The sequence below is a fragment of the Hymenobacter lutimineralis genome (assembly GCF_008271285.1).
Lineage (GTDB): Bacteria > Bacteroidota > Bacteroidia > Cytophagales > Hymenobacteraceae > Hymenobacter > Hymenobacter lutimineralis.
Window position 1 is genome coordinate 1 of the sequence record NZ_VTHL01000012.1, and the last position, 57,671, is coordinate 57,671.

The 57,671-nt window shown below is 59.4% G+C and carries 46 protein-coding genes; 21 read left to right on the plus strand and 25 right to left on the minus strand.

Translation table 11 applies throughout. The features are described 5' to 3' along the window. Positions 1-152: 152 nt before the first annotated feature. Both scpA and FY528_RS12110 read right to left on the minus strand, forming a co-directional pair. A complete protein-coding gene (gene scpA, locus FY528_RS12105; RefSeq protein WP_149071281.1) occupies positions 153-2,354 on the minus strand; it encodes a methylmalonyl-CoA mutase in 2,202 nt (733 codons plus the stop codon). Positions 2,355-2,505: 151 nt separating this feature from the next. Then, positions 2,506-4,314 carry a methylmalonyl-CoA mutase family protein gene (locus FY528_RS12110; protein WP_149071282.1) on the minus strand — a complete coding sequence of 603 codons (1,809 nt, stop codon included), beginning with the start codon at positions 4,312-4,314 and terminating at the stop codon, positions 2,506-2,508. 200 nt (positions 4,315-4,514) lie between these two features. Here FY528_RS12110 and FY528_RS12115 point away from each other — a divergent pair, with 200 nt between their 5' ends. The 3 genes from FY528_RS12115 to dnaA all read left to right on the plus strand — a co-directional run bounded on the left by FY528_RS12115 (position 4,515) and on the right by dnaA (position 7,976). Continuing rightward, on the plus strand, positions 4,515-5,270 hold the full coding sequence (locus FY528_RS12115) for a 5'-nucleotidase C-terminal domain-containing protein (protein WP_149071283.1): 756 nt from the start codon (positions 4,515-4,517) through the stop codon (positions 5,268-5,270). A gap of 153 nt (positions 5,271-5,423) precedes the next feature. Continuing rightward, on the plus strand, positions 5,424-6,344 hold the full coding sequence (locus tag FY528_RS12120) for a bifunctional metallophosphatase/5'-nucleotidase (protein WP_149071284.1): 921 nt from the start codon (positions 5,424-5,426) through the stop codon (positions 6,342-6,344). A gap of 141 nt (positions 6,345-6,485) precedes the next feature. Beyond that, positions 6,486-7,976 (plus strand): chromosomal replication initiator protein DnaA, encoded by a 1,491-nt coding sequence (gene dnaA / locus FY528_RS12125; protein ID WP_149071285.1) that lies wholly within the window; start codon positions 6,486-6,488, stop codon positions 7,974-7,976. Between the two features lie 248 nt (positions 7,977-8,224). On the opposite strand, the gene FY528_RS12130 is transcribed toward dnaA, so the two are convergent. Further along, positions 8,225-8,698 (minus strand): hypothetical protein, encoded by a 474-nt coding sequence (locus FY528_RS12130; RefSeq protein ID WP_149071286.1) that lies wholly within the window; start codon positions 8,696-8,698, stop codon positions 8,225-8,227. Positions 8,699-8,857: 159 nt separating this feature from the next. Next, positions 8,858-9,286 (minus strand): OsmC family peroxiredoxin, encoded by a 429-nt coding sequence (locus FY528_RS12135; protein WP_149071287.1) that lies wholly within the window; start codon positions 9,284-9,286, stop codon positions 8,858-8,860. A 172-nt stretch (positions 9,287-9,458) separates the two neighbouring features. Between FY528_RS12135 and FY528_RS12140 the strand changes: the two genes are divergently transcribed. Both FY528_RS12140 and FY528_RS12145 read left to right on the plus strand, forming a co-directional pair. After that, on the plus strand, positions 9,459-10,949 hold the full coding sequence (locus tag FY528_RS12140; RefSeq protein WP_149071288.1) for a GH3 family acyl-acid amido synthetase: 1,491 nt from the start codon (positions 9,459-9,461) through the stop codon (positions 10,947-10,949). A 171-nt stretch (positions 10,950-11,120) separates the two neighbouring features. Then, entirely contained in the window at positions 11,121-11,546 is a 426-nt protein-coding gene (locus FY528_RS12145) for a LytR/AlgR family response regulator transcription factor (RefSeq protein ID WP_149071289.1), read from the plus strand. A gap of 16 nt (positions 11,547-11,562) precedes the next feature. Here the strand turns inward: FY528_RS12145 and FY528_RS12150 are convergent, their stop codons facing one another. Beyond that, positions 11,563-13,737 (minus strand): response regulator, encoded by a 2,175-nt coding sequence (locus FY528_RS12150; protein WP_149071290.1) that lies wholly within the window; start codon positions 13,735-13,737, stop codon positions 11,563-11,565. 166 nt (positions 13,738-13,903) lie between these two features. On the opposite strand from FY528_RS12150, the gene FY528_RS12155 reads away from it, so the two are divergent. From FY528_RS12155 to FY528_RS12165, 3 genes are read left to right on the plus strand one after another with little or no spacing between them, the layout of a single operon-like run. Continuing rightward, positions 13,904-14,269 carry a hypothetical protein gene (locus FY528_RS12155; protein WP_187632105.1) on the plus strand — a complete coding sequence of 122 codons (366 nt, stop codon included), beginning with the start codon at positions 13,904-13,906 and terminating at the stop codon, positions 14,267-14,269. 48 nt (positions 14,270-14,317) lie between these two features. Beyond that, positions 14,318-14,770, plus strand: coding sequence for a 3-oxoacyl-ACP synthase (locus FY528_RS12160; RefSeq protein WP_149071292.1), 453 nt, complete (start codon positions 14,318-14,320; stop codon positions 14,768-14,770). Between the two features lie 4 nt (positions 14,771-14,774). Then, entirely contained in the window at positions 14,775-15,461 is a 687-nt protein-coding gene (locus FY528_RS12165; RefSeq protein ID WP_149071293.1) for a hypothetical protein, read from the plus strand. A gap of 54 nt (positions 15,462-15,515) precedes the next feature. Here the strand turns inward: FY528_RS12165 and FY528_RS12170 are convergent, their stop codons facing one another. Continuing rightward, on the minus strand, positions 15,516-16,007 hold the full coding sequence (locus tag FY528_RS12170; protein ID WP_149071294.1) for a hypothetical protein: 492 nt from the start codon (positions 16,005-16,007) through the stop codon (positions 15,516-15,518). Between the two features lie 149 nt (positions 16,008-16,156). On the opposite strand from FY528_RS12170, the gene FY528_RS12175 reads away from it, so the two are divergent. From FY528_RS12175 to FY528_RS12185, 3 genes are all read left to right on the plus strand, one after another. After that, on the plus strand, positions 16,157-17,320 hold the full coding sequence (locus FY528_RS12175; protein WP_149071295.1) for a 1-deoxy-D-xylulose-5-phosphate reductoisomerase: 1,164 nt from the start codon (positions 16,157-16,159) through the stop codon (positions 17,318-17,320). 138 nt (positions 17,321-17,458) lie between these two features. Then, a complete protein-coding gene (gene rseP / locus FY528_RS12180; RefSeq protein WP_149071296.1) occupies positions 17,459-18,769 on the plus strand; it encodes an RIP metalloprotease RseP in 1,311 nt (436 codons plus the stop codon). A gap of 132 nt (positions 18,770-18,901) precedes the next feature. After that, positions 18,902-19,402 carry a DUF6702 family protein gene (locus FY528_RS12185; RefSeq protein ID WP_149071297.1) on the plus strand — a complete coding sequence of 167 codons (501 nt, stop codon included), beginning with the start codon at positions 18,902-18,904 and terminating at the stop codon, positions 19,400-19,402. 234 nt (positions 19,403-19,636) lie between these two features. On the opposite strand, the gene FY528_RS12190 is transcribed toward FY528_RS12185, so the two are convergent. Next, positions 19,637-21,640: an OmpA family protein gene (locus FY528_RS12190; RefSeq protein WP_149071298.1), complete on the minus strand. Its 2,004-nt coding sequence runs from the start codon at positions 21,638-21,640 to the stop codon at positions 19,637-19,639. Positions 21,641-21,898: 258 nt separating this feature from the next. Here FY528_RS12190 and lon point away from each other — a divergent pair, with 258 nt between their 5' ends. The 3 genes from lon to hslU all read left to right on the plus strand — a co-directional run bounded on the left by lon (position 21,899) and on the right by hslU (position 27,131). Then, positions 21,899-24,403, plus strand: a complete 2,505-nt coding sequence (lon, locus tag FY528_RS12195; protein ID WP_149071299.1) for an endopeptidase La — start codon at positions 21,899-21,901, stop codon at positions 24,401-24,403. Between the two features lie 154 nt (positions 24,404-24,557). Then, the gene (porQ, locus tag FY528_RS12200; RefSeq protein ID WP_149071300.1) at positions 24,558-25,625 is read left to right on the plus strand and encodes a type IX secretion system protein PorQ; all 1,068 of its coding nucleotides are present in this window, start codon (positions 24,558-24,560) and stop codon (positions 25,623-25,625) included. 96 nt (positions 25,626-25,721) lie between these two features. Then, positions 25,722-27,131 (plus strand): ATP-dependent protease ATPase subunit HslU, encoded by a 1,410-nt coding sequence (gene hslU / locus FY528_RS12205; RefSeq protein WP_149071301.1) that lies wholly within the window; start codon positions 25,722-25,724, stop codon positions 27,129-27,131. Positions 27,132-27,621: 490 nt separating this feature from the next. On the opposite strand, the gene FY528_RS12210 is transcribed toward hslU, so the two are convergent. Both FY528_RS12210 and FY528_RS12215 read right to left on the minus strand, forming a co-directional pair. Continuing rightward, on the minus strand, positions 27,622-28,977 hold the full coding sequence (locus tag FY528_RS12210) for a SusD/RagB family nutrient-binding outer membrane lipoprotein (protein WP_149071302.1): 1,356 nt from the start codon (positions 28,975-28,977) through the stop codon (positions 27,622-27,624). 20 nt (positions 28,978-28,997) lie between these two features. Further along, entirely contained in the window at positions 28,998-32,312 is a 3,315-nt protein-coding gene (locus FY528_RS12215) for a SusC/RagA family TonB-linked outer membrane protein (protein WP_149071303.1), read from the minus strand. 171 nt (positions 32,313-32,483) lie between these two features. Here FY528_RS12215 and FY528_RS12220 point away from each other — a divergent pair, with 171 nt between their 5' ends. Continuing rightward, positions 32,484-35,570 (plus strand): SusC/RagA family TonB-linked outer membrane protein, encoded by a 3,087-nt coding sequence (locus FY528_RS12220; RefSeq protein WP_149071304.1) that lies wholly within the window; start codon positions 32,484-32,486, stop codon positions 35,568-35,570. 80 nt (positions 35,571-35,650) lie between these two features. Beyond that, a complete protein-coding gene (locus tag FY528_RS12225; protein ID WP_262383988.1) occupies positions 35,651-37,012 on the plus strand; it encodes a RagB/SusD family nutrient uptake outer membrane protein in 1,362 nt (453 codons plus the stop codon). Positions 37,013-37,099: 87 nt separating this feature from the next. On the opposite strand, the gene prfB is transcribed toward FY528_RS12225, so the two are convergent. The 8 genes from prfB to FY528_RS12265 all read right to left on the minus strand — a co-directional run bounded on the left by prfB (position 37,100) and on the right by FY528_RS12265 (position 45,582). Then, positions 37,100-38,177, minus strand: a protein-coding gene (gene prfB, locus FY528_RS12230; RefSeq protein WP_149071306.1) for a peptide chain release factor 2 whose coding sequence is annotated in 2 segments (ribosomal slippage) — positions 37,100-38,116 and positions 38,118-38,177 — 1,077 coding nt in all. Because the reading frame shifts where the segments join, the coding sequence is not laid out codon by codon here. A 105-nt stretch (positions 38,178-38,282) separates the two neighbouring features. Next, positions 38,283-39,347, minus strand: a complete 1,065-nt coding sequence (locus FY528_RS12235; RefSeq protein WP_149071307.1) for a branched-chain amino acid aminotransferase — start codon at positions 39,345-39,347, stop codon at positions 38,283-38,285. 57 nt (positions 39,348-39,404) lie between these two features. Then, on the minus strand, positions 39,405-39,953 hold the full coding sequence (locus FY528_RS12240) for a cob(I)yrinic acid a,c-diamide adenosyltransferase (RefSeq protein ID WP_149071308.1): 549 nt from the start codon (positions 39,951-39,953) through the stop codon (positions 39,405-39,407). Positions 39,954-40,009: 56 nt separating this feature from the next. Next, positions 40,010-40,735, minus strand: a complete 726-nt coding sequence (locus tag FY528_RS12245) for an ABC transporter ATP-binding protein (protein ID WP_149071309.1) — start codon at positions 40,733-40,735, stop codon at positions 40,010-40,012. Between the two features lie 11 nt (positions 40,736-40,746). Then, positions 40,747-43,770 (minus strand): tetratricopeptide repeat protein, encoded by a 3,024-nt coding sequence (locus FY528_RS12250; RefSeq protein WP_149071310.1) that lies wholly within the window; start codon positions 43,768-43,770, stop codon positions 40,747-40,749. 1 nt (position 43,771) lies between these two features. Then, entirely contained in the window at positions 43,772-44,059 is a 288-nt protein-coding gene (gene gatC, locus FY528_RS12255; protein ID WP_149071311.1) for an Asp-tRNA(Asn)/Glu-tRNA(Gln) amidotransferase subunit GatC, read from the minus strand. A gap of 48 nt (positions 44,060-44,107) precedes the next feature. Next, the gene (locus FY528_RS12260) at positions 44,108-44,920 is read right to left on the minus strand and encodes a lysophospholipid acyltransferase family protein (protein WP_149071312.1); all 813 of its coding nucleotides are present in this window, start codon (positions 44,918-44,920) and stop codon (positions 44,108-44,110) included. Positions 44,921-45,000: 80 nt separating this feature from the next. Then, positions 45,001-45,582: an NUDIX domain-containing protein gene (locus FY528_RS12265; RefSeq protein ID WP_149071313.1), complete on the minus strand. Its 582-nt coding sequence runs from the start codon at positions 45,580-45,582 to the stop codon at positions 45,001-45,003. Positions 45,583-45,766: 184 nt separating this feature from the next. Between FY528_RS12265 and FY528_RS12270 the strand changes: the two genes are divergently transcribed. After that, on the plus strand, positions 45,767-46,006 hold the full coding sequence (locus FY528_RS12270; protein ID WP_149071314.1) for a hypothetical protein: 240 nt from the start codon (positions 45,767-45,769) through the stop codon (positions 46,004-46,006). A 123-nt stretch (positions 46,007-46,129) separates the two neighbouring features. Further along, positions 46,130-46,705 carry a ribonuclease HII gene (gene rnhB, locus FY528_RS12275; RefSeq protein ID WP_149071315.1) on the plus strand — a complete coding sequence of 192 codons (576 nt, stop codon included), beginning with the start codon at positions 46,130-46,132 and terminating at the stop codon, positions 46,703-46,705. Positions 46,706-46,749: 44 nt separating this feature from the next. On the opposite strand, the gene FY528_RS12280 is transcribed toward rnhB, so the two are convergent. The 3 genes from FY528_RS12280 to FY528_RS12290 all read right to left on the minus strand — a co-directional run bounded on the left by FY528_RS12280 (position 46,750) and on the right by FY528_RS12290 (position 49,203). Beyond that, entirely contained in the window at positions 46,750-47,202 is a 453-nt protein-coding gene (locus tag FY528_RS12280; RefSeq protein ID WP_149071316.1) for a response regulator, read from the minus strand. Positions 47,203-47,268: 66 nt separating this feature from the next. After that, entirely contained in the window at positions 47,269-48,801 is a 1,533-nt protein-coding gene (locus FY528_RS12285; protein WP_149071317.1) for a sensor histidine kinase, read from the minus strand. 36 nt (positions 48,802-48,837) lie between these two features. Continuing rightward, complete coding sequence (locus tag FY528_RS12290) at positions 48,838-49,203, minus strand: CZB domain-containing protein (protein WP_149071318.1); 366 nt, start codon at positions 49,201-49,203, stop codon at positions 48,838-48,840. 179 nt (positions 49,204-49,382) lie between these two features. On the opposite strand from FY528_RS12290, the gene gcvT reads away from it, so the two are divergent. Both gcvT and FY528_RS12300 read left to right on the plus strand, forming a co-directional pair. Beyond that, positions 49,383-50,489 carry a glycine cleavage system aminomethyltransferase GcvT gene (gcvT, locus tag FY528_RS12295; protein WP_149071319.1) on the plus strand — a complete coding sequence of 369 codons (1,107 nt, stop codon included), beginning with the start codon at positions 49,383-49,385 and terminating at the stop codon, positions 50,487-50,489. 125 nt (positions 50,490-50,614) lie between these two features. Then, entirely contained in the window at positions 50,615-51,346 is a 732-nt protein-coding gene (locus FY528_RS12300; protein WP_149071320.1) for a 2-phosphosulfolactate phosphatase, read from the plus strand. A gap of 35 nt (positions 51,347-51,381) precedes the next feature. Here the strand turns inward: FY528_RS12300 and FY528_RS12305 are convergent, their stop codons facing one another. After that, a complete protein-coding gene (locus FY528_RS12305; protein WP_149071321.1) occupies positions 51,382-51,708 on the minus strand; it encodes a nucleotide pyrophosphohydrolase in 327 nt (108 codons plus the stop codon). Positions 51,709-51,758: 50 nt separating this feature from the next. Continuing rightward, on the minus strand, positions 51,759-52,208 hold the full coding sequence (gene dtd / locus FY528_RS12310; RefSeq protein WP_149071322.1) for a D-aminoacyl-tRNA deacylase: 450 nt from the start codon (positions 52,206-52,208) through the stop codon (positions 51,759-51,761). 56 nt (positions 52,209-52,264) lie between these two features. On the opposite strand from dtd, the gene FY528_RS12315 reads away from it, so the two are divergent. Continuing rightward, positions 52,265-53,797, plus strand: coding sequence for a hypothetical protein (locus tag FY528_RS12315; protein WP_149071323.1), 1,533 nt, complete (start codon positions 52,265-52,267; stop codon positions 53,795-53,797). A gap of 64 nt (positions 53,798-53,861) precedes the next feature. Here the strand turns inward: FY528_RS12315 and FY528_RS12320 are convergent, their stop codons facing one another. The 3 genes from FY528_RS12320 to mltG form a co-directional block, all read right to left on the minus strand. Then, positions 53,862-55,277, minus strand: a complete 1,416-nt coding sequence (locus tag FY528_RS12320) for a hypothetical protein (RefSeq protein ID WP_149071324.1) — start codon at positions 55,275-55,277, stop codon at positions 53,862-53,864. A 52-nt stretch (positions 55,278-55,329) separates the two neighbouring features. Then, complete coding sequence (locus FY528_RS12325) at positions 55,330-56,562, minus strand: OmpP1/FadL family transporter (RefSeq protein ID WP_149071325.1); 1,233 nt, start codon at positions 56,560-56,562, stop codon at positions 55,330-55,332. A gap of 95 nt (positions 56,563-56,657) precedes the next feature. Continuing rightward, positions 56,658-57,650 carry an endolytic transglycosylase MltG gene (gene mltG, locus FY528_RS12330; protein WP_149071326.1) on the minus strand — a complete coding sequence of 331 codons (993 nt, stop codon included), beginning with the start codon at positions 57,648-57,650 and terminating at the stop codon, positions 56,658-56,660. Positions 57,651-57,671 lie beyond the last annotated feature (21 nt).

Below are 57,671 nucleotides of genomic sequence, written 5' to 3' on the forward strand. Positions count from 1 at the left end.
GGTACTTGGCTTTGCCCTTGCTATGCCCGTTCTTGCGCAGCGCCGTGCTGCCGCACTTACCGCAACAGATGGTGGTTTGAATCATGCCTCAACATAGCAAAAACCACCCTTTAGACCACTGCCGATTTTTTAATATATAAAAGGTTATTAGTTTACTCCCCCAGCTTCCGCAGAATCTCCTGGGCGGCTACGGCAATGACGGTGCCGGGGCCGTAGATGCCGGTCACGCCGGCGTCGTAGAGGAACTGGTAGTCCTGGGCCGGGATTACGCCCCCGGCAATGACGAGGATATCGGCCCGGTCCAATTTAGCCAGCTCTTCGATGAGCTGGGGCACCAGGGTTTTGTGGCCGGCAGCCAGCGAGGATACCCCCACCACGTGCACGTCGTTTTCGGCGGCCTGGCGGGCTACTTCCTCGGGCGTCTGGAACAGGGGGGCAATGTCCACGTCGAAGCCCACGTCGGCGAAGGAAGTGGCAATGACTTTCGCGCCCCGGTCGTGGCCGTCCTGGCCCATTTTTGCCACCATCATGCGGGGGCGGCGGCCTTCTTTCTGGCTGAACGCATCGGCCAGCTGGCGGGCCTTGGCAAATTCCTGGTCGTAGTCCATTTCCTGGGAGTACACCCCCGACACGGTGCGGATGGTGGCCTGGTGGCGGCCATACACGGCCTCCAGGGCATCGGAGATTTCGCCCAGCGTCGCGCGCAGGCGGGCAGCCTGCACGGCCAACGCCAGGAGGTTTCGGGTTTCGGATTTCTGGTTTTGAGTTTCGGGCTGAACGTCCGTACCCGAAACCCCAGACTCAGAACCCGAAACCTCTCTGGCCGCGTCGGTCAGGGCCTGTAGGGCTTGCTGCACGGCGGCGTTGTCGCGCTCGGCTTTCAACTTATTGAGGCGGGCAATCTGCGACTCGCGCACGGCGGCGTTGTCGATGTCGAGGATTTCGATTTGGGCTTCGCGGGCCTGCTCCTCCTCGGTGAGGCGGTAGCGGTTTACGCCCACAATCACCTCCTTGCCCGAGTCGATGCGGGCTTGCTTGCGGGCGGCAGCCTCCTCGATGCGCAGCTTGGGCAGGCCGGTTTCAATGGCCTTGGCCATGCCGCCCAGCTCTTCCACTTCCTGGATGAGGGCCCAGGCTTTGTCGGCCAGCTCGTGGGTGAGGCGCTCCACGTAGTAGGAGCCGCCCCAGGGGTCTACCACGCGGGTAATGTCGGTTTCGTGCTGGATGTAAAGCTGGGTGTTGCGGGCAATGCGCGCCGAGAAGTCGGTGGGCAGGGCAATGGCTTCGTCGAGGGCGTTGGTGTGCAGGCTCTGGGTGCCACCCAGGGCCGCGGCCAGGGCCTCCACGCAGGTGCGCGTGACGTTGTTGAAGGGGTCCTGCTCGGTGAGGGAGTAGCCCGAGGTCTGGCAGTGGGTGCGCAAGGCCAGGCTCTTGGGGTTTTCGGCCCCGAGGTTTTTCATGAGCTTGGCCCAAAGCAGGCGGCCGGCGCGCATCTTGGCAATTTCCATGAAGTGGTTCATGCCAATGGCCCAGAAGAAGCTCAGGCGGGGCGCAAACTGGTCGATGGTCATGCCCGCTGCGAGGCCGGCGCGCACGTACTCCACACCGTCGGCCAGGGTGTAGGCCAGCTCCAAGTCGGCGGTGGCCCCGGCTTCCTGCATGTGGTAGCCCGAGATGCTGATGGAGTTGAACTTGGGCATCAGCCGCGCCGTGTAGCTGAAGATATCGGCAATGATGCGCATGCTGGGCGCGGGCGGATAGATGTAGGTGTTGCGCACCATGAACTCCTTCAGAATGTCATTCTGAATGGTGCCCGCCAGCTTTTCGGGGCTCACGCCCTGCTCCTCCGCCGCCACAATATAAAAGGCCATAATGGGCAGCACCGCCCCGTTCATGGTCATCGACACCGACATCTGGTCCAGGGGAATCTGGTCGAACAAGATCTTCATGTCCTCCACCGAGTCGATGGCCACGCCGGCCTTGCCCACGTCGCCCTGCACGCGGGGGTGGTCGGAGTCGTAGCCCCGGTGCGTAGCCAGGTCGAAGGCCACGCTTAGGCCTTTCTGCCCGCCCGCGAGGTTGCGGCGGTAGAAGGCGTTGCTGGCCTCGGCCGTGCTGAAGCCCGCGTACTGGCGCACCGTCCAGGGGTTCTGCACATACATGGAGGAGTAAGGCCCGCGCAGAAAGGGCGCCTGCCCCGCCCCAAACCCCAGGTGGTCGAGCGTGGCTATGTCTTCGGCGGTGTAATAGGCTTTCAGCTCGATGCCCTCGGGGGTAGGAGAGGTGGCCGGCTGGGCCAGCGGAGCCGCCAGCGGCGCGGCATCGTAGGCTATGGTGGAGAAGTCGGGTTTCATGGGGTAGGGGGCGGGGTAGCTACTCGTTTGTCATCCTGAGCAGCGCGAAGGACCTTATCACGTCAGGGGTATACGTATATACATGCCTGTCTTTCTGTAGTGGTAAGGTCCTTCGCGCTGCTCAGGATGACAGGTGTTTTCTGCACTTGTTTTACCGTCCCTGCAAACGGGCCAGCACGTCGTCGGTGGTGTGGCCGTGGAGGGTGAACTCCTGGAAGCCGAACACGCGCAACGCCTCGCGCATGGTGGCCAAGTCGGCGGAGAGCAGGACAGGCGCGTCGTGGTCGGCCAGCATTTCCTCGGGGTCGTCCTGGGGCTCCTGCAGAATAAACTCCGAGAAGCGCCGGAACTGCTCGTTGGTAGCCGACATGAGCGTGGCTTCCTCGGCCGAGGAAAATAGGATGGACAAAGCCCCGGTTGGCGGGGCCTCGGCCGGCGCAGGGCGCTCGGCCGGGGGCAGCAGCCGCACGAAGGAGTCGTAGATGAGCTGAATGGTATCGGTGCCGAGCAGCACCACGGCGGCCTTTTTCTTTTTCTGCTCCTTGCGCACAAAGTGCATGGCCGTGGCCAGGCGCAGTACTTCCGAAGGATAAGCGGCCCGCGTGCTATCAAAGGAGCGGCTGCGCAGCAGTTTCTTGGCATCGAAGCCGAACTGCTCCTGGGCGTTCTGGAAGCGGTTGGTGCCCACTATTACCTGCTCGCCGCTGGCAATGCGCTGGAACTGCTCCATGGTTTTCTGGCGGACGGCCTCCATCATCCGGCCCCGCCCCGACAAAATGCCCCCGGCGGCTTCCATTTCCTGGAACAGGGCCCAGGCCTCCTGGGCCAACTGGTCGGTGAGGGTTTCGAGGAAGTAGGAGCCGGCGGCGGGGTCGGCTACCCGGTCGAGGTAGGCTTCTTCGCGCAAGATGATGGGCACGTTGCGCGCGATGCGGCTCGAAAACTCATTGGGCTCGGCGTAGAGGCTGTCGAAGGGCGTCACCGACACCGAATCGGCCCCGCCCAGCACGGCGCTCATGGCCTCGGTGGTCACGCGTAGGAGGTTGGTGTGCGGGTCGAGGGTGGTTTGCACCCACGAGGAGGTAGTAGCGTGAATGTGCAGGTGGGCGGCTACTTCGGCCGGTACGCCAAAGGCGTGCAGCAGCGTAGCCCACAACCGGCGCAAAGCGCGCAGCTTGGCTATCTGCAGGAAGTAGCTGGTGCCCACGCTCACGTGCACGTGCAGGGCGGCCGCCACCGTCGTGGCGTCGATACCACCCTCGGGGGTGGGCAGGTTGTCGAGGAAGGCTACGGCGGTGTTCAGGATGTAGGCCACTTCCTGCACGGCCGTGGCACCCCGGTTGCCAAAAAAGTTGCCGTTGATGCCTAAAGGCAAAAAATCGGGGCAGGTGCGGGCCAGCTCCAGGCAGCGGCGCTGGGCTTCCACCTGCAGGGCATAGTCGTCGGGCGAGCTGCCCTGGCCGGGTGCGTAGCGCAGAAAGCCGCGCAGGGTGTGAGGTGGTACCGCTTCCAGCAGGCGCTGCAGAAACTCGTCGGGCTGCTGGCAAACGGTGTAGGCCAGGTAAGCGGAAGAAGTGGGTAGGGTAGCGGCCAGATAGCCCACATCAAACAAAGCCGGGGCGGTGATATCGAAGTGGATACCATCGGCCCCGCGCTGCAGGGCCTGGGCCGCATGGTCGATGGCGGCGTGGCCGTTGTCGTGGGCTGGTACGACCAGGGTAGGCACGTTGCGCCAGCGGCCGGGCAGGGCGGGGACCTGCGGAGCAGGCACCGTGCCGAGGGAGGCCAGGGCCTCGCGGTGGTAAAAGGGCTCCAGCACCAACCCCTCGGGGGTGTGCCAGCGCAGATCGGCCAGGTCGGCGCCTTTCAGGTCGCGGGTGAGGCGCTGCTGCCACTGCTCGGTGGTGAGCGGGGCAAACTCGGCAAAGGAAACAGACCCTGGGCGCGGCGTGTCGGACATAGCAAAAGCGGGTGGAAAACGGGCTAAAGATACCGGATTGGCCTAGATATCGGCGCAGGCTTATGCAGCGTTTTGGGCTTACACCAAGGGCCTGGCTATTCCTGGAAAAGGAAGCTTCCCTGGTGGTGAATCATAAACCTCTTGGCTGCTTGGGTACGCGCGGCTGTGTATCTTTGCCCTCTTTACAACGTGTATCTCGCATGAATTCTAGCTTTTCTGGCTTTTTATTTGGGGCAGCGCTGGCCTGTATCAGCCTGACTGCCGGCTGCCAGCGCCCTTTCTATCAGGCCACAGTCCAGCTAGCGCCCGTCACGGCCCAGCCCGTGAGCAAGCAGCTTCCCGCCGACCCCAAGGCCGAAGCCACCATTGCGCCTTATCATCAAAAGGTAGAGGAAACCATGAGCGCCGTGCTGGGCAATGCGCCGGCGGCTATTACGAAAAACCCCGGCGAGTCGCCGCTGGCCAACTTCGTTTCGGACTTGCAGCGCACCCGCGCCTCGCGGGAACTGGGGCAGCCCATCGACCTGGGCGTGATGAGCAACGGGGGCCTGCGGGCGCCTTTGCCAGCTGGTCCGGTCACGGTGGGCTCGGTATTTGAGTTGATGCCGTTTGAAAACGAGCTGGTGGTGCTGGACGCCCCCGGCGCCGTGGCCCAGCAGATGTTCGACTACGCTGCCCGGGTGAAAATGGCCTTGTCGGGGGCGGTGTACACGGCCACGGCCGAGGGCAAAGCCACCAACATCCTCATCGGCGGGAAGCCCTTTGATGCCAGCCGCACCTACACCATTGCCATCAGCGACTACCTGGCCGGCGGCGGCGACCAAATGACGTTTTTCCGGGCCCTGCCCCCACGCAAAACCGGCGTACTGCTGCGTACCGCCATCAGTGAGCACATCCAAGCGCTGACCAAAGCCGGCAAGCCGGTAGAGGCCAAAGTAGAAGGCCGAGTGAAATAGCAATGTGCCACGCTTCGCAAATGGGGGGCTGATATGCTGGTGTGCTAATGGGAAATATTGCGCGTTAGCCCATTCAACCACATTTCTCCCATCAGCACATTTCCCACATTCGCCAAGCGCAGCACATTCCCCACATTCTCCACATTAAACCAGATGGACCGTCGCGAATTTTTGAAACATAGCACGCTGGGTGCGGCCAGTTTGGGGTTGTTGGGTTTGAGCCTGCCCGCCGCCGCGGCCGATGCCGCGAAGCTGGTGATTCTGCATACCAACGATATGCACTCCCGAATTGAGCCATTTCCCGATAACGCCGCCCAGTGGGCGGGCATGGGCGGCATGGCCCGCCGCGCTGCCCTCATCGAGCAGGTGCGCCGGCAGGAGCCCCATGTGCTCTTGCTCGACTCCGGCGACATCTGGCAGGGCACGCCCTACTTCAACTTCTTTGGGGGTGAGCTGGAGTATAAGCTCATGTCGCAGATGCGCTACGACGCCAGCACCCTCGGCAACCACGACTTCGACAACGGGCTGGAAGGCTTGCAGAAGCAGCTGCCCAACGCCGCGTTTCCGTTTCTGTCGGCCAACTACGACTTCTCGGAAACCCTGCTGGCCGGCCGCTTTCAGCCATATAAAGTATTTGAGAAAGCCGGGCACCGCATTGGGGTATTTGGGGTAGGCATCAAGCTGGCCGGCCTGGTGGCCGACCGCAACTATGGCGCTACCAAGTACCTCGACCCCATTGCTACAGCCCGCGACATGGTAGCCAAGCTGCGCGGGGCTGAGAAGTGCGACATGGTAATTTGCCTCTCGCACCTGGGCTATAAATACGAAGACGAGAAAATCGACGATTTTAAATTGGCGGCCGGCGCCCCCGGCATCGACCTGATACTAGGTGGGCACACACACACGTTCCTGGAAAAGCCGGACGTGGTAAAGGGCCCCAACGGGCACCAGACCCTGATAAACCAGGTAGGGTGGTCGGGCATCAACCTGGGCCGTATCGATTATGTGTTCGAGCGGGGCACGCGCCGGCCGGGCGTAGCGCAGGCGGCGGTGCTACCCGTGCATACAGCCTGACATTCGCAAGCAGAAATGGGTTTTTTTGTCTCCGGACTTTTCCACATTTTTGTCTCCCTCTAAAAAAAAGGCTCATTCGTGAGCTTTGCTCTGCCTCTCCCTTTTTGCCCTCGCAACCACGCATTTGCCTGATTTTCATTGATGTTGAAGGATTGCCGTATCGTATGGGCCAACTGTCTTCGCGTCATCAGGAGCAGCATTGGGGAGCAGAGCTTCCGCACGTGGTTTGAACCCATTGTGCCGGTAGCCCTGCACGATAATGTGCTGGTCATTCAGGTGCCCAGCCAGTTTTTCTACGAATGGCTGGAAGAGCATTACGTGGAGGAGCTTAAGCGCGGCATCTACCAGGAGCTGGGCCCGGAAGGGCGGCTGGAGTACTCCATTGTGGTAGACCAAGGCAATAGCCAGAACAAGCCCCGCACCGTGAATATCCCCACGGCGCGGAAAATGGCGGCGCCTTCGGCGGCATCTACCCCCGCAGCCTCTCTGGCGGCCGGTGCCCTTACGGCTTCGGCCCGCAACGTGGCCGCTGCCGCGGCGGCGCCGGTGGCACCGGCCCAGCTACGCAACCCCTTCGAGGCGTCCAAGGTCATCGACCGCAACTACCTGCAGTCGCAGCTCAATAACTCGTATTCCTTCGAGAATTACATTGAGGGGGACTGCAACCGCTTGGCGCGTTCGGCTGGCCTCGCCGTGGCCAACAAGCCCGGTACTACCAGCTTCAACCCGCTGATGATTTACGGGGGCGTGGGCCTGGGCAAAACCCACTTGGTGCAGGCCATCGGCAACCACATCAAGGCCTCGAACACCGACAAGTTCGTGCTGTACGTGTCGGCGGAGAAGTTTACGAACCAGTTTATCGAGAGCCTGCGCGCCAATGCCGTGCAGGACTTTGCCAACTTTTACCTGTTGGTAGATATCCTGATTCTGGACGACGTACAGTTCCTGTCGGGCAAGGACAAAACCCAGGAAATGTTCTTTCACATCTTCAATCACCTGCACCAGGCTGGGAAGCAGATTGTGATGACCTCGGACCGCCCACCCCGCGACCTGGTGGGTTTGGAGGACCGGCTCCTGTCGCGCTTTAAGTGGGGCCTCACGGCCGACCTGCAAAGCCCCGACTTTGAGACGCGCATGGCCATCATCCAGAACAAGATGCAGCAGGATGGCATTGACATCCCGCCGCAGGTAGTGGAGTACCTGGCCTACTCCGTGGATACCAACGTGCGGGAGCTGGAAGGCGTGCTGATTTCGCTCATTGCGCAAAGCTCCCTGAACCGCCGCGAAATCGACCTGGAAATGGCCAAGCAGGCCCTGCGTCACATCATTGAGGATGTGGAGGCGGAGGTAAACCTGGACTTTATTCAGAAAACCGTGGCGGAGTTCTTCAGCATTTCGGTGGACTTGCTGAAGGCCAAAACCCGCAAGAAAGAGGTAGTGACGGCCCGGCAGGTGGCCATGTACTTTGCCAAGGAACACACCAACCACTCCCTCAAAAGCATTGGCTACCACTTCGGCGGCCGCGACCATAGCACCGTCATCCACTCCGTTCAAACCGTTTCGGACTTGATTGACTCCGATAAGCAGTTTCGGAGCCAGGTGCAGGAGCTGCGCAAGAAGTTTACGAAGTAAGGCCTCACCCCCCGATGGCCTCACCCCCGGCCCCTCTCCCACGGAGAGGGGAGCCTGACGTCCCCAAACGAAACAAGGCCTCGGCTTACCAGCCGAGGCCTTGTTATGTAGACACAATCCTGTTTTGCGGTAGCAGCTGCCGAGGCGCTAGCCGAAGCAGTTGCGCCGGGCAGCGCGGCTGGCTCCCCTCTCCACGGGAGAGGGGCCGGGGGTGAGGCCATCGGGGGGAGACCACCGAAGCTGATACCTTATTCCCGCACGGGAATCTGGTGCTGGGCCGCAAACGTGCGGGCTTTGTCGATAACCAGACGCTTGCGCTTGGCGCCGCGTATCTCGCGCAGGCTCAAGGGGAAGCTGGTGCCGTCTTTCAGCTTGAGGCGTAGCTGGCGGGGCAGCAGCTCAATGGCGGCAATGGTTTCGGCGGCAAAGGCCTGCTTGGGCCGGAAAAGGCCATTCTTATGAACGATGTAGGCTGGGGTGAATTCCAGGTAGCTCTGCGTGCCAAAAATGGGCGCGTTGTGCACCAGCACGTAGCCCAGATACACCAGACTAAACACCAGAAATACGTAGTGTAGGAAGTGAAAGTCGCTGCTGCCCTCGCCCGAGAAAATCAGGGCCAGCACGTAGCCCAGCCAGATGAGCCCAATGAAGAGCTGCCCCCAGAAAGGAATGCGCTGTGTGTTGGCGGGCTGAAGTCGAAAACGGGTAGAGGCTGGAGGCATACGTAGCGTGAGGAAAAGAGAAGCCGCAAAAGTAAGCAGTTGTTGGTTGTGCACCGCCGAGTGCCAAGCCAAGGCAACTCACAGGCTGCGGTTGGCAAAGTAAGCAAGGCCGCCTGAGCTTGGCGCGGTATGGCAACTGGCCAACAACTGACTTCCTGCTTATTTCAACGTGGCCGACGCTAGCTCCATTTCCGGTACGGCTTTCAGTACCTGCGAAATGGGGCAGTTTTCCTTGGCCTTCTCGGCGTACTGCTGAAACTCTTCCTGCGAGAGGCCCGCTACTTCACCTTCCGTCGTCAGGGAAATCTTCACGATTTTCGGTACGTCGCCCGAGGTATCCAGCGTCACCTTCGACTCAGTGCGGATTTGCTGCACCTGCTTGCCGTCCTTGGTCAGGATGCTGGTCAGGAACATGGTATAGCAGCCGGCGTGGGCCGCGCCAATCAGTTCTTCGGGGTTGGTGCCTTTCTGGCCTTCAAACCGCGCGCCTACCGAGTAGGGCGCCTGCACCGTGCCGCTTTGGGTGGAAATTTCGCCGCTGCCTTTGATGTCGCCGTTCCAGACGGCCTTGCCACGTTGGTTGATCATGGGAGTAAATGTGTAAGTGAATAGTTGAGTGACGTACGTCCTCCGACCCTGAAAAGATAAGTCATTAAGCTTTTTCAAAGCACGAAGTCCTATTTTTGACCAAAACTGGCAGCGCTGGGCTGATGGGTGAATTCTCACTCATTTATTCATTCCCGTTCACTCATTTCCCCGCATGGGCATCAAATCCGTTCTGAGCCGGCCGCTGGCCGCGTACGTTGCCCGCCAGTATGCCCGCTGGCAGCAGGACCCCGTGGGCACCCAGCAGCGGGTACTCCAGGAACTGCTGCGCCAAGGCGCCCGCACCAGCTTCGGCCGCGACCATGACCTTAGCGCCGCCCGCACGGCCCAGGATCTGGCCGCCCGCGTGCCCGTACGCGACTACGAAGGTCTGAAACCCTACTTTGAGCGCTTGAAGACCGGCGAGGCCAACGTGCTCTGGCCGGGCAAGCCGCTGTACCTGGCCAAAACCAGCGGCACCACCTCCGGGGCCAAGTACATTCCCATTACCAAGGACAGCATTCCTAACCACATCAACGGAGCCCGCGACGCGCTGCTGCACTACGTGCACCGCACCGGCAAAAGCCGCTTTCTGGATGGCAAGCTGATCTTCCTGTCGGGCTCCTCAGAACTGGAAGCCGTGGGCGGTATTCACACGGGCCGGCTCTCGGGCATTGCCAACCACCACGTGCCGGCCTACCTGCGCCGCAACCAGCTGCCCAGCTACCAGACCAACATCATCGAAGACTGGGAAACCAAGCTGGAACGGATAGTAGACGAAACCCTGGGCCAGCCCATGACGCTCATCTCAGGGATTCCGCCCTGGGTGCAGATGTACTTCGACCGGATCGTGCAGCGCACGGGCCGGCCGGTGGGGGAAGTGTTTCCGCAGTTTGACTTGTTTGTGTACGGGGGCGTCAACTTCGAGCCCTACCGCAAAAAGCTGTTTGAAACCATTGGCCGGCCGGTAGACAGCATTGAGTTGTTCCCGGCGTCGGAGGGCTTTCTGGCGTTTCAGGACGAGCCCGGCAACCCCGGTCTGCTGCTATTGCTGGACGCGGGTATTTTCTACGAGTTCATTCCTGCCGAGCGGTTTTTCGAGCCCAACCCCCCGCGCCTCACCATTGCGGAGGTAGAGCTGGACCAGCAATATGCGGTGGTGCTCAGCAGCAACGCCGGCCTCTGGGGCTACTCCCTCGGCGACACCGTGCGCTTCACCCAGAAATACCCGTTTCGGGTGGTCGTGACGGGGCGCATCAAGCACTTTCTGTCAGCTTTCGGGGAGCATGTCATTGGCGAGGAAGTAGAGCAAACCCTGCGCGAGGCCATGGGCCAATATCCCGAGGCCGAAGTTGTGGAGTTTACGGTGGCGCCCCGCGTGAGCGACGACCCCGCCGTGCCTTCCCGCCACGAGTGGCTGATTGAGTTTGCTCGCCCACCCCACAACCTCGCCGGGTTTGCCGAAGCCCTGGATGCTGGCCTGCGCCAGCGCAACGTGTACTACGACGACCTGCTTTCTGGTAACATTCTCGCCCCCCTGCTGCTCACGCCGCTGCCGGCCGGCGCATTTCAGCGCTACATGAAAAGCCAGGGCAAGCTGGGCGGCCAAAACAAAGTGCCCCGCCTGAGCAACGACCGGCAGCTGGCAGAAGGCCTGCTTGGGTAATTGCTGGGGAAGAGTTGGCGGTAGAGTATGGCCGGTAGAAAACGTATCCTGACCTGTCAGGAATTTCATTCCTGTCGTTCAATGTGTACTTTGCTTGCCTACGCTGGTCCCGGCGCGGCCTCGTAGGAGGGAGCCAGTGGCACGATTCATTTGCTTTTCTGTTAGTTTTCTATGAGTGCTGCTGATTTATCCGGCTTGGTTCCATCTGTGCAAGGGCTAACCTGTGCTATTCTGGATGATGATGAAATCAATTGCCTGACACTGGCGCATTATATCCAGCTGGATGGGTCGTTGCAGCTTGTGGCTACGCTCACGGGCAGTATGCAGGGGCTGGACTTTTTTAGTGCCGGGCCGCGGGTAGATATTTTATTCCTGGACGTGGAGATGCCCGAGCTAAGTGGGCTGGATATGCTGCGCCTGCTGCCCGCCCCGCCCCAGGTTATCCTGACGACGGCCCACGAGAACTTCGCTTGGGAAGCCTTTGAGCTCCGCGTAGTCGACTACTTGGTGAAGCCTTTCACGTACGAGCGGTTCCTGCAGGCCCTGCAGCGCGTGGCCGAGCGCCTGCACGCGGCGTCGGGCGAGCCACTCTGCTAAGGTGACCTGCTAAAAGTTATTTAGGCGAAGCGGCAGTTGTGTGCACGTGGGCCTGTACTTGTCCCAATAGAGTAGGCAGCTGGGAAGAAAGCTCCTGTACGGCCGTAAACCGTTGCTCGGGCACCGCTGCGGCATCTTCCACCACCGCAATAGTATTAAGCAGAGCGGCGCTTTGCAGCAGCTTCAGGGAAGGCTTGAGCTTATGCGTGCAGCGGCTCACGACGGACCAATCGGACTGGGCGGCGGCGGCCTGCAGCTGGGTAAGCACCGCGGGCGTTTGTTGCAGAAAGGCATCCAGAATCCGGGCCACAAAGGTAGGGCTGCCGTGGGCCATCTGCCGCAGCTGCTCCAAATCGAAAAGACTGGGGCTGGTTGCTTTCTGGTGCAGGGCCAGCATCTTGCGCAGCAGCTCTGCCTCGTCGAAGGGCTTGGCTACGCAGTCGTCCATGCCAGCCGCCAGGTATTTTTCGGTATCAGCCCGGAAGGCGTTGGCCGTAAAGGCAATGATAGGCGTGCGGGCCCGGGCCACCTCCGGGTGCCGACGCATGGCGGCCGTCACGTCGAGGCCGCTCATGTCGGGCATTTGAATATCCATCAGAATGCACTGGTAGTGCCGCTGCTCAAACAGCGTGAGAGCCGCCGCCCCGCTGACGGCCGCATCTACCTGCACGCCATATTGCTCCAGCACCAGTTGGGCCAGCAGCCGGTTCACGTCGTGGTCTTCTACCAGCAGCACCCGCCAGCCCCGTACCTGCTCCGCGCTGACCAGGGCCGCCGACGGCTCCCTTGCGCCCACATCGGTAGCGGCTTTGGGGAAAGATAGCGTGAAGCTGAACGTACTGCCTTCACCCGGCACGCTGCACAGCACCAGGTTGCCTCCCAGCTGCTCCACCAAGCTGCTGCAGATGGTGAGGCCTAGCCCGGTGCCTCCGAAATTACGGGTGGTATCGGCGTAGGCCTGCGAGAAGCTGGCAAAAATGGCCTCCTGCTTGGCGGCGGGCACGCCAATGCCCGTGTCGCTCACCCGAAAATGAACGGTCAGGGCCTCCGGGGTTTCAGCCTGGCACCGGGCCAGCAGCCGGACTTCCCCCTGCTGGGTAAACTTGATGGCATTGCTGAGCAGGTTGAGCAGCACCTGGCTGAGGCGGTGCGGGTCGCCAAGGACTGGCAGGGCGGGCAAGTCCAGCGGCTCCAGCACAAACCCAATGCCCTTCTCCGTGGCCCGAAATACCTGTGTTTGGGTGGCCATGCGGATGACGCTGCTCAGGTCGAAGGGAATGTGCTCCAGCTCCAGCTTGCCGGACGTAATCTTGGCTACGTCCAGCACGTCGTTCAGGACCGAAAGCAAGTGCGTGCCCGAGTTGCGGATGATGCTCACGTACTCCTGCTGCTGGGGGCTAAGCTCCGTGCGCGCCAGCAGGCCCGTCATGCCCAGCACCCCGTTCAGGGGCGTCCGGATTTCGTGGCTCATATTTGCCAGAAACGTTTCCCGGGCCCGCACGGCGGCTTCGGCCGCCTGCTTGGCGCGTTGCGTTTCCTGCTCGGCCAGGTAGCGGTCCGTGATATCGGCGCTGGAGCCCACAATCATGCGCAGCTCTCCATCGGCCCCAAATACCGGGTGGTAGATGCGCAGCCAGTGCCGCGGTCCATTGGGGCTCTGCATGGTTTCCTCCCAGGTAGCCTCGGCCCGGGTTTGCACGGCGCGCTCAAACTGCCGGGCCCGCTCTTCGGCCATAGCCGTGGGGCGGTTGCGGTAAAGGCAGTACTCAAAGTTGTCTTTGCCGATAATCCACTCCCGCACTTCCGGGCTGCGAATGGAAGCCGGGTTCACGTACTGAAACCGGTGTTGGGCGTCGAAGATGGCCACGCCCGTGGGTAAGTGGTGGAAGATAGTTTCGAAAAAAGCGCGCTGCTCCGTCAGCTGTTGGGTGGCCGTGGGGGTGAAGTAGAGGGTGCGGGCGGCTTCGTCGGCTACCACCATCACCTGGTACGTTTGCCCAGGCAGCAACACATCGGGGGCTGTGCCTGCCGGTAAGATTGCCCAGTGCTGCACTTGCTGTTTAGGGACCAACAGCAGGAGCTTTTCCGCCGCCGGATTGGCGTACTGCACCTTGCCGTCGGCCGAGAGACGCAGAATAGGGTGGGGGCTTTGGGAGAGCAGCTGGAGAGCCAGGAAATCGGGGGCGGGCATAGCGTAAGGATAAGATAATTTGCTGCAACTTGAGCGGCGGCGGCTGAAATGTTAGCGGAGGGAAAGGGGATAAGGGCAGGAAAGCTCAGTGAACATAGCGACACGATATACCTACTACCTAACCCATAAGCCAGAACCTAAACATTCATTTATAACTTGCCCCATGATGAAAAAGAACCTAGTAGTAGCCTTAGTAAGTCTGTCATTTGCCTTCGGTTTATTTTCTTTTGTAGACCAGAGGCAGCTGAGTGCTGCAGGGCGCACCGAGGAGTACGCGGTAATCAGTGTATTCCAGTCAGGTAGGAATAACTATCTGAGTGTAACTGTTGGCTCCAAGCCGAGCGTCGAACGGGAGTACCAAAAGGATAAGAACGAGATACGCTATGATCTAGCACCCGTGCTAGCGGAAGTAGAAAAGCTCAATGCCCAGGGGTTTGAGTTGGTGAATGGTTCGGCCGCAATTCATGGAATGAACCAATATGGTGGAGGAGCCCCTTTCTATTCCTTTATCATGAAGCGCCGTTTGCCATAGCGCAATGGCTGCATAGCTGATTATGAGGTCAGCGCCTGAATTTTCTCTATGATATTTCCAAAGCCTACCCTTCATCAGCTCTGTCTGACTTACGTGCAGGAGCGCATCGACGCCTACCAGGCGGCCATTCAGGCGGCACAGGAATCGGCCAACTCCGAAACCAAGAGCAGCGCCGGCGATAAGTACGAAACCGGCCGCGCCATGGCCCAGAACGAGCGGGACCGGAACGCCGTGCAGCTGCAGCAGGCCCGTCAGCTGCTGGGCGAGCTGCAGCGCATCAACCCCGAGCTGCCCTGCGACACGGTGCGGCCCGGCGCGCTGGTACATACCAGCCTGGGACACTTTTACGTGGGTATCAGCGCGGGCAAGCTGGTAGTGGATGGGCAGGAGTACTTTGCCGTGTCGGCTTCGGCGCCGGTAGCCCTGACGCTGGCGGGGCAGCGGGCCGGCGGGCAGGTGAGCTTCAATGGTAAACCAGTTACTATTTTAAGTATCCAGTAGGCCGATGCAGAAATTAAGCTACGCCCTGGCAGCCGTGTGTCTGGCCTGCACGCAAACGGAGCAGCCAGAAGAGAAGGCCGCGGCTGCTTCCCCCGACTCAGGGGCTGCCGCCCTGGCCGTTGTGCGCGTTCAACCCGATGATTTTCTGGATCCAGCGTGGTTTACCGTGCCCCGGCTGGATACGTTTCGCGTCGTTTACCGCACCGGGGAAGACGGTGGATTTAATCTGGGGACCGAAAAGCTACGCAAGCTTACGCCCGCCCAGGAGGGGCGCTACCTGCAACTCCGGCCCCGCCCCGCCACCGAGCAGCTGCAGGCACCCTACTATTTCTACTCCCTGCAGGAAAACACGCCCGCCCGCCAGGAAATAACGGTGCTTCACCACGACGGCGAGTATTTATTCCAATTGCTCCGCTTGGTGTACAACACCAACCATCAGCTTGTCGGGCAGCAGGTGGTGGCGCATTTCGCGGCCGATGGAGGAGGAATTTCGGAAGCCTACGGGCAGTTTGCAACGCCAGCCCTATTCCAGATCACTACGCTACAGACTGCAGTGGGAGCAGAGGATAGCGTATCCGTTACCACCGAAATCGACTCTATCGTGACGTTCTTCACGGTAGCGCACGACAAATTCCGGCAGGCAAGCCAGCGCACTTATCAGCGAACCAAGACTGAGGCATTGCAGAAATAGCCGGTTTTCGTTGCTCGTTTCAAATCTGACAACGAGCAACGAAAACCGAACTCCTCACCCGCCCAGCTTGGGCAACAGCCCGGCAATGCCCCGGATGTTGAGGCGGATGAAATTGCGAATCCGCTCGAAGCGGGCCGTGGTATCGGTCAGTTCTTCATCAGGTTCCTGGCGGCTGGGACGGTGCGTATCCAGCAGGGCAAAGACCGTGTGGGCCAGGTCCATGTAGCCCAGGATCATCAGCCAGAGCAGCTTTTTCTCGTCTTCCTGGTAGCTTTTCTGGCGCACGGCTTTCACCAGGCTGTCGAGCTGAGTGGTTTCGTCCAGGTACAGGTCGCGCAGCAGGGCGCGTTGCTGCTGGTACTCAAACAGCAGCTGGGGCTCTATCTGGGCTGCCGAAAAAGGCAGTTCGTCGGTGCGCGGCACGGCGACGCGGAAGCTTTTTTCGGCGGCATACACCGTCTCAAGGTGCTTTTGCAAACTAAGCCAAAGGCCATTGCGGGCTTTATCGAAGGCGGAAAGCTGAGGTTCGGAAGCAGGGCTACTCATAGGGATAGGGGATTCGGCAGAGGCAAAAGTACGGCTTGTGGGGCCACCCGCCTTGTATGCCCGGGGGCCAAATCCGGCCAGCGGTGGCAGTGCGGGAAACTTCCCCGTACTTTTGCCTCTTCGCGCCCCGCGTCTTTTTCCGAATTCCCATGTCTTTCTCTCCCAAACGCGTTACCCTGCTTGGGTCTACTGGTTCCATTGGCACGCAGGCCCTGGAGGTGCTCCGGGCCCAGCCCGGCCGCTTCACCGTCACGGCCTTGTCGGCGCAGTCCAATGCCGAGCTGCTCATTGCCCAGGCCCGCGAGTTTCGGCCTGCGGCCGTAGTTATCGGAGAGGAGCAGAAGTACCAAGCGGTGAAAGCGGCCCTGGCTTCCCAGCCCGAAACCGAAGTGCTGACGGGCGCCGCCTTGGCCGAGGTAGCCGGCCGCCCCGACGCCGACGTGGTGCTGACGGCTATGGTGGGCTACGCCGGGCTGCTGCCCACGGTGCGCGCCATTCAGGCCGGCAAAAACATAGCCCTTGCCAACAAAGAAACCCTGGTGGTGGCCGGGCAGCTGATTACGGAGCTGGTAAAGCAACACGGCGTGCAGCTCCTACCCGTCGACTCCGAGCACTCGGCCATTTTCCAGTGCCTGGTAGGGGAGGAGCAAAATCCCATTGAGAAAATTGTGCTGACGGCTTCGGGTGGGCCCTTCCGGGGGCGCGACCGGGCGGCGCTGGCCCAGGTCACGAAGGCTCAGGCTCTCAAGCATCCTAATTGGGATATGGGCGCCAAAATCACCATTGACTCCGCTTCGCTGATGAACAAAGGGCTGGAGGTAATAGAGGCGAAATGGCTGTTTGGGCTGCGCAACGACCAGATCGAGGTGGTAGTGCATCCACAGAGCATCATTCACTCCCTGGTGCAATTTGAGGATGGCTCCCTGAAAGCCCAACTGGGCCTGCCCGATATGAAGCTGCCCATCCAGTACGCATTGGGCTACCCGCAGCGCCTGCCCAACAGCTTCCCGCGCTTCCGCTTCCTGGATTTCCCCCAGCTGACTTTCGAGCCGGCCGATACCAGCACGTTCCGCAACCTGGCCCTGGCGTTTGAGGCCATGCGGCAGGCCGGCAACGCCCCCTGCGTGCTGAATGCCGCTAACGAAGTGGCCGTGGCGGCTTTCCTGCAGGACAAGATTGGGTTTCTGGAAATGTCGGAAGTGGTGGAATCGAGCCTCGCGCGGGTTTCGTACCTTGCTGCTCCTACGCTGGACGACTACGTGCAAACCGACGCCGAAACGCGGCGCGTCGCCCAGGAACTGGTTCGGTTTTAGCTGCGCACGGCGGGCGGAAAATGGTTAAGCTTCGCTGAAGACTTTCTGCCCTGGCAACGCCAACTGCGCCGATAAAACCGCCTGGCTGGCAACCACAACTGCCAACAAGACACTACCTAACTGACAACACACAACTGAATGGATATTTTGGTAATGGCCGGCCAGCTCATTTTGGGGCTGACGATTTTGGTAGGCGTGCACGAACTCGGGCACATGCTGACGGCCAAATGGTTTGGAATGCGGGTGGAGAAATTCTCCATTGGCTTTCCGCCCAAGATTTTTGGGAAACAGATTGGCGAAACCGAGTACATGCTGGGCGCTATTCCCCTGGGCGGCTTCGTGAAAATCACGGGCATGGTGGACGAGTCGCTCGACACCGAAGCCCTGAAAGAAGAGCCGAAGCCCTACGAGTTTCGCGCCAAGCCCGCCTGGCAGCGCCTTATTGTGATGCTCGGCGGCATCATCGTGAACGTGCTCACGGGCATTCTGATTTTTACGTTTATCACCTACCTCTACGGGGAAAGCTACCTGCCCGCCTCCGAGGTGCGCTATGGCATTGTGCCCAACAAGCTGGGCCAGGAAATCGGCTTCCGCACCGGCGACAAGATTGTAAAAATCAACGGCCGCCCGTTCACCGAGTTCAACGACGTGTACAGCCCCGAGGTGGTGCTGGGCTCGGGCAGCTACTACACTGTGGAGCGCGGCAACCAGCTGATTGACGTGCCGGTGCCCAATAACTTCATGGACCGCCTCTCCGACCAGGATCAGTCCTTGTTCGTGGCCCCGCTCGACCCGTTTGTGGTAGCCGAAGTGGTGCCCGGGCAGCCGGCTTCCAAGGCCGGCCTGAAAGCCGGCGACCGGATAGCCCAGGTAGCTGGTAAGCCTATTCAGTTCTTCCCGGAGCTACAGCAGGCCCTGAAGGACAACGCCGGCAAAGAAACCCCGTTGCTGGTGGAGCGCGGTGGTCAGACGGTGGCGCTGAAAGTAAACGTAGATGAAGACGGGAAAGTAGGCTTCCGGCCCAAGTCTCTGCTGCAGTACGCCACGCGCAAGTATAGCTTGGTCGAGTCGGTGCCGGCGGGTACCAAACAGGCGTTTGGCATTATCACCACCCAGATAAAGGCTTTTGGTAAGATCTTCCGCGGGGAGGCTTCGGCCCGCAAGTCGTTGGGTGGCCCCATGGCCATTGCCCAGCAGTACGGCGCCACCTTCGACTGGCTGAAGTTCTGGACCCTGACGGGCATGCTCTCCATGGTGCTGGCCTTCATGAACCTGTTGCCTATTCCGGCCCTGGATGGCGGCCACGTGATGTTCCTGACCTACGAAATGATTTCGGGCCGCAAGCCGTCGGATAAGTTTCTGGAGAATGCCCAAAAGGTGGGCATGGCCATGATTCTGAGTTTGATGGTGTTTGTGATTTTCAACGACCTGATTAAGTCTTTGTTTTAAGACTGCGTCTTTATAAAACTCCCCGCGGCAACTGAAACTTCGTTCCGTGGTCTGATTGTTGAACGGCAGCCGTTCAGCCAGGCCCCACGGAGTGAGCAGTTCCGGCGGGGAGTTTTTACGTTTCTTGAGTATATGCGTCGTCCTCTGCTATTCCTCTTCGGCTTGCTCTTGTGCAGCATGGCCGCTTTTGCCCACGCCTACCATACCAGCCTGATGGACGTGCGCTACAACGTGCAAAAGCAGCAGCTGGAAATTGCTCTGAAAGTCTTTACCGATGACTTCGAGAAGGCGCTGTCCGCCGGTCAGCCCCGGTCCATCAGCCTGGCGGATATGCCCGCGGCCCAAACCAACCCGCTGACGGCGGCTTACCTCAAGCGTACGTTGCACTTCGGCACCAAGCCCGGCGAAACGTTACCGCTCACCTACCTGGGCATGCAGCGCGAAGGTGATGCCCACTGGCTTTACGTCACCATCAAGCTGCCGGCCCAGCCAGTGCGTAGCCTGGTGCTGCACCACCAGCTGCTGCTGGCAGAATTCGACGACCAGATGAACATTGTGAATCTGGAAGCTGGTGGGCAAAAACAAAGCACTTTGTTTCGCGGCGGAGAGGAAAGTAAGACGCTCAGCTGGTAATGGCCTCACCCCGGCCCCGATGGCCTCACCCTCGACCCCTCTCCACGGGAGAGGGGGGCTAGCCGACCTCAAACGAAACAACGCCTCGGCTGATAAGCCGAGGCGTTGTCGCATACAAACAATTTTATTTGTGGTAGCGACTTCGGAGGCGCTAGCCGAAGAAGCCGCATGGGCAGGGCAGCGCGGCTGGCTCCCCTCTCCACGGGAGAGGGGCCGGGGGTGAGGCCAGAGCCATTACCACCCGGAGCCGGCCCCGGCATCCTTCGCGCCGCCAGCACCTTCGGGCTTAATAATCCGGAACTCTACGCGGCGGTTGGTGCGGGCATCTTCCTCAGTTACTTCATCCTTGAGGGGCTTGGTACTGCCGTAGCCCATACTATCGATACGGTTGGGCTTGAGCTTCCCTTTCTGCTCGATGTAGCGCCGGATGGCCTCGGCCCGGTCCTGGGAAAGTTTTTCGTTGAACTCGGGGTTGCCCCGCGAGTCGGTATGCCCTTCTATGCTGAGGCGGAAGTCGGGGTGGTCAACCATGAACAGGGCAATGCGGTCCAGCACGGGATGCATACTGGCCCGGATGCTGGCTTTGTCCTGGTCGAACTCAATGTTCTTAAAAATCAGGGGCAGCCCGTAGTCGATGGAGTTCGTCATGAGCTTCATCACGGTGTCGCCTTTCAGCTCCAGCTGCTTTTCCACGCTAAAAAAGTCGGGGCTCTGAATGAGCAGCACGTAGTGGGAGCCTTCAATCAGGTCGAAGTCAAACGAGCCGTCATCCCGGAGGTATTTGCTGGCGACTTCAATGCCATTATCCGTGTCGATAACACTCACAATCCCGTTGAGCGGCTTGCTGGATACGGAATCCAGCAGCGTGCCTTCTACGTGCGTGGTGGCCAGGGGCTGGGCTTCCATGGGCAGCGGGAAGGAGTAGAGGTCGAGGTTTTTGAGGGTTTTTTCTTCGGAGCGGGCGTAGTACAGGTTTTTGGAGTCCCCGTCGATGGTGAAGTAATACTCCGAGCCTTTGCCATTGACCAAGGGGCCGATGTTTTTGGGCTCCTGCCAGCGGCCCCGTACCCGGTAGGTTTTGTAAATATCGAAGTCGCCGAAATTGAGCAGCTGCCCCCGCGAGCTGAAGTACAGGACGTGGTAGAGCGGGTGGTAAAACGGACTTACCTCACTTTCGCGGGTGTTTACAATGGGGCCCATGTTCTGGGCCGCCGACCATTCTCCGTTTTTCAGCTTGTGGGTAAACCAGATATCCGACATGCCAAAGCCCCCGAGCCGGTCGGAGGCGAAATACAGGGTGTCCTCCCCGGGTGAAAGGGTGGGCTGGGAGTCCCAGGCTTTGGAGTTGACCTGTGCGCCTAGGCTTTTCGGTACGCTCCATTCGCCATTAGCCCCTAGCTTGGCCACATACAGGTCGCAGTTGCCGTTGCACTCCAGGCACTCGCAGCGGGCAAAGTACAGGGTTTTGCCATCCTTGCTCAGGCAGGCCGAGCCTTCGTTGTATTGGGAGTTGATGGGTTTGGGCAGGGGCTCGGCGTCCGTCCAGGATTCGCCCTCACGCCGCGACAGGTACAGGTCTTCGTCGACGATGCTGTAGAGCCCGCGCACCTTGCGCTTGGAGGAGAAAATCAGCAGGTCGGCATCGGCCGTAATGGCAGGGCCATAATCCGGCGCGTCGGAGTTCACGGCCGAGCCCATGCTGGTGTACACGCCCTTGGGCGGGCGAAAGGTGGCAATGTTTTTCCGGTACTCCACCAAGGCGTAGTACTCCTTAAGCGGGACGTACAAATCGGTGTCTTTCTGCTCCAGGGAGTCATAGTACAGCTGGACCTTGCGCACGTCCTGGCGGTGGTGCTTCAGGGCCAAGCGGTAGTAGGCCTTGGCTTTTTCTTCCTGGTTGGCTCGTTCGCACAACTGGCCCAGGCGCCAGAGCATGTTGGTGTCGCGGTAGAAATTCTCGATGCCAAACTGGGCTACGTATTGCTCCAGCAGGGTACGAGCCTGGGCATAGTTGTGGCGCTTTTCAGCCTGCTGAATGGCTTTAAGGGCTTTCTTATTGTAAAAGTAGGGGAGGCGGTTTACGTTCAGAAACTCCGGAGTGCCGTCGGGACGCAGCCGGAGCTGGCGCACTTGCCGGGGTTTTAGCGGGCGCTGCCGCAGGTTTCCTTGGGCGTTGGCCCCCAACGCCAGGCTTACCAACGTAAGCAGTAGCCACGCAAAAGCAATAATTCGAGACATAAAAATACTGTACCGGCGAACCGCTGCTCTGAGTGGAGCTTGGTAGGTTCAAAAATAGGAGAATTTCTACGTTTCTCACGTGGGCGCTGCCTCAATCGGTTGCGGGCCGCCCTGCCAGATTTTTTCCCTGGAAAATGACAACGCGCAGCCGTGGCACAGCAGTTGTCAATCCGGTATATTCAGTAGCTTCCGTTCGCTGCGGGTGTAGGTATGGTTTTCTTCCTGCCAATCTGACACCGCAGCGGTACTTCTTTCTCTATGAGTCACGATTCTTCCTCACCTGTTGCCTTCGCCCGCGTACTGCTGGCGGCCGCCGATCCGGCCGAAGTAGTTACCATTACCGTTCCGGATGCCGATCAGCCAATTTCCGCTGATGAGGCGCCGGCCTCCCTGCCGCTGCTGCCGGTGCGCAATACGGTACTGTTTCCCGGCGTGGTGCTGCCCGTTACCGTCACGCGCAAGAAAAGCATTCGGCTGGTGCGCAAGGCGTACCGGGGAAATAAGATTGTGGGTGTGGTAGCCCAGAAAAACGGGCAGAGCGACGACCCCAGCCTGCAGGATTTGTATCAGGTAGGTACCATGGCCAAGATCCTGAAACTGCTGGTGCTGCCTGATGGCAACACCACCATCATCATTCAGGGCCAGTCGCGGTTTCAGATAGAAGAGCAGCTGCAGGAAACGCCCTACCTCACGGCCCGGGTACAGTACCTGGCCGATTCGTTTCCGAATAAAAGCACCAAGGAAGTAAAAGCGCTGGTGGCGTCGCTGAAGGATGCGGCTACCAAGATGATGAAGCTCAACCCCGAAGTGCCCCAGGAAGCGCAGGTGGCCGTCGACAACATCGACTCGCCGTCGTTCCTGACGCACTTCCTTTCTTCCAACATCAACGTGGAGGTGGGAGTAAAGCAGCAGCTACTGGAAACCTCCGATGGGGTGCAGCGTGGTACCCAGCTCCTGGAGCTGATGCTAAAGGAAATTCAGCTTCTGGAAATCAAGCGCGAAATCCAAACCAAGGTACACACCGACATCGACCAGCAGCAGCGGGACTACTTCCTGCGGCAGCAGATCAAGGTGCTGCAGGACGAGCTGGGCTTCGACGGCCCCGACCAAGAAGTGGAAAAGCTGCGGCAGCGGGCCAAAACCAAGCAATGGTCGGAAGCCGTAGCCAAGCACTTCACCAAGGAAATCGACAAGCTCAGCCGCATCAACCCGCAGGCCGCCGAGTACCCCGTAAGCCTCAACTACGTGGAGTTTCTGCTGGACCTGCCCTGGGCCGAGTACACCAAAGATAACTTCAACCTCAAGCGCACCCAGCGCATCCTCGACCAGGACCACTACGGCATGGAGAAGGTGAAGGCGCGCATCATTGAGTACCTAGCGGTGCTGAAGCTTAAGAACGACCTGAAAGCGCCTATTCTGTGTTTGTATGGCCCGCCCGGCGTGGGCAAAACCAGCCTGGGCCGCTCGGTAGCCGCAGCGCTGGGCCGCAAGTACGTGCGCATGAGCCTGGGTGGGGTACGTGATGAGGCCGAAATCCGGGGGCACCGCAAAACCTACGTGGGCGCCATGCCCGGCCGCATCATCTCCCAGATCAAGAAAGCCGGCGTTTCTAACCCGGTCATCGTGCTCGACGAAATCGACAAGCTGGCTTCCGACTTCCGCGGCGACCCGCAGTCGGCCCTGCTGGAGGTGCTCGACCCCGAGCAGAACGCCACCTTCACCGACAACTACCTGGAAGTCGAGTACGACCTTTCCAAGGTGCTCTTCATTGCCACCGCCAACTCCCTCGATACCATTCATCCCGCCCTGCGCGACCGGATGGAAATCATCGACCTGACGGGCTACACCCTGGAGGAGAAAACCCAGATTGCCAAAAAGCACCTTTGGCCCAAGCTCCTGCACGAGCACGGCCTGGGCTTGAAGGATGTAAGCATCAGCACGCCGGCCCTGCAGCGCGTGATTGATGACTACACCCGCGAGTCGGGGGTGCGCAGCCTGGAGCGGAAACTGGGCGGCGTGGTGCGCAACGTAGCCAAGAGCAAGGCCATGAAGGAAGCTTACCCGGCCACCCTGGAGCCCAAGGACATTACCCGCATCCTGGGCGCCGCCATTTTCGACCGCGACCAGTACCAGGACAACGAAACGGCTGGTGTAGTGACGGGCCTGGCCTGGACCTCCGTGGGCGGCGACATCCTGTTTATCGAAAGCCTGCTCAGCCGGGGCCGGGGTAAGCTCACCCTTAGCGGGCAGCTCGGCGACGTGATGAAGGAATCGGCCGTGACGGCGCTCAGCTACCTGCGCAGCCGGGCCGAGGGGCTGGACATCGACTACCGCCTCTTCGACCAGTACGACTTGCACATTCACTTCCCAGAAGGTGCCGTGCCCAAGGATGGTCCTAGCGCGGGTATTGCCATCTTCACCAGCATTGCGTCGGTGTTCACCCAGCGCAAAATCCGCTCCCACCTGGCCATGACGGGCGAAATTACCCTGCGCGGCAAAGTGCTGCCGGTAGGCGGGATCAAGGAGAAGATTCTGGCGGCTAAGCGCGCCGGGGTACGGGACATTATTCTGTGCCACAAAAACCGCAAGGACATCGACGAAATTCCGGCGGAATACCTCAAGGACCTCACCATCCACTACGCCGACCGCGTGGACGACGTGCTGCGCGTGGCTTTGCTGGCGGAGAAAGTGGCGCATCCCATGAAGCTGGTAGTGCGCGACGAGGTGCTACCGCTGCCCGCGCCCAGCGTGGAAGTACAATAAATGCGGGTTGTTCGTTGTTGGTTGTCAGTTGTTCGGCCGGGAGTGGTAGCTTTCGGTAAGAAGGGAGCAGCAGGCTAATACCTAAAGGCTGCGTGCTACCACAAATCAGCGCCGACCAACTGACAACGAATAACAAGCAACTAAGAATAAGTAGATGAGGCACGCGCTACGCATTCGGATAAGTATTGGCTGCTGGCTGCTGGGGCTGCTGCTGAGTGGCCCGGCGGCTACGGCGCAGCTGGGGGGGCAGCGCGCTTTCTCGTTTCTGACGCTGCCACCCAGCGCCAAGCTGGCTGGCCTTGGCAGTGCCAACGTCTCCTCCCGCGACGCGGATGTGACCATGCTCTACGGTAACCCCGCGCTGCTGAACGAGCAGATGGATGGTCGCCTCTCCCTCACGTACATCGACTACCTGTCGGACATCAAGCAAAGCACCGCCACCTACGTGCACAACTCCGACCGGCTGGGTCGGCTGGGCTTCGGGCTGACCTACCTGAACTATGGCCGGTTCGAGCAGTTTGATGCCGCCGGCAACCCGCTGGGCGAGTTTTCGGTGAATGAGTACGCCCTGGGCGTTACCAAGTCCGTCACCACGGGGCCGTTTACCATGGCGGGCACGGCCAAGCTGGCCGTATCGGGTATTGCCGGCAACCACGCGCTGGGCGCCCTGCTCGACGCTGGTGGCCTGTTCAAGCACCCCGAAAAGGACTTTACCGTGGGCCTGGTGATAAAGAACCTGGGCTACCAGTTTAAGCCCTACTCGGGCTCCGACCGGGAGCCTCTGCCCTTGGACGTGCAGATTGGCGCTTCCATCAAGCCCGAGCACATGCCCCTGCGCATGTCCATTACCGCGCATAATCTGCAGCAGTTCGACATCGTATACCTCGACTCCACCCAGCGCGGTACGCTGGATGAAAACAACGAGGAGCAGAAGCCTAAAAAGTCAGTGGGCGACAAAATTGCCCGGCACTTTGTGGTGGGCGGGGAGCTTATTCTGAGTAAGAACTTCAACGTGCGCATCGGCTATAACCACCTGCGCCGCCGCGAGCTGCGGCTGGATACCAGCTCGGCCGGTGCCGGCCTGAGCTTTGGCCTCACGTTCCGTCTCAGCCAGTTTCAGCTCGACTATACCCGGGCCTACTACCACGCCAGCGGAGCCAGCAACTACTTTACCTTGTCCCGAAGTCTGGCTTCGATTTTTCAAAAGGAGCCCGGCAGTTAGGCTGCCTGGGTCGGTTTTTCGTACGGAGCCCCGGTTACCGGGCAACCCTTGGGAGTTGCCCGTACTCTTCCTTGCCGATTGTTTTTCCTGCTTTTTATGCTCGACGCGACTAGTTTCCTCACTCCGGTCCAGATTGTGGCCGAACTCGATAAGTACATCATTGGCCAGCACGATGCCAAGCGGCACGTGGCCATAGCCCTGCGCAACCGCTGGCGCCGCCTGCACGCCCCGCTGGCTATGCAGCGCGAAATTGTGCCCAACAACATTCTCATGATCGGCTCCACGGGTGTGGGCAAAACCGAAATTGCCCGGCGGCTGGCCAGCATTGCCGATGCGCCCTTCACCAAGGTAGAAGCCTCTAAGTTCACGGAAGTAGGCTACGTGGGCCGCGACGTGGAAAGCATGGTGCGCGACCTGGTAGAGCAGTCGGTGAACATGGTCAAGCAGCGCCGCAAGGAAGCTGTGAAATCCCAGGCGGCCCAAGCCGTGGAAGACGTTATCCTGGATGCCCTGATTCCGCCGGTAAGCGGCGTTGGCTTAAGCCGCCCCCCGGGTTTTGGCAATATCACTGACCTCACCGCCATGCCTGACTCAGATCAGGAGTTGAATGAGCGGACGCGGGAACGGTTCCGGGAGAAAATCCGGGCAGGGGAGTTAGATGACCGAAAAATTGAAATCCAGGTACAGCAGAATGCCACGGCCGGGCTGGGGGTCGTGGGCGGCCCCGCGGGCATCGACGAAGCTTCCATGGCGGGCCTGCAGGATATGCTGGGGTCCATGCTGCCCAAGAAAACGCGCAAGCGCAAAGTCACCATTGCCGAGGCCCGCAAAATCCTGCTTGATGAGGAGGCCGCTAAGCTGATTGATATGGACGAAGTAAAAGATGAAGCTATTCGCCTGGCTGAAAACGCGGGCATCATCTTCATCGACGAAATCGACAAAGTAGCCAGCCGCAGCGGCAAGGGTGGGGGCGGGCCCGATGTGAGCCGGGAAGGGGTACAGCGCGACTTGCTTCCCATCGTGGAAGGCTCGGCCGTCAGCACCAAGTACGGGGTCATCCACACCGACCATATCCTCTTCATCGCGGCCGGGGCCTTCCACGTAGCCAAGCCCAGTGACCTGATTCCGGAGCTGCAGGGACGTTTTCCTATTCGGGTAGAGCTGCAAAGCCTCACCAAGGACGATTTCTACCGCATCCTCAAAGACCCCAAAAATGCCTTGACCAAGCAATATGAAGCGCTGCTGCAGGCCGAGGAAGTGGCCCTGAGCTTCGACGACAGCGCGCTGGAGCGTCTGGCTGAAATAGCCTTTGACGTAAATACTGACGTAGAAAACATCGGAGCCCGCCGCCTGCACACCGTCATGAGCCGGCTGTTGAATGACATCCTTTTTGATGTGCCCGACAAGATTGGTCCCAATGCCCGGATCCTCATTACCCGCGAGCTGGTGGATGAGCGGCTGCAAGGCATGGTCCGCAACCGCGACTTGAGTCAGTATATTCTGTAAGGCGCTGGATGTGGTGTCTTGTCCGGCTATTGGGCAATAGAAATAAGGCAAGGGCCCCGCTCGGATTTTCCGGTGGGGCTTTTTGCTGGCTGATGGGTGTGGGTAGGAAGTACGTACATAAAGACCAGACGTGGGCACTATGTCTTGTAGAAATGCACGGCTACGTGGCGTTTGGCTTGGCGGGCGTGGCGCTGGGGGCACTGGCATCCGCTTTTGCCAGCTCACGCCGTAGCGGTTACTGTGCAACGGCGCTGGATACCGCAGCGCCGTTATGTCTGCTTATAGCTCCACTCGCGGGGGAGTACTTCGCCCACCACGGCCAACTGAAAGAGTAAATGGTAGTTGCGCTGGCTGCACCGCTCATGCGGCTCCCCCTCGTTTGGTATGGCATCTTATGAGAAGGTGGTAACCTATAGTCAGAAAGGATGAGGGTACAAAAAAAGGCCTTCCCGATACCGGGAAGGCCTTTTTAAATGATACTAGGATGCGGTTAGTTGTTCACCGGGGTAGGTACAAATAGGCCAGGCAAAGGCGAGGGCGTATTTGTATTGGTGTTCACTTCGCTCTGCGGATACAGGAAGCGCTGAGGGATAGAGGTTGCTCCATTGCCTTTAATAGGCAGACCCAAAGCATTATCGGTACGACGTACATCGTTGAAAGCTTCAATCTGACCGATAAACGTTACATAACGCTCCGTCAGAATTTCTTTCAACAGACCACCAGCGGGAATATCGGCTGCTTCGTAAGCTGCATACGTACCATCGAACATAGCCTCCAGTGTTGCACGATGATTGTTCAACGCTGTCAGCGCCAGGTCAGACTGGCCTTTGCGTGCGTACGCTTCAGCCAGGATCAACTGGTTTTCCGAATAGGTAACCAGCGGGTAAGCTGCGTCGGGTGCCGAGAAGCCTTCTCCTACGCGAATACCGTAGTTGTTGCCGCTGGCAGCAGGGGAGAAATAATAAGCAAAACGCCCCGCTTCATTGGTTTTTGCGTTGTTGCGGTTGTTAGCCGTGCCTGCTCTGCTGGGGTCCAGAATATTGGCCGCATACGAATTAGTGGCACCCAGATAGCCGTTGCGCTCCAGTTCCAGGAACTGATAGTAAACATTTTGCGCCCCGCTGCCGTCGGCGTGGGCCACTACCCAGTCATTGGCGGGCGAGCTAATGCCTAATTTTGCCGAGGCAATAGCATTGTCATAGTCACCAACGTGGAGGTAGTAGCGGGCTTTCAGCGTGTGGGCAGCTGCAGTCCACTTGGCTTTGTCGCCCTGGTACACAAGGTCCGTGGCCGGAATGCCGCCCACTTTGCCCAGGTTTTCAATGGCCGTTGTCAGCAGCTGCTGTAAGTCGGCGTAAACCTGCGCTTGGGGATCAAAAACCGGATTTGGAAACTCGTCGCGGTTGCCTGCCTGCCGGTAAGGAATGTCTCCGAACAGTGCCGTGGTGGTGCCAGCCGTGTGGGCTTCCAGTACCTGCGCAACGCCTTGTAAGGCTTGGTTGCCCGTGGATCCGGCTGCACTACTCATCAAACGGGCCTGGGTAAGGGCGTTGTAGTAAGCCAGCGACCAAACGTCGTCAAAAGTACCAGCCGTCACCTGATAGGCATCAGTGGGTATGTACTGACGGTCTTCGCCGGTAAACTGAGCAGTCCACATAGCTGCAATCCGGGAGGCATCCCCTTCGTGATAAAGAGCATCAGCCAGGATAACGCCCTGTAGCAAGTTAGGAGCAGCTACCTGAGACGGGTTATTGGGGTCAATGTCCAGATCCTTGATGAAATCTTCGCAGGAAGCCAGCGCCAGACCCAAGGATAGGAGAGCTATGTATTTAAATGGTTTTTTCATCCGTAAAAGCAAGAAAAGAGTTAGTACGTAATGCGTACACCTACCAGGAAGGAGCGAGTTCCCGGGTTGTTAAAATACTCCAGGCCACGACCGTTCGATACCCCAGTCAGGTTGGTTTCTGGGTCTACGCCCTTGAACTCTTTCGACCAGATAGCCAGGTTACGGCCCGTCAGGGTGAATTCCACGTTGTTAAGGCGCGTCAGGCTACGGAATTTCTCCGAAGTAAGCGAGTAGCCCAGCGTCAGCTCGCGGATACGCGTCCAGGTAGCGTCCTGAATGAACTGCTCCGACAAGGTGCCGAAACCGCCACCCTGGCTCTGCCACCAGCTCTGATCGAGGGCTACCGGGCCACCGCCGAAATCCTGGATGCGACCACGGAACGTGAAGGAGCCATCTGCATTCGCCTCATAGACCTCGTTTACTTTAAGGTTTCTCTTCAGTTCAGTATCATAAGCATAGGTGACAGTATTGGCTGCATCGGCTGCCGATAGGCTCACTTCGCTGTCGGTAAACTTAGACGTGCCAAAGGTGCGCAGTATGCCTTCCGTGCCCGCCCAGATGTCGCCGCCAAAAGACGTCTCCAGCAAGCCGAACAGACGGAAACCTTTGTAGCTAAGGGTAGTATTCAGGCCCGAGCGCCATTTGGGGTTAGGGTCACCGATAACGCCTTCTGTAGCGGCCGTTTGCGGGAAGCCATTAGCGTCAAGGACAATGTCACCAGCATCGTTGCGGTCGTAACGGCCGCCCCACAGCACACCAATGGGTTGGTCTTTTACGGCTCGTGACGAGGTGCCGGCGAAGCCCGCCAGGAAGATAGACTCAGCACCGCGCAGATCTAGTACTTTGTTGCGGTTACGGGTCCAGTTGCCACCCACATTCCAGGTGAACTTGTCCGTCTTGATTACGTCCGCGTTGAGGTCGATTTCCACCCCGCGGTTCTCCAGTTCAGCGGCGTTGGCCCACTCGTTGGTGTAACCCGTGGAGCTTGCTACTGGCACTTGCAGAATGGCATCCGTAACCTTGTTGTAATAGTAAGTACCGCTCAGGCTGATGCGGTCTTGCAGGAAGCGCAGGTCCAGACCGGCTTCGGTTTCCTGCTTGCGCTCAGGGCGCAGGTTGGGGTTGCCGCGGAGGTTGCTACGCGCAAACGAACCGTCGTAGGCACCAGGATCCAGCGTTGGGCCAAAGCTCTCAACGTTAGAAGCCCCGAAGAAAATGTCACGGGTTACGTACACCTGGGGTTCCAGACCTACCTGTCCATAAGCGACACGCGCCTTGGCAAAGCTCAGAAACTGGTTGTCGGCCAGGAAGGGCAGGCGCGAGAATTGCCAAGCCAGGTCAGCCGAAGGGTAGAAGAAACGGCTCTTGGCTTCGCGGCCAAAAGTAGAGGCGTTTTCCAGGCGGCCCGAGGCGTTCAGGAACAGCTGATCAGCAAAGGCCAGGTTCAGCGTGGCGTAGCCAGCCGAGTTGCGGCGCTTGGTTTCCGAGTCAAAGGCTGCGGTGTTCTCGCGCGAGGCGTTGCTGAAGAAGCTCAGGTCGCGCACGTCGAGGATAAAGTTGCGGTAGGTGGCCCCCACGTTTTTAGACTGGCGCTGGTTCAGGTTCATCCCCACCAGGACCGTGCCGCTGAGCAGGTTGGAAAAGGAGTGGGTTGCCTTAGCGAAAAAGTCTCCGTTCAGCTGGGTTTCAGTGATAAGTTCTTCCGTTGCGGCACCCAGGCCCCCGTTTTCAGCCGAGTTGATGGGGAACAGGTCACGGCGGAAGTCCGAGTACGTATCAGCGCCTACCCGAGCCGTGAAGTTCAGCCAGGGCAAAGGATCCAGCCCGATTTCCGTAGAACCGATAAAACGGTCTACTTCGTTCGGGTTCTTCTGCTGCTGGATGGTCCAGAGCGGGTTGTTGTAGATCGGGTTGGGGTTGTTACCCGTCTGACGACGGTAAGAACGCTGACGGTTCGGGTACACGCCCGTAGCATCAATGTACGTACCGATGTAGTCTTCCTGATCGAAGTCAGGAGCCTGACGCAGGTAGCCCAGGTACAGCCCACTCACGTTTGAGCCCTGCTGGATACGGTTGGCGACTACGCGGCTGTAGGAGCCATTGGCTGCAATACGGAAAACGTTGTTGAAGCGGCGCTCTGCGTTAATGCGGCCGGTGGTACGACGGTAGTCGGAGCCGTAGCGAATGATACCCTCCTGGTTTAGGTCGGAAAGGCTCACGTAGATATTTGCGTCCTTGTTACCAGCGCTCAAGCTCAGGCTGTTTTCCAGGAAGTGGCCCGTCTGGAAAATGCTGTTGAAGTTCTTGTCGAGGTAAGTTTCCCGGCTGTTTTTCTTGGTGATAGGATAGTAAACGGTACCATCAGCAGCTACAAACGAAGCGCCAGTGGTGTTTACCTCGTCGGCGCCGCCGGTACGGGTGGAAATCTTGTCACCGTAGCTGTTGGCATTGGTGCTAGCGCCAAGCGCAGCTACCCCGCCAGAACCACGACCGTAGGTATCCTGCAAGTCGTGGGTATAGGAAATACGGTCGGCCGAGTAAGTAGCGCCGTAGGTAACACTCAGTTTACCACTCTCCGAGTTTCCTTTCTTAGTCGTAATAACCATTACCCCGTTGGCGGCCCGTGAGCCCCAGAGAGCGGCAGCGGCGGCGCCTTTCAGAATCTGCACCGAGGCAATATCATTGGGGTTGATATCGTTCAGGCGGGACTGCTGCGCTACGCCAGCCGTGTTAGTGGCACCCGTGCCGCTGATGAAAGAGCTGTTTGAGATAGGCACCCCGTCAACAATAATCAGGGGCTGAAGCGTACCAGTAATGGTGCTCTGGCCGCGAATCTGGATGTAAGCGCCAGCGCCCGGGTCACCAGTGGAACGGGTGATCTGCAGGCCGGAAGATTTGCCCGACAGACCCGTGATAACGCTGGTTTCACCGGATTGTACCACAGCCTCACCACCTACACGGGTGGTGGCAGTGCCTTGCTCGTCTTTAGCCTGGGTAAGACCCAGAGCCGTTACCACAACTTCATTCAGTTGCTTGGTATCAACTTCCAAGGCTATGTCAATAGTGGTGCTATTTCCAATAGCACGCTCCACGTTGCGGTAGCCTACAAAGCTGAACTGCAGGGTGGTAGCCGAAGCCGGTACGCTCAGGCTGTACGTGCCATCGGAGTTGGTGGAGGCACCCACGGTGGTGCCTTTTACCAGGACGGTCACGCCGGGTAACCCCTGGTTGTTTTCCCGGTCGGTGACCCGACCAGAAACCGTTCGGTCCTGTGCCACGGCTTGCTGCAACAAGGCCGTTAAAAACAGGAAACTCAGGAATATGAGTTTTTTCATTAGTGAATGGATTGGAGTGAGTGAAAGGTAAGCGGGTGAAAAATGAAAAAAATGAAAGTTTACTTGCGACAAGTATACAGATAAAGCACCGCTAATCAAACTTATGCTAGGTGGTAAACGGCCCAGAAATGTTCACTCACCATTCAACCACAACCCAAAACCCTTACTTGCATGAGAATACTCTTTTCACTACTAAGCTTCTTATTGTTTACCGCGCTGTTGCAGCACGTGGTAGCGCAGGACAGAAGCATATCGGGCCGGGTAACGGACGTTGCAAATGGCCAAGGATTACCTGGCGTGACGGTGCTAGTGAAAGGCACCACCGTTGGCGCCTCCACCAACTCCGATGGTTCTTACACCATCTCCGGGGTACCGGCCACCGCCTCCGCCCTCACGTTTAGCTTTATCGGCTACCGCACGGTTGAGCGCCCTATCGGCAACGCCACGACGGTAGACGTTGGCCTGTCGGTAGATACCCGCCAACTGGATGAGGTAGTAGTTACTGGCCTTGCCACAACCGTTAAGCGTTCTAATCTAGCCAACGCGGTAACTACTATATCGGCCAAAGAACTGGTGGGCAGCACGCGGCCGGTAACGGTGGACGCCGCCCTGAACGGAAAAATCGTGGGGGCCAACATTGCGCAGACCAGTGGTGCCCCGGGCGGGGGCGTAGCTATCCAGCTGCGCGGTATCTCCTCCCTGACTGGTGGTACCCAGCCGCTGTACATTATCGATGGAGTGTACGCCGTAAATGCCGAAGTTGGCAACGGGGCCGGGGCCGCCGCTTTCTCTGCGGCTGCTTCTACCACAACTGGCCGCTCAACGCAGGATAATCCGGTGAACCGTCTCTCTGATTTGAACCCCAATGATATTGAGAGCATTGAAGTACTAAAAGGATCCAGCGCCGCTGCTATCTATGGGCAGCGCGCCAACGCAGGGGTTATTATCATTAAAACCAAGCGTGGACAAGCGGGCCAGACCCGCGTGAGCCTGTCGCAGGACATTGGTTTCGCTAAAGCGTGGCGCCTGCTGGGTAAAGAAGACTGGACCCCGGAAAAAATTGACCGCTACTACCCGTTGCCGGCTCCATTGGGTCCCGACGCGACGCCGGCGCAGGTAACGGCCTACAATAAAGCCCTGGAGGCTGCCAACGCTAGCCGTACCAGTGAAAAGGAGGCCTTAAAGCAGGCCCAGGATAATGGGCAGATCCACGACTACGAAAAGGAAGTCTTTGGCAATACCGGCTTTATCCGCAACACCTCGGTCAGCGTATCGGGGGGCTCAGACAAAACGAAGTTCTACGTGTCTGGCACCACCACCGACGAGAAAGGCATTGTGAAGCGCACGGGCTTTGAGCGCCACTCTATCCGGGCCAACGTTGACCACAAAATTGGGAAACGAATTGACATAGGTTTGTCCTCGGGCTACTTCAACTCAACTAACCGCCGAGGCTTTACCGGTAACGACAACCGCGGTGTGAGCCTAGGATACACCCTGGCTTACGTGCCCAGCTACGCGCAGCTGTTCCCCAATGAGCAGGGTATCTTCCCAAGCAACCCCTACGGTGGCGACAACCCCTTGGCTATTGTGGAACGGTCTATCAACGAAGAAACGACTAATCGCGCGGTACAGGCCGCCAGCACTACGGTGCGTATCATCGAAAATGAACGGTCGTCGCTGCGCCTGGCGCTGCAGGGCGGCATCGATTATTCCAACAGCAACGCCTTTCTGGCCCTGCCGGCCGATTTGCAGTCGCAGCGCAACCTGCCCGTACCGGCTGACCGTGGCGCCGTGCGCGTGGCCAAAAACCAGTTTTTCAACTCTAACCTGCAGGGTTTCCTCGTTTACGACTGGCGTGTAGGCGAAAGATTAAACCTGACTTCGCAGGTGGGTATGGTACGCCTGCGGCTGGAGCGTAACCTGAGCTTCAGCCAGGGCCGCGGCCTGGCACCCGGCGAGCCGTTGACGCCTAACCGCAGCTCCAACGTATCCCAGGAAGTAGAATTCCTGACGGAACAGGACTTGGGCTTGGTGGCGCAACAAGAGGCCAACTTCAATGATCAGATAATTGCTACGGCGGGCATCCGCTTCGATAAGTCCAGCCGCAACGGCGACCCGAATAAGTACTACGCTTTCCCCAAGGCTTCGTTGGCCGTGAACGTGGCCAAATTCGGCTTCTGGGCACTCGAGCCGATGAACCTGCTGAAGCTGCGCGCCGCCTACGGCGAAACCGGGGCACCAGCATTCTTCGGCGCTACTTACTCGCCGCTGGTCAACATCACCACCGGCTCGCAAGCCGGCTTTCTCCCCTCCACTGTGGTAGGTAACCCCGCTATCGGGCCCGAGCGTGCCACGGAGCTGGAGTTTGGTGTCGATGCGGGCTTCCTGGACAACCGCATCGGGCTGGAAGCCACTTACTACAACAAAACGGCCAAGGACCTGATCAATACATTTGTACTGGCTCCGAGCACTGGTGTAACGTCGGTGCGGGCTTTCCCGGTGGGTGACTTGCGCAACCGCGGCATCGAACTGGCACTGAACGCAACGCCGGTGCGTAGCGAGAACTTCACCTGGACTTCCTCGACGCAGTACTGGTTTAACCGCAGCGAAGTGACGCGCATAGTGGTTCCGTCTTTCAACACGGGCCTGGGTTTCGGTAACTCATTTGGCCGCAACGTGTTTGCGCTGGGGCAGTCGCCTTCGCGCTGGTACGGCAGCCCGGTGAATGCCGTGGACAATGCCAGTAACCCAAGCTTCCTGACGCGCTATGAGGATGCGCAGCCACGCTTCCAGATGTCGTTTCAAAACAGCTTCACGTTCCTGCGCAACTTTGAAGCATCGTTCTTGCTGCACTGGCGCAAAGACTCGTACACCAGCAACCTGAGCCGGCTGCTGCAGGATGAGGGTGGGACCACCGAGGATTGGAGCCGCGACGACGACGGCAACGGCGTAGTCAACGGTTTGCAGCGGCAGTCGCAGCCGGCCCGCGAGTTTATTCAGAACAGTGGTTACCTGCGTCTGCGCGAAGCCAGCCTGTATTACTCTGTGCCAGCCAGCATCCGCACCAGCCTGTTCAAAGATTACATTCGCTCCATTCGAGTGGGCGTATCGGGGAACAATTTGCTGACTTGGACTGATTATGTGGGCTACGACCCTGAAGTGTCCAATTTCGGCTCGACCTCCAACTTTGCCCAAGTAGACGTGAGCAGCTACCCGAACACGCGGCGTATGTTCTTCCACCTCAACCTCGAATTCTAAGCCAAACGGCTAGTACAATTATGCATACACTTCCTTTTTTACAGCTTCGACCGCTGCTAACAGTTGGGGCTTTGGTAACGATGCTTAGCCTGAATGGCTGCGGCTTCATGGAAATTGAGCCGGTATCGGACCCCAACAACGCCAGCATCGAGAGCGTACTCACCAACGCTTCGCTGCCGCAACTCAACGCGCTGGCCGTAGGCACTGAGGCCTCCCTGCGCCTGGGGCACGCCAATAACAGCTCCTATAACCAAGTGGTGGGTACGCTGGGCCGGGAGGTCACCGTGCTTGCTACAACGGAAAGCCGCTGGTACGCGGAACTGCAGGGCCGCCGCGGTACCTCATCAATTGACGTACTCGACGATGGTGCATTTTACAACGAGCAATACACCGATTTTGCCCGGGTAGGCCGGGCGGCCCGTGTGCTACGGCTGTCGGCTGAAAACTCGCAGGTGGTGTCAGCACCCCAGAAGCTGGCCATTTCGGGCTTTAGCCGCACGTATGAGGCCCTAAGCAAGCTGCATCTGCTCAATCTGCAAGGCGAGAACGGCATCCGCATCAACCTGGATGACATCCGCCGGCCAGGCCCGTTTGTGTCGCAGGCTGAGGGATTGACCGATATCCGCAAGCTGCTGGACCAGGCTGATCAGGACCTGAGTAACGCCAGCGAAAAGTTTCCCTTCCAGCTTTCCGGCGGTTTCACTGGCTTCGATACCCCGGCTACATTCCGCAAGTTCAACCGGGCCCTGGCTGCCCGCGTAGCGCTTTATCAGGGCGACAACGCGGGGGCACTGGCAGCCTTGGAGGCTTCTTTCTACAGCCGGACGGCCAGCCTGACGCTGGGTCCCAAGATTACGTTCAGCCCCACTACGGCCGGCGACGTAGGCAACCCCTACGCCCAGCAGGCCAACGCCCGCCCCTCGACGCTGGTGACCGTGCCTGATAACGTGGTGAACGAAGCCGAGCCCAACGACCGGCGACTAAGTAAGATGCCGCGCCGCACGGACCCGCAGGCATTCACCGTAGGTGGCATCACCGCCAACTATGATGCGCTGGTATACACTTCGGGCACGGCACCCATCGACATTATCCGCAACGAGGAACTGATTCTAATTGCTGCCGAAGCCCGGGCCCGTACCAACAACTTCGCGGGCGCGTTGGAGGATATCAACGTTATCCGTACGCAGGCTGGCGGACTGCCTGCCCGCACTGCCGCTGAGCTAGGCGACAACGAGAACAGCTATATTGAGGAGATTCTGCGTCAGCGTCGTTACTCATTGTTCTACGAAGGCCACTGGTGGGTAGATCTGCGCCGCTTAAACCGCTTGAATGCGGCCCCGGCACCCGGCGTTACCCTAGCATACACCGCGCCGCCGTTTAAGCTGTTCAACCGGATGGAGCGCCCGTTCGCAGAAAAGCAGTGGGATGTTGCTAACCCCTAACCGGGATGTGCTTTAATAAAAAAAGACCGTCAGCTAATGACGGTCTTTTTTTATCGTGCAAGTTTAGATCAGGTAGCATGCCGTGAACTAGCTCTGCATCAAATAGCCTTTGATATACTCATCCAGGTCGCCGTCCAGCACGTTCTGCACATCGGTGCGCTCGATGCCGGTGCGCAGGTCCTTGATGAGCTTGTAGGGGTGAAGCACGTAGTTGCGGATCTGGGAGCCAAAGTCGATGCGCTTTTTGGTGGCTTCCACTTTATCCCGCTCGGCGTGGCGCTTATCCATTTCTATCTGGTAGAGTCTCGACTTCAACATCCGGAGCGCGTGCTCTTTGTTCATGAGCTGGCTCCGCTCAATCTGCACGGCAATGATGATACCGGAAGGGGCGTGGGTAAGCCGCACCGCGGTTTCTACCTTATTAACGTTTTGCCCACCGGCACCACCCGCCCGAAACGTGTCCCAGGAAATGTCGGCCGGGTTAATTTCGATGTTGATGGTATCGTCGATGACCGGGTAGGCAAACACGGAAGCAAACGAGGTGTGTCGGCGGCCACTGCTGTCGAAGGGCGAGATGCGCACGAGCCGGTGCACGCCAATCTCGCTTTTGAGGTAGCCATAAGCGAAGTCCCCGTCGATTTCAAGGGAGGCCGACTTAATACCAGCGCCTTCGCCGGGCTGGTAGCTGATCTGGCGTACCCCGAAACCGTGCTTTTCGGCCCACATGATGTACATGCGCATCAGCATTTCCGCCCAGTCCTGGCTTTCGGTCCCCCCGGCTCCGGGGTTGATTTCGATGATGGCAGAAAGCTGATCTTCCTCATCCGACAGCATGCGCTTGAACTCTAGCTGCTCGACTTTACGCTGAGTGGCGTCGAAGTCGGCCTGCATTTCGGCGTCGGTAACGTCGCCTTCTTTATAGAAGTCAAACAACACCTCCGTATCAGCTATTGCCTGCTGCACCGTTTCAAAATCATCGGTCCAGGTTTTCAGGGCTTTGATTTCCTTTAGCGCGGCTTCTGCGGCTTTGGAATTATCCCAGAAATCGGGCGCTGTGGTTCGCGCTTCGGCTTCAATGACTTGTTCTTTTCGGGCATCGTAGTCAAAGATACCTCCTCAGGGCCTCAGCGCGGCCCTTCAATTCCTTCACCTGTTCGTAGGTCATGGAGTAAAATGTGTGAGTGATGAGATTAGCAAAAGTAACGATAGACAAACGCCCGTTACCGGCAGCAGACCGATAACGGGCGTTTCTGGCAAGCAACGACTTTTCTTAAATGCGCACCATCCAGCGGTGCTCATCGGGGGCTTCCCCGATTCTGATGGCGTGTAAAGCCGCTGAAGCACGCTTGGAAAAAGCGTCGGGGCCAGCAACGGGTAGCTCAAAGTCCTCGCCCTGGTAGCCGATAGTGGCCATGGGGGCAATGGTAGCGGCCGTTCCTACGCCAAAGGCTTCCTCTAGCTTGCCCGCGCGGTGTGCTTCCAGCAATTCAAAGATGGAGACCTTGCGCTCTTCAACTGGCATGCCCCAGTCGCGGGCCAGCTGCAGGATGCTGCGCCGCGTGATGCCATCGAGAATCGAGGTGCTGAGCGCGGGCGTTACGAGGCGGCCATCCAGCACGAAAATGGCGTTCATCGTGCCGGACTCTTCTACGTACTGGTGCTCGGAAGCATCCGTCCAGATCAGTTGGTTGTAGCCTTCTTCCTGGGCCAGGCGGGTGGGATACATGGCCGCGCCGTAGTTGCCGGCATTCTTGGCAAACCCGGCCCCACCTTCCGCCGAACGCACATATTTCTGCTCGAAGCGCACCCGCAGGGGTTTATTGTAATAAAGGCCCACCGGGCAGGTGAAGATGACGAATCGGTAGCTTTCCGAGGGCCGTACGCCGATAAACCCATCGGTGGCAAACATGAATGGGCGGATGTATAGGGCACTGCCGGGGGCATTGGGTACCCAGTCAGCGTCGAGGCGGATGAGCTGCGCCAGCCCCTGCATAAACACCTCCTCGGGCACGTGTGGCATGCACATCCGTTCGGCCGAAGCGTTGAGGCGGTGCAGGTTGTCGAGCGGCCGGAAAAGCGCAATTTCGCCTTCCGCGTTTTTGTAGGCCTTCATGCCTTCGAAAATGGCCTGACCGTAGTGCAAAGCCGAGTTAGCCGGGCTAACCGTCATTTCGCCGTAGGGTAGGATCTGAGGCTCCTGCCATTCCCCATCACGATAATCGACCACCAGCATGTGGTCGGCGAAAATTTTACCAAACTCAATGTGTTCAGGGTCGAGCTGCGACAGGCGGGAGGCCGTCGTGCGCTGCGTCCGAATCGATAGGGTGTCGAGCATAGGAAACAGAAACTGGGTATGCAAAAAGAGTGGGGTGGGAAAGGCGGGTGGCCGCAATCAGGTGCGCGGTTGCCAGGTAACCTCTTCGGCACCGAGTTCTACCGTCATCAGCCTGCTGAGCACAAACAGATAATCGGAGAGGCGGTTCAAATAGATGGGCACGAGTTCGGCCACGGGTACATCCTCCTGCAGGGCAACTACCAGTCGCTCGGCGCGGCGGCACACGCACCGGGCCACGTGCGCAAACGATACGGCCTGATGACCACCGGGAAGAATAAAGGCCCGCAGCTCGGGTAGCTGTTCGTTCATGCGGTCCATCTGCTCTTCCAGCAGGGTTACGTCCTGAGCATGCAAATCGGGTACCTTCATCCGGGACTTTTCGGGGTCGGAGGCCAACGTAGCGCCGATGGTGAACAGGCGGTCCTGCACTTCTTTGAGCAGGTCGCGGCGGGCGGTATTCACGGGCTGGTCGCGCACCAGGCCGATGTAGGAGTTAAGCTCATCGACCGTGCCATAGCATTCTATGCGCAGGCTGGCTTTCGAAACCCGGGTGCCTCCAATAAGTGAGGTAAGGCCCTTGTCACCGGTTTTGGTGTAAATTTTCATAGGGGGAAAAGCCCGCGTGCCGTCGTCAGTGGTGCGCACTGCCGGGCCGCATGGGGCTACTGCTCCGTGTAGGAAAGGTGGTGAGTAGTTACATTGAGGTTAGGCTGATCGGACTCCACCAACCCGTCGCGCAGCCGTACAATGCGATGGGCATAGTGCGCAATGTCCTCTTCGTGCGTTACCATGATGATGGTGTTGCCCTTGGCATACAGGGCCTCAAACAAGTCCATGATTTCATGACTCGTCTTAGTGTCGAGGTTGCCGGTGGGCTCATCAGCCAGGATGATGCTGGGGTCGTTGACCAGGGCGCGGGCAATGGCTACGCGCTGGCGCTGCCCGCCCGACAGCTCGTTGGGGCGGTGCTTGGCCCGCGTGTCCAGGCCCACGCTGCGCAGGGCCTGCATGGCTTTCTCCTGCCGGTCGGCTTTGCCGTAGCCCGCATAAATCAGGGGCAGGGCTACGTTGTCGAGGGACGTAGCCCGGGGCAGCAGGTTGAAGGTCTGGAAAACGAAGCCGATTTCTTTGTTACGTACATCGGCCAGCTGGTTGTCCGTCATGTGGCTGACGTCTTTCCCGTTCAGGATGTACTGGCCCCCACTGGGAGTATCGAGGCAGCCAACAATGTTCATCAGGGTAGACTTGCCGGAACCCGACGGGCCCATAAAAGCCACGTACTCGCCGCGCTGGATGGTGATGGACACCGACCGCAGCGCATGAATACGCTCGGCTCCCATCTGGTATACCTTCGAAATGTCAGTGGTTTCAATAACGGGAGGCAGCATAACCGGTGAAGTTAGTTCCAGGAGGGGGCGAGGGGAGCCGGACGCGCAACCCCAGGCTGGCTGTGAAAGATAGCGTATTCCTGAGGGGAAAGCAATGTACGGAGCTTGCGTAAAGGCTCTTGAGCGTAGTCAGGCAACCCGGCTGCAAACGCCGCCAAGATATAGCCTTTCAACAACGGTATCGACTCCGGGTTATATTCAATGCCGCGCAACAGGGCCTGGTAAGCCGCCAGGGGCTGTCGGCGCTGCTGGTAAAACCGGGCCGCAGCCAGTAAGCCTTGCTCTACGTACGGCGCTTCCCGGATTACCTGCTGATACAGCGCATCGGCCTGGGTGGGCCCAGACGCTACCAGCGCGCGGAAATAGGTAGCATATCCAACATCGAGTCCCTGGAAATAGGCCTGGCTCAGGAATCGGCGCAGCTCCGTCAGATCCTGCTGCTGGGCCAGTACATGCCCTCGCAGAACATTCCAGGCAGAGGCCTGAGTGCTACGCGTGCTTACGGGGGGGGCGGCCGCCGCTACGAGTTCCTCAACCTCGGCCACCTGACTCTGTGCCCAAGCTGCTACCGCCTGCGCATAGGCCGCCTGCCGCCGCAAAGCGGGCTGGCGGACACTGGTGGCAATAGCCGCCCGCGCCACGCCCGGTAAGCTTCGGCCTAGCAGAACGAGGTAATCTACCTTGCTGGAGTCGGGGGCCAGCATAGCGGCCGCCGGGGTGTAGCGCAGAGTGGTAAGCAGCCGCCGGGCCTGCAAGGCTACAGTGGGGTCGGCAACTGCCCGGGCCGCAACTTGTCGGGCTGAGTCGGGCTGGCTGGCCAATGCCAGGGCATAAGCCCGGGCAAGCTGGCCCGTTCTGGGGTCCAGCTCTGCCGCCTGGCTCAGGCGGGCTGCCGCTGCCGGAGCCGCTCCTTGTTCCAGCAGCCATAGGCCCTGCAATTGCTGATAGTAGGCAGCACTCGGGCTTTGCGCTGTAGCCAGCGGAATAAGCGTGTTCTGGGCCGATGCCGGGCGTCCCCCGTATTGCTGCGTCAGGGCCTGCAGAAACAGCAGTTGCTCGGCGTATGGGGCGTTGGTGGTGTAGCGCGGTAAGCGGCGCAAGGTAGGAAGCAGGGTGGTATCCCGGTTCCGGACCCGCAGTAAAGCCGAGTGGTAGAGCAAAGCAAAAGACCCCGGCGTTAGCGCTGTGTCTGTGGAAGCCGGGGCAGGGGCTGGCTGAGTGCGTTGCACCAGGGCTACCAGCTGCTGATTGCTGCGGAAGGCCTCGGACTTTGCCGGCTCTTGTAAGTATGACCGGGCCTCGGCCCAGCGTTGCTGTTGCACCAGGAAAGCCAGTTGGTTGCTGCGGAGAACCTCGTTCTTTGGCTCTTCCTTCAGGGCTTGCTGCTGGTAGTATTGTACCGAATCGGTGAGGGCCGAGCGAGTGTAGAGCTCGGCCAGTTCACTGGCGAGAGGCACGCTGCCGGGAGTGGCCCGCAGCCCGGCCCAGAGGGTGCGCTGGCGCTCAAAAAAGTCGGCGGGTGTGTTGAATAGGGAAGCCAGCCGTAGGGAAATCTTTTCCGAGGGAGCCCGGCTAAGAGCCCGGCGCAGGGCGTTGATTTCGTTTTGCCTTTGCGTGCGGCTGCGGTACAAGGCGGCCCGGCCCAGGCTGGCTTTGTGGTTGAAACGGTCCATCCAGTCACTTTCGGCGTAGTACCGCTCGGCCAGCAGAGCCAGGGCATCGGCGGCAGGCTGCTGCTCACTTTGCCAGCGTGTAAGGTCGCCTAGCTGGTTGTAGTAGCCGGCTTGGGCCCGGTAATACAAATCAAGCCTATTACGGAGCAGAATAGCCCCAATGCAGCCAATACCTAACAGGTATACCACGTAAAAAGGCAGCCGACGGGGCTCAAATACCACCCGGTACACCCGCAGCTTCTGACGGATAAGCGGCGCAAAGTTCACTAGTATGTAGAGCAGAAACGCTACGCCCAGCACCAGGAAAGAGGTGGCGGTAAAATACCGGCCCGCTTCAATGATGGGGTCGTTCTGGGTAGCAAAGGCATAGGCCAGCGTAGCACCGGCGTAGGCCGCAAGTACGCCCAGAAGATAAGGAGTAGCCTTTGCTGGCACCCAGGCACGAAGCGTAGAGTGACGCTGAGCCATACCTGCCGCGCCAACGGCTGTAGCCAACAGCAACAGCAGGTACGGGTCGAGGCGGAGGCCGGGCAGCAACTCCACGTCTCCATTGGAGAAGTAGTACAACGCCAGCACGGTCAGATACAGGCCGCTGGCCAGCAGAAAAGGCCATAAACCAAAACGGCTTTGCGGATTTTCGGCCTGAGTGTTCAGCCAGAGTAGCAGCCGAATGTTTTCAATGCCGGCCCACAGTACCCACAGCGCTATGGCTATGGTACCGCTTTGGGTGGCATAGCTTGCTATATGCAGGGCTGCCAGTGGAGCCGGAGCTGCCCCGGCTACGAGCAGGAAGGCGCTAAGCCCGCTTACTAGTAGCCCAAACCACAGCAGGCGCAGGGGGCTGGAAACCTGGGGGAAAAATGCGTGAAACCCGTAGGCCGAGCCCACGAGCAGTACCAGCGTGAGTAGTAAGAAGTACTGCTTCGTGTCATTAAAAACCCCCAATGCATCAAGGTTCAGCGACATCAGCAGGAAAATCACCGCCGACATGCCAATGGCGAAACTAAGTCGAGGTAGAAAGCTGATGAACGTTAAGGCATAGACCAGGCAAAATCCCAGTACCAAGGCCAGGGCCGCCGCCGCTTCCGGGCGGATAAGGGGCCCTCCTACGGTATACGTTTCGGTGAGGGCGTACCCGTTTACCGATACCGGCAGGCGGGCTGTACCTACCGGCACCTGGGCTAGCTCTAGTGGTACCGGGGCCAGTTGAGTTTCTGTGACCAGCGGGAGGGTGGCCTCGGGGCCGGCTACGTATTGCCAGCCAGCGGCAAAGCCTACCAGCACCAGCAGCAGCACCAGCGCGGCCAACGGCAGGGGAAAGCGCGCTGGCTGGGAGGCAGCATTCAGGGAAGGTGGGCGCAAGCTATTCCAGCACTTTGGGCACGCGGAAGTAATCGGAGTCCTTGCGCGGGGCATTGCGCAGCCCATCGGCGTGGCTGATGCTGTTGTGGGCCTCATCGGGGCGCAGCACGTTGATTTCGTGCGACAGGTGAACGAGGGGCTCCACATCCGTTGTGTCGAGCTGCCGCAGCTGGTCGACCCAGTCCAGAATTTTATTCAGGTCGCCGAGCATTTGCTGCTCTTTGGCTGGGTCAAACTCCAGGCGGGCAAGGTGGGCCAATTGGCGAAGGGTGGTCAGGTCGGTGCTCAAAACAGAAGAAACAGCAGGAGTGAAATACAAAGAAACGAATCAGCCGGGTTATTGGCTGGCTGGCTGGGATGCCCGGTGGGCAAAAATGGGCCAGAAAGAAGGGGCCGGAATACCAGCTGCTTCGGGCAGGAAAGCACTGGCAATAGCCTCATAGGCCTGCTGACGAAGGCGGGGGGCATCGGCCTGGGTGAGGCCCTGCGTCGAAATCGGCTCGTGAAAGACCACCTGTAAAGGCGAATAGCGCACCCGTAGCGTGCCGGCCACGTCGGGCATAAACCGGTGGTTCAGGGGCATGGTAATGGGCACAATGGGCACCCCGGCGGCAATAGCCAGCTGAAAGGCCCCGTCTTTGAACGGCATCATTTCCTCTCCCGGTTTGCGGGAAATAGTACCCTCCGGAAAGATAACGATGGAACGGCCCTGCGCCAGGCTTTGGCGCGCATACACCATGGAGCGGCCCCGGCTCACGGCGCTTTCCCGATTAACGGTAATGTAGGTGCGCCCAAATATTGGCCCCCACACAGGCACTTCAGCCAGGGCACTTTTACCCATGATGTTCAGAAATCCGGGAATGGCCTTGAACAGGAGCAGAATATCGATATAGGAGCTGTGATTGGCCACATATACGCAGGGCGGATCGGTGGGGCGAGGCTGGCGCCCCTGCACCCGAACCGGCACACCCCACATGCCCAGGGAAAAGATGGACCAGAGACGGTTGATGCGGTGCAGGTGGCGGTGGCCCTGCGGCTTCTTACTCAGGAGTAGCTGGGCCGGGTACGTTACCGCAAAAGGCAGCACAAACCAGAAGGTGCTCCAGCTGGTGTACAGGCGGTGTCCGATATAACGAAGCACTTGACGCATATGGGCAAAGGTAGCAGGTTGGCAAATGAATGCAGAATAACAGCTCCTTGGATGAAGAATAAAGGAAGATGCCTTAGTTTCTAACCGGCCGCTACGCGCTGCTGCAAATACCGCTCGGCCTTGAGCAGCCCGGCTACGCTGATGGCATCGGTAATGCGGTTGTTCATGGCCATTTCTACCGCTTCGCGCAGCGGCAGCTTCCAGAGGTGTAACTGCTCGGTTTCTTCGTGTTCGGTAGGGCCGGGGGTAAGCTCCTCTGCCAAAAACACAAAGCCTTCCTCGTCGGTCACGGAGTTGGAGGTGTGCAGCCGGGCAATATTGGTCCAGCGCGCCGCCAGCAGCCCGGTTTCCTCGCGCAGCTCCCGCTGCGCCGACTCCAGAATGTCCAGCTCCACGGGGCCGCCGCCCATGGGTATTTCCCAGCAGTACTCGTTCAGGGCGTAGCGGTACTGCCCCACCAGCCAGGTGTTGCCTTCCGCATCAACCGGGATAATGCCCAAGGCCTTGTTTTTCATGGAAACCACTCCGTAAATGCCCGGGTTGCCGGCCGGGTTGATGACCTGGTCTTCGCGCACCCGGATCCAGGGGTTCTGGTACTTTATTTCCGAGCCCAGCACTTGCCAGGGGTTGTGCGTTTCGTCGGGAGCAGGGGAGGTTGACATAGCAAGACAGCAGGAGATAAACGCCAGACCGGCAGAACGGCTTGTGCAGCGCCAACGGGCAAGCTACTGCCGCTGCTGCAATAATAGGGTATCGGGCCGGATCTACGGTGCCTCAACCTGGGCCCGGAACCTGCCGTACCATACCAGACCGGCCGTTCACATTCCGGCCGCTTTTCTAGTGTATATGGCTAACCAACCCAAGAAACCAGCGGCTACCGAAGTCGGCGACCCGCTCTTCAACTTAAAGCATGCCCAAGCCGAAAGTGAGCTGGCACAGCATACCGGCGGCCTGGGCCCGGTAACCAACGAATACATCACCACCGACGAAGACGAAGCCCTCGACGAAGGCCCGCGCGACAAGCAGGGCCACCGCCGCGGCGAGTCGGGCCCCGACGAAGCGGGCAGCACGGCTGGGCGTCATTAGGCGGCGCGACCCTCGCACCAATAAATTTGGCTGCCCCTGAGCAGCATACAAAAGGCCTCTCCGGTTGCAACTGCTGCCGGGGAGGCCTTTTGGCTTGTCTTGGTGCTTACCTTTGCGGGCGTGATGCTGCTTTCCTCTTTCTCTGGCCAGCCTTTGGAAGCCGGCCTCGACGAAGCCGGGCGAGGCTGTCTGGCCGGTCCTGTGTTTGCGGCGGCCGTGATCCTGCCGCCCGATTTTTCCTGCGCTTACCTCAACGACTCCAAGCAGATGACAGCCCGGCGGCGTGACCGAGCCCGGGAGCAAATCTGCCGGGAAGCCGTGGCATGGGCCGTGGCCGAAGCCTCGCTAGCGGAAATTGTCGAGCTAAACATTGCCCAGGCCAGCTACCTGGCCATGCACCGCGCCGTGGATGCGCTGGCCGTACAGCCCACGCATCTGATTGTGGATGGCAACCGGTTTAAGCCCCATAGCACCCTGCCGCATACCTGCCATATTGGGGGCGATGGTAAGTTCCAGAGTATTGCCGCGGCCTCCGTACTGGCCAAGACTTTCCGCGACGAGCGTATGCACGCCCTAGCAGCAGAATATCCAGGATATCAGTGGGAGCAGAACGCGGGTTACCCCACGGCGCAGCACCGCGCGGCCATCCGCGCGCTGGGTCCAACCAAGCATCACCGAATGGGGTTTCGGCTGCTGTAGACCCATAAAAGCAGTAGGGACTTTAGTTGGCCACGCCACAGTGGCTAGTGCGATTTGTCTTTGAGCTGCAGCAAATCCAAGAACAAACTAAAGCCATCTACCGTCGAGCCGCCTTCCCCGAATTTATCGAAGTTCAGTGGTTTGATGATGTAGCCGCTCACGGCTAGGTCGCGGGCTTTGAGCCGGTCATTTTCCAGGTCGGAGGTCGTCATGATAAACACGTTCAGGCCCACAAAATCGGGGTCGGAGCGCAAGGCTTCCAGCAGCTCCAGGCCGTTCATGCGGGGCATGTTGATGTCCAGCATCACTACGCTGGGCTTGGCGATTGGGGGCTGCCCGTTTTCGCCGCGCAGCAGCTGCAGGGCGTCCCGGCCATTGCGGGCAATGTGCAGGGGAACGTCGATGTTGTGCTTGCGTAGCTCGCGCTGCACATTCATGATATCCATCTGGTCGTCCTCGACGAGCAGGATACTAGGTTCAGAAGCAGAGTCAGACATACAAAAAACGGCTAAGACAGCACGTTGAGTTGAGGGGGAACAAAACCTATACGGCTACCGAATACTTTAGGCCACTGCTACGGTGGGGGCCGGGGTAGCCTCAGGGCGTATCTCCCTGACCTTGGGCCAAGTGAAAATAAAGCGCGCCCCCTTGCCCTCGGCCGATTCTACCAGAATGGTGCCGCCCTGTCGCTCCACGATCTTCTTGACAATGGCCAGGCCCACGCCGGTGCTCTCCAGCGTGTCGCGCTCGGTGAGCGTCTGGAAAATGACGAAGATTCGTTCGTGGTATTCGGCGGCTATGCCTGGGCCGTTGTCGGCGATGGTGAAGGTATAGTGGGCGCGGTGCTCGGTGCAGCCGATGCGGACCCACCCTTTTTCTGGCTGGTGGTGGTACTTGAGGGCATTGCTGAGCAGGTTGCTAAACACTTGCTGCAGCTCCACCCGCGAAGTAAACAACGTGGGCAGATAAGGTGGCAGCTCAATGCGGAAGCCCGGCGGCAAACTCAGCATGTCCACTGTTTCGTTGAGCAGCTCCCGCACACTCACCCGCTCCTGCACGTGCCGGGTGCGGCCCACCCGCGCCAGGTCCAGAATGCCGGTAATCAGGTTTTCCATGCGGTGTACGCGGGTGCGCATCAGCTGCAGAAACTCCCGGATGTGTTCGGGTAGGTCCTGGTTCATATCTTCCTCTATCCAGCGTGAGGCGCTTTCGATGCCGCGCAGGGGAGCTTTCAGGTCGTGCGACACCACGTAGGCAAACTGGTCCAGCTCCTGGTTGCGGTTTTCCAGCTGGCTTACGGTGGTGTCGATGGTATTCGACATAACGTTGAGGGAAGTAGCCAGCTCGCTCAGCTCATCGTGGGCGGTGTCGTCGATGCGGGTTTTATAGTCGCCCCCGGCCAGGCGCGTAGCCAGGGCCACCATGTTGCCGATGCGGCGGGCAAAGAGCCGGGTGACGTAATAGGCCCATAGCAACCCCAGAACAATAGCTAGTAGCGTGATGACAATAGAAAGCACCCGGGTTTCGCGGATGCTGGCAGCCAACTTTTCGCGTAGCTCGTCGCGGTCGGCCAGCTCGGCGCGGTCAAAGCTGCGGAACATCGTACGAATTTCATCAGTCAGCTCCTTGCCCGAAAGGGTTTCCATCAGCCCCCGGTGCTCCATGCCCTCCAGGCCGCTTTGGTTGGGAATGCGCCGGGTGGCGTCGCGCTTTTCCGCAATCAGCAGGTGCGAGTAAGCCGACCATTGCTGGTATAGGCGCTGGATGCGCTGCAGGCGGGCATACTGACGGCCAGCGGGGTTGAGCGTGCTTTTGAGGTGGGAAAAGCGCGAGAGCAGCTCCCGCTCCCCCTGGTAATAGGGCACCAGCATCGTTTCGTTGCCGATAAGCATAAAGCCCCGAAACCCCGACTCCATGTCAATAATATTGCGCAGCAGCGAGGTAGCGTCGGACGTTACGCGCTGGGAGCGTTCTACGCGCTCCAGGTTGCGCAGCACCTTACGGGAAAGCTGGTAGTTTACCGCCACTACGGCCGTAAACAGAAGAAAAATTGCCAGGAAACCGGCAAAGACTTTGGTTGCGAGGGTAGGCTTCATGCCGCTAAGTGCCCAAGGATGACCTGCGTATCGAGGTTAGGCGCCGTTACGTAGCTTTTGCTGCATGGTTTGTAGAAGCACGGTAATCTGGTCACTGATGTGCTGAATAGTGGGAAAGCCGGCCAAGGCCTGCTCGGTGTGCCCAGCCAGGTGCAGGTCCATCAGCTCATTGGCCACACGGTGCACCAGCTGGTGCTGCCGGTCCAGCTCATGAGCTTCGGGCAGGTGGGCATATCTGGTGAGGGCCGTGCCCCGGATCCACTGGCCCAGGCTGCAAACCTCCGGGTCGCGGATGGGGCTTTCCTCGTTTTTGGTACCGTGCAGAAAGGAGCGGAGCTTGGATTTAAAGAGTACGTGCTTAACCAAAGCACTTTCAAAGTCTTGTTTTATTTCGTCGAGCATGTATATGACAGGGAGCTGGCGGAGAGAGGCCAAAACAGTACTAAGCTCCTCGGCAAAGATAAGGTTCCGGGCCGGTGCGCGGATGGCCCAAGGGTTTTGGCTAATTTCGCCGCGTTGTTACCGGAGCCGAGTTGTTGCGGTAACGGCCCCACTATTTCCACCCAACCACCCGTTTGCTCATGGCTGAAGACCTCAAAACCGTTGCTCTCAACGACGTGCACCAGCAACTAGGCGCCAAGATGGTGCCCTTTGCCGGCTACAACATGCCCGTTCGTTACTCCTCCGACCTCGAAGAGCACCACACTGTGCGCCGCGCCGTGGGCATTTTCGATGTGTCGCACATGGGCGAGTTTCGGGTGCGCGGCCCGCAGGCCCTGGCCTTGATTCAGCGCGTGACCAGCAACGATGCCAGCAAGCTTACCGATGGCAAAGCCCAGTATTCCTGCCTGCCCAACGAGCAGGGCGGCATCGTCGACGACTTACTGGTGTATAAGCTCGCCGACGAAGACTATATGCTGGTGGTCAATGCCTCGAACATCGACAAGGACTGGAGCTGGATTCAGCAGTACAACCAGGAGTTTAAGGCCGATATGGAAAACGTATCGGACCAGCTGAGCTTGTTTGCCGTGCAGGGCCCCAAGGCTGCCGACGCACTCCAGAGCCTCACCGACGTAGATTTGAAAAGCATTCCGTACTACTCCTTCGTGCAGGGTACGTTTGCCGGCCAGCCTAACGTGATTATCTCCGCCACGGGCTATACCGGCGCGGGCGGCTTCGAGCTGTACATTCCCAACGAATCGGCCCACGCTATCTGGAGCAAGATTCTGGAAGCTGGCCAGCCCTACGGCCTCAAGCCCATTGGCCTGGGCGCCCGCGACACCCTGCGCCTGGAAATGGGCTTCTGCCTCTACGGCAACGACATCAACGATACGACCTCACCCCTGGAAGGCGGGCTGGGCTGGATTACCAAGTTCACGAAAGACTTTGTGCACAGTGCTGCCCTCAAGCAACAAAAGGAGCAGGGCGTGCAGCGCAAGCTGGTGGGCTTCCTTATGGACGGCCCCGGCATTCCGCGCGCGCATTATGACCTGGTGAACGAAGCCGGCGAGAAGGTAGGCGAGGTGACCAGCGGCACTCAGTCGCCGAGTTTGAGCAAAGGCATTGGGCTGGGCTACGTAGCCACGGAGCTGAGTGCGCCCGGCAGCAAAGTGTTTGTGCAAGTGCGCGGCAAAAACCTGCCGGCTACCATCACCAAGCTGCCCTTCGTGAAAGGCACGGAAGAATAACGGACAAGTTGTGATAGAGTGCCAGCTGTCGGCTTTGGGCTGGCGGCTGGCATTTCGTTTAAAAACCCGCTCATCCCGTATGCGTTTCGCGGCCGGCCTATCCTGCCGCTTACTGTTAGTACCTGATGCCCCAAGTCGACCTTTGTTTTTCCCCGGAGCTGCTGGCTCTGTACCACCTGCCTGGCAAAGTAGTGGTAGTAGTAGATATCCTGCGGGCTACGTCCAGTATTGTTACGGCTCTGGCCAATGGCGTTACCCATGTGTTTCCGGTAGCGGAGCTGGCTGAGTGCCGGGCCCTGGGGGAGCAGCACGGCTGCCTTACCGCCGCCGAGCGGGATGGCCGCGCCGCCGCCGGATTTGATTTGGGCAATTCCCCCTTTGGCTACCTCGATGGCGTGGTAGAAGTGAAAGGCCGGGCCGTGGCCATTAGTACGACCAATGGCACCCACGCCCTGCGCCGCTCCCTGGCGGCCGATGCAGTGGTGGTGGGCGCGTTCCTGAACCTGCAGGCCGTGGTGGAGTTTGCCGAAGCCCAGCAAAAAGATGTGCTGGTTGTGTGTGCCGGCTGGAAAGGCCAGTTTTGCCTGGAGGATACCGTATTCGGTGGGGCGTTGGCCGCGCGGCTGGCCGCTAGCGGCTTCGACGTAACTAGCTCCGACGCCACCCTGGCCGCCCTGCATCTGTGGGAGCGGGCCGAGGCCGATTTACCGGCTTACCTGCTCCAGTCATCCCACGTACGGCGCCTCAACTCCCTGGAGGCCAACAAGGACTTTGTCTTCTGCCTGCAGCTGGATGCCTACCCGCACACACTGCCCCTGTGGCGCACCGACCGACTGGTGAACGAGGTAATGCACTAGCGGCGGCCAAACGTTGCGCAGCTGCTTACCCGCGCTTAGCGCAGCTTTTCATTTTGCTGGTGCCGGTCGGCATCCCGCTGAGTTTTTTTGGCCAGGTTGCGCTGAAGCGCGTCGGTGAGGTTCACGCCGGTTTGGTTTGCCAGGCAAATCACCACAAAGAGCACGTCGGCTAGCTCATCGGCCAGCACCTTGTCGCGGTCCGAGGCTTTGAAGGACTGCTCCCCGTACTGGCGGGCAATAATGCGGGCTACTTCGCCTACTTCTTCCGTGAGCATAGCCATGTTGGTTAGCTCATTGAAGTACCGGACGCCGGTTGTCTGAATCCACTGGTCAACGGTTTGCTGGGCTTCGTCGATGGTCATAAAAGCTGGGAAAGGAGAAGGAAAAAGGGGAAGTGGGGTGAAGGCGGGGCTTACGCAGTGGGCGAATCCAGCACTATGGTCACGGGGCCGTCGTTGAGGAGCTCCACCTGCATATCGGCGCCAAACTCCCCGGTGGGCACGGGCTTACCCAGCAGTTGCGCTACTTCCCGCACAAACTGCTCGTAGAGCGGAATAGCCACGGGCGGGGGCGCGGCCCCAATGTAGCTGGGGCGGTTGCCTTTGCGGGCGTCGGCCAGCAAGGTAAACTGACTTACCACCAGAATCTGCCCATCAATATCCTGGACCGACCGGTTCATCTTGCCTTCCTCATCGGAGAAGATGCGCAGCTGCACCAGCTTGCGGGCCATCCAGCCCAGAGCCTGTGCATCGTCGTCGGGACTGAACCCGGCCAGCACCAGCAGGCCGGGGCCAATCTGGCCGGTGAGCTGTCCGGCCACCGTAACCTGGGCGTGGCTTACCCGCTGAATAACTGTGCGCATAGGGAAACGGCAGAGTAGTGGGTTTTTGTCGTACTTCGTGGGCTGATTTTACCTGCATGCCCGCCGCGAAAAACGACAAATTCTGGCCGAAAACCTGGCCCTGGCTGCTGCCGGCTCTGGCGCTGCTGGCTGCCGTCCGCCTGCACGGCCTCTCCGTTGCCGCCTTTCCTGACTACGACTCGGTGCGTAACTGGCTGATTGTGCAGGAAATAGCCGGTGGCAACTGGCAGCACCTGTTTCACCACGCCAGCCCGGGCTTCTTCCTGCTCTATGCTCCCGTGGCGGCCCTGCACCCCGATTTTCACGTGTTCCTGTACCTAAATGCCCTGCTGGCGGTGGCGGCGGTGGGCTGGCTGGCGGCCTTTGTGGGGCGGGTAGATGCCTTGCCCTCCGTGGTGGTAGCTCTGTTGGCGTTAGTAGTAGGCACCTCGTTGCTGCTCACCTTTTCCGGCCGCGACTTCACCATCAGCTCTGCCGGACTGCTGGCTTTTGTGGGGCTACTCCAGGCCTATTACCAGCGCCTAGGTCAACCCAGCCGCCAAACGCTGCTTCGGGCAGCGCTGTGGCTGGCCATTGGCCTGCTTTTTCAGTACCGGTTTCTGCTGGTGCTGCCAATCCTGGCCGTGTTTGAGGGGTTGCAGCGAGACGGCCTGCTCTGGCAGCGCGGCAACCTGCTGCGGGTAGGGGTGGTGCTGAGTGCTCCGTACGTACTCCTGGGGCTGGTAGGCTGGCTGATGGCCGGTTTACCGGTGTATCGTTGGGAGGCTGCCTACGCGGGTATCCTGTTCCCGTCCGTGGCTAACGCGGCCCATCGCAGCGGCAATTTTCGGCTTGATCTGGGCTACTACCCGCGTTTTCTCTGGGAGTTTGGCTCCCCGCTGGTGTGGCTTGGCGTGCTGGCTACGCCGGTGTTTGCCTGGGGAAGCTGGGTGCGTACCCGGCCTTGGACGCCGGCCGGGTATCTGAGCATCTGGGCGGGACTGTTTCTGGCCGGCATGTCGCTGCTATTGAAAGCACCCCGGGGCTTGCTCTTTGCCGAAGGGTTGTTTACCGTGCTTGGGGTGCTGGCCCTCCAGCAGGGGCTGCAACGCGTGAGCCTACGGCAGAGCGGCTCCATCCTCGTGGGCCTGCTGCTGGCTGCCGCCGGCTGGAACCTTTACCGCTTACCCCAGGAAATCTACCGCTACGCGCCCACGTCCTACCCTCAGGTAGTAGCTTGGCTGCGCCAGCACAAGGTGCAGCGTGTGGCCAGCACCGTGGGAATGGGCGTGGCGCCGTTTGCACGCCCGGCCGGCATTGAGGTCTACAACGTGCATACGCTGGCGCAGCTGCAGGAGGCCCGCCGCGCCGGCATTACCTACGTGCTGCTGGATGGCTACCGGCTGGTTACGGGCGTGGATGAATTTACCGGGCTGGAAAACAACCGCAAGCTGGCTACTTTCCCGGAGCCGATGCTCACTTCCTCGCTGCTGTTTCTGGAGCATTCCGAGTTTACGGGCGCTACTTATGCCGAAACCCTGGCGCGGCAGCAGCAGGCGGCCTCCGCACCAGCCCAGCTAACCATCATGCAGCTTGCACCTGCCAACTAACAGAACAGGCCGCTCCATGTAGAGCGGCCCGGACTGTGATACTGATTTGGAATGTATTTTTTAGCTAATCCGGCAGCGAAGTAGTCGGGAGGGTGTTCACATCCAACAGGGGCAAATTAGCCCGGTAGTAGCTGTTGATCTGGCGTAAAAACTCATTCGCCACCAATCCGTTGCCACGCGGTGTAAGGGAGTAGAGGTCCAGGGAAAAGAAGTTGCCCCGCACCGGGTCGCCGGAGTATTCCACCCCGTTGATGTTGACGCCCCCGCTCACGCCGCCTGCGCCACTTACGCCGCTCACGTTGATAAACAGTTGATTGACATCAACCAAAGCAACTTTGTATTTGCCGGTCTTGGGGTCGGTTAGGGTTTTCAGCGCGGCGTTTACCCTGCCGATAATCGGATCTACCCGGCCGAATTCGGTTGCGTCCAGCACTTGCGCCCGCGCGATAGGCGCCCGCGCATCCATGCCATATAGCAGGGTTTCCTGGGTACCGTCGGGGTTGGTGTACGTTACCGGTTGGCCTACCAGCTCCAGGTACGCTGGCAAAACAATATCATCATTCGTAATGGGCCGGGCTTCGTTGGTTAGGGAAGAAATGATGTACACTACGATCTGGCTGTTGCCAGTAGCAGTGCGGGCGCGGTTTTGCACTTTGTCGCCTGCTCCTAACTGGAAGTAGGGCAGGGTCTTCAGACTGGGAATGGTTGCTACGGCACCTGGCCGGTTATTGGCCGTGAGGGCATCGAGCAGCACGCTCAGGTTCGCAATGATGAGGTCATTACTCGTGCTGGTCGGCCGCTGGGTGCACTCCCCACCTTTCAGCGCGTAGGGCAGCAAATCTTCCAGGCCCACCATGGCGGTGAAGAAGGTGGCCTTGTTCTCACTTACGGCCTGCAGGTAGGAGCGCGAGTCGCTGGCGGGCAGTAGCCGCTCAAAGTAGCTGTTGAAGGGCGCGCCGGTTGCGGCGTTGGCTTCCAGGCCCAGGCCGGGTGTGGCAATCTGTGTGAGCCGCAAACCTGGCACGGAGAGGTTATTGGGCAGGCTCAGTCCCTGCGCCCGGCTATACAGGTAGGTGGTATCGGTAGTACCGCAGCTGTTGGCAATTCCATATTTGGCCCGAATGGTAGTGCGCGCCGCCGGTACTTGCTCCGTAACTGGAACGCCCAGCGCCGAAATGCTCTGCAGCTTGAGGTAGCCGGTGCCCGCGGTGCCCTCCACCAGGGGCTGCAAGAAGGAGATGCCCGGCTGCGCCAGCGAGAACTGATACGCCAGCATGTTGGGATAAGAGTAGCGCTGACTTAAGGACGTAACGCCGCCATTGCTGAAGCCGGCAGAATACAAACCTCCTACGGCCACGTAACGGCTCATATCCAGCGAACCAGCGCTGGGCGTGGGCTCCGTCTGATCGGGGACACAGGCGCTGAAGGCCAGCACGGGTGCCAGTAACAGGCGTGAAAAAGAAAGGGAAGAACGTTTCACAGACAAAAGAAAAGGCCCCGCCTGCCGGAGGCAGGCGCTGGCCGTCAGGGATTTAAAACGAATACGACAGCCCCACGGCGGCCGTGTGCACAAACGTGCGGTACGTGCCAATGATGTTGGCCGTTTGCTCCTGGGCCTGGTTGTCGCGGGCCGTGCGCGTGGCCAGCACCCCAAACTGGTAAGCCAGGTCCAGGTTGACCTTGGGCGCCATGGCAAAAGAGCAACCCAGGGAGCCCGCCAGCTTATTCCCATCGGGGAGGTCGGGGGCTACGTATTCATCCCGCAGCGGGCTTTCGTCGTAGAGCACGCCCACCCGCAGGGCAGTTTTGGGGTCGAGCTGGTATTCGGCGCCTATTTTGAAGGCCATGGCGTCTTCGTAGCGCCGGGGCTGGGAGGCCCGGGCGGCCTGGCTGTTGGCAAACCGGAAGGTGACGGAGTCCGTCTTTGTCCAGTTGGTCAGGGTAAAGTCAAACAACAGGTTGAGCTTCGGCGTTATCCGGTTCGCCAGGCCAACCGACAGGGTTCCGGGCAGGTACACGTCGGTTTCCATATGGTTGCTGCTGGTAAAGCGGCCAGCGTCGGTTTCCGGTACATTGCGGAAAGTGGCGGTGCCATCCTTCACCTGGAGGCGCATGCCCGAACGGTAGCTAATGCCAAACGACAAATCCTCGGAAGAGCGACCGTAGATACCCACATTGAAGCCCATGGCGTTGGCACTGCCCTTGTATTCAGCATCGGCATTGAAAGCCCCAAACTGGCCTAACGCGCGCAGCTGCCGTACCCGGCCGTGCGTGAACACGGCTCCGGCACCCACGCCAAAGTTCTCACTGATGGCGTAGGCCACCGTGGGCTGCACCTGCACGGTATAGAGGCTGGACTGCTGCACTACGCTACGGCCCTCCCAGGAAAGGGGCCAGCTGGTATCATATGCGAAGGGGGTAGTCACGCTCAGCCCAGCCGAAATGCCCTTGCCCAGGTAGCGCGAGGCAAATAGGTAGCCCGAGGGCACCGGCGTCATGTCTTGGAAAGTTTTGCGGCGCGTGTTGGTGGAGAGAAACGACGTGCGGCGGGCCTGAGCCATGCCTCCTACGCTAATGCGCAGGAGCGAGTCGCGCATCCCCAGCGCCCCGGGATTGTAAAATGCCGCCGCCGGATGGTAGGCCAGCGCCGTGGCGGCGCCGCCCAGCCCTAGCAGCCGGGCTCCTTGCGGACCAGTTTCGAAGCCCCCGGCTACCGCAGCCGAGGTAAGCAAGCAAAAGAAAGCGGAAATGTAAGGAAGCCTCATGCAGACGGATTTGCGGACAATGGCACAAAGGTAGTTGATTGCGCCGGGTCCTTTTCGTTGCTGGCACCACAACTATCGACTTTCTTCCCTGAACACTAGCGCATAATGCGCAGGCTATCCAGGTGCTGCTGGTAGCGGCGGGCGTTGCGCTTATGCTCGGCGTAGGTTTCGGCAAAATCCGAATAGCCACTACCATCGGGCCGGGCGCAGAAAAACACGTACTGGTGCGCCGCCGGCTTAAGTACTGCATCCAGGCTTTGGCGGTTGGCGGAGGTGATGGGCCCCGGCGGCAGGCCTTTGTGTTTGTAGGTATTATAAGGCGAGTTCACGAGCTTGTCTTTATTAAGCACGCGCTTGACGCCAAAGTTGCCAATAGCCCACAACAGGGTGGGGTCGGCCTGCAGGCGCATGCCCCGCCGCAGACGGTTTAGGTACACCCCAGCAATGATGGGCTTATCCTCTTTCTTGGCCGTTTCGCGCTGCACGATGCTGGCCAGTACGTGCACCTCCGTTGGCGTGAGGCCCAGCGAATCGGCCTGGGCCCGGCGGCGCGGAGTCCAGAAACGGCCATGCACGCGCGCGGCCGTATCCAGCAGCGCTGCGGCCGAGGTAGTCCAGAGCAGGCGGTAAGAGCCGGGCAAGAAAAGCGTCAGCACCGTGGTGGTGTCTAGGTGGTAGCGCTTTTGCAGGTAGTCATTATCGTTTAGCAGCCGGCGCAGGCTGGCAGAGTCAGCTTCGAGCTGGCGGGAGAATTGGCGGGCCAGCTGAGGCTTGTATTTGAAGGCTTGAAGCTCAAAATGCACGGTATCTTGTCGTCCATCCAACAGCATGTCCAGCAAGGCCTGGTTGCCCAGCCCCGGTGTGAACAGGTAGCGGCCCGGGCGCACCCGCTCGGGGTACTCGCGCCGCCGGGCCAGCCACTCAAACGAGCGGAGGTCCTGGAGTAGCTCCTGTTGCCTGAGGGTAGCCAGTACCGTACTGAATGAGCTGCCCGTGCGGATGTACAGATAGGCTGGACCTTCCGGAGAAGCGGCCACGTTGGGGCGCCACAGCAGCCACCAGGCACCCGCGGTAGCCAGAAGTGCCATTACCGCCACCACTACTGCCCC

Coding starts and splice junctions, on each gene's coding strand:
- FY528_RS12305 (WP_149071321.1), bottom strand. CDS start 51,708: ATGACCATCGACGAAGCCCAGCAAACCGTTGACCAGTGGATTCAGACA.
- dnaA (WP_149071285.1), top strand. CDS start 6,486: ATGTTGAAGGATTGCCGTATCGTATGGGCCAACTGTCTTCGCGTCATC.
- FY528_RS12215 (WP_149071303.1), bottom strand. CDS start 32,312: ATGAAAAAACTCATATTCCTGAGTTTCCTGTTTTTAACGGCCTTGTTG.
- mltG (WP_149071326.1), bottom strand. CDS start 57,650: ATGGCACTTCTGGCTACCGCGGGTGCCTGGTGGCTGCTGTGGCGCCCC.
- scpA (WP_149071281.1), bottom strand. CDS start 2,354: ATGAAACCCGACTTCTCCACCATAGCCTACGATGCCGCGCCGCTGGCG.
- hslU (WP_149071301.1), top strand. CDS start 25,722: ATGCTCGACGCGACTAGTTTCCTCACTCCGGTCCAGATTGTGGCCGAA.
- FY528_RS12300 (WP_149071320.1), top strand. CDS start 50,615: ATGCCCCAAGTCGACCTTTGTTTTTCCCCGGAGCTGCTGGCTCTGTAC.
- FY528_RS12190 (WP_149071298.1), bottom strand. CDS start 21,640: ATGTCTCGAATTATTGCTTTTGCGTGGCTACTGCTTACGTTGGTAAGC.
- FY528_RS12225 (WP_262383988.1), top strand. CDS start 35,651: ATGCTTAGCCTGAATGGCTGCGGCTTCATGGAAATTGAGCCGGTATCG.
- FY528_RS12280 (WP_149071316.1), bottom strand. CDS start 47,202: ATGTCTGACTCTGCTTCTGAACCTAGTATCCTGCTCGTCGAGGACGAC.
- FY528_RS12240 (WP_149071308.1), bottom strand. CDS start 39,953: ATGAAAATTTACACCAAAACCGGTGACAAGGGCCTTACCTCACTTATT.
- FY528_RS12110 (WP_149071282.1), bottom strand. CDS start 4,314: ATGTCCGACACGCCGCGCCCAGGGTCTGTTTCCTTTGCCGAGTTTGCC.
- FY528_RS12115 (WP_149071283.1), top strand. CDS start 4,515: ATGAATTCTAGCTTTTCTGGCTTTTTATTTGGGGCAGCGCTGGCCTGT.
- dtd (WP_149071322.1), bottom strand. CDS start 52,208: ATGCGCACAGTTATTCAGCGGGTAAGCCACGCCCAGGTTACGGTGGCC.
- FY528_RS12290 (WP_149071318.1), bottom strand. CDS start 49,203: ATGCTCGACGAAATAAAACAAGACTTTGAAAGTGCTTTGGTTAAGCAC.
- FY528_RS12325 (WP_149071325.1), bottom strand. CDS start 56,562: ATGAGGCTTCCTTACATTTCCGCTTTCTTTTGCTTGCTTACCTCGGCT.
- FY528_RS12315 (WP_149071323.1), top strand. CDS start 52,265: ATGCCCGCCGCGAAAAACGACAAATTCTGGCCGAAAACCTGGCCCTGG.
- FY528_RS12130 (WP_149071286.1), bottom strand. CDS start 8,698: ATGCCTCCAGCCTCTACCCGTTTTCGACTTCAGCCCGCCAACACACAG.
- FY528_RS12185 (WP_149071297.1), top strand. CDS start 18,902: ATGCGTCGTCCTCTGCTATTCCTCTTCGGCTTGCTCTTGTGCAGCATG.
- FY528_RS12150 (WP_149071290.1), bottom strand. CDS start 13,737: ATGCCCGCCCCCGATTTCCTGGCTCTCCAGCTGCTCTCCCAAAGCCCC.
- FY528_RS12245 (WP_149071309.1), bottom strand. CDS start 40,735: ATGCTGCCTCCCGTTATTGAAACCACTGACATTTCGAAGGTATACCAG.
- FY528_RS12285 (WP_149071317.1), bottom strand. CDS start 48,801: ATGAAGCCTACCCTCGCAACCAAAGTCTTTGCCGGTTTCCTGGCAATT.
- FY528_RS12160 (WP_149071292.1), top strand. CDS start 14,318: ATGATATTTCCAAAGCCTACCCTTCATCAGCTCTGTCTGACTTACGTG.
- FY528_RS12165 (WP_149071293.1), top strand. CDS start 14,775: ATGCAGAAATTAAGCTACGCCCTGGCAGCCGTGTGTCTGGCCTGCACG.
- FY528_RS12135 (WP_149071287.1), bottom strand. CDS start 9,286: ATGATCAACCAACGTGGCAAGGCCGTCTGGAACGGCGACATCAAAGGC.
- FY528_RS12270 (WP_149071314.1), top strand. CDS start 45,767: ATGGCTAACCAACCCAAGAAACCAGCGGCTACCGAAGTCGGCGACCCG.
- FY528_RS12235 (WP_149071307.1), bottom strand. CDS start 39,347: ATGCTCGACACCCTATCGATTCGGACGCAGCGCACGACGGCCTCCCGC.
- FY528_RS12175 (WP_149071295.1), top strand. CDS start 16,157: ATGTCTTTCTCTCCCAAACGCGTTACCCTGCTTGGGTCTACTGGTTCC.
- FY528_RS12220 (WP_149071304.1), top strand. CDS start 32,484: ATGAGAATACTCTTTTCACTACTAAGCTTCTTATTGTTTACCGCGCTG.
- FY528_RS12260 (WP_149071312.1), bottom strand. CDS start 44,920: ATGCGTCAAGTGCTTCGTTATATCGGACACCGCCTGTACACCAGCTGG.
- FY528_RS12140 (WP_149071288.1), top strand. CDS start 9,459: ATGGGCATCAAATCCGTTCTGAGCCGGCCGCTGGCCGCGTACGTTGCC.
- FY528_RS12210 (WP_149071302.1), bottom strand. CDS start 28,977: ATGAAAAAACCATTTAAATACATAGCTCTCCTATCCTTGGGTCTGGCG.
- gcvT (WP_149071319.1), top strand. CDS start 49,383: ATGGCTGAAGACCTCAAAACCGTTGCTCTCAACGACGTGCACCAGCAA.
- FY528_RS12265 (WP_149071313.1), bottom strand. CDS start 45,582: ATGTCAACCTCCCCTGCTCCCGACGAAACGCACAACCCCTGGCAAGTG.
- FY528_RS12145 (WP_149071289.1), top strand. CDS start 11,121: ATGAGTGCTGCTGATTTATCCGGCTTGGTTCCATCTGTGCAAGGGCTA.
- porQ (WP_149071300.1), top strand. CDS start 24,558: ATGAGGCACGCGCTACGCATTCGGATAAGTATTGGCTGCTGGCTGCTG.
- rseP (WP_149071296.1), top strand. CDS start 17,459: ATGGATATTTTGGTAATGGCCGGCCAGCTCATTTTGGGGCTGACGATT.
- FY528_RS12155 (WP_187632105.1), top strand. CDS start 13,904: ATGAAAAAGAACCTAGTAGTAGCCTTAGTAAGTCTGTCATTTGCCTTC.
- lon (WP_149071299.1), top strand. CDS start 21,899: ATGAGTCACGATTCTTCCTCACCTGTTGCCTTCGCCCGCGTACTGCTG.
- FY528_RS12170 (WP_149071294.1), bottom strand. CDS start 16,007: ATGAGTAGCCCTGCTTCCGAACCTCAGCTTTCCGCCTTCGATAAAGCC.
- FY528_RS12120 (WP_149071284.1), top strand. CDS start 5,424: ATGGACCGTCGCGAATTTTTGAAACATAGCACGCTGGGTGCGGCCAGT.
- rnhB (WP_149071315.1), top strand. CDS start 46,130: ATGCTGCTTTCCTCTTTCTCTGGCCAGCCTTTGGAAGCCGGCCTCGAC.